At 46.0% G+C, this 57,671-nt stretch carries 50 protein-coding genes, 1 tRNA gene and 1 other annotated feature (2 of these 52 only partly in view); of the genes, 39 read left to right on the top strand and 12 right to left on the bottom strand.

Annotated features, from left to right (window positions below; translation table 11 throughout):
* Window positions 1-255, top strand: partial view of a nitrite reductase small subunit NirD gene (gene nirD / locus MKX46_RS05645; RefSeq protein WP_029517667.1) — the 3' portion only. The gene continues 75 nt to the left of window position 1, outside the view; only the last 255 of its 330 coding nucleotides appear in the window; its start codon lies beyond the left edge, outside the window; it ends in the stop codon at window positions 253-255.
* 249 nt (window positions 256-504) lie between these two features.
* Here the strand turns inward: nirD and MKX46_RS05640 are convergent.
* Window positions 505-576: transfer RNA gene (locus tag MKX46_RS05640), tRNA-Val, on the bottom strand.
* A gap of 142 nt (window positions 577-718) precedes the next feature.
* On the opposite strand from MKX46_RS05640, the gene MKX46_RS05635 reads away from it, so the two are divergent.
* Both MKX46_RS05635 and MKX46_RS05630 read left to right on the top strand, forming a co-directional pair.
* On the top strand, window positions 719-1,162 hold the full coding sequence (locus tag MKX46_RS05635; RefSeq protein WP_029517666.1) for a GNAT family N-acetyltransferase: 444 nt from the start codon (window positions 719-721) through the stop codon (window positions 1,160-1,162).
* A gap of 87 nt (window positions 1,163-1,249) precedes the next feature.
* Window positions 1,250-1,486 (top strand): DUF3892 domain-containing protein, encoded by a 237-nt coding sequence (locus MKX46_RS05630; RefSeq protein ID WP_069010570.1) that lies wholly within the window; start codon window positions 1,250-1,252, stop codon window positions 1,484-1,486.
* 108 nt (window positions 1,487-1,594) lie between these two features.
* Here the strand turns inward: MKX46_RS05630 and MKX46_RS05625 are convergent, their stop codons facing one another.
* Window positions 1,595-2,353 carry an MBL fold metallo-hydrolase gene (locus MKX46_RS05625; protein ID WP_069010571.1) on the bottom strand — a complete coding sequence of 253 codons (759 nt, stop codon included), beginning with the start codon at window positions 2,351-2,353 and terminating at the stop codon, window positions 1,595-1,597.
* A 201-nt stretch (window positions 2,354-2,554) separates the two neighbouring features.
* Between MKX46_RS05625 and MKX46_RS05620 the strand changes: the two genes are divergently transcribed.
* Both MKX46_RS05620 and MKX46_RS05615 read left to right on the top strand, forming a co-directional pair.
* Window positions 2,555-3,112: a hypothetical protein gene (locus MKX46_RS05620; protein WP_013310940.1), complete on the top strand. Its 558-nt coding sequence runs from the start codon at window positions 2,555-2,557 to the stop codon at window positions 3,110-3,112.
* Window positions 3,113-3,191: 79 nt separating this feature from the next.
* Window positions 3,192-3,497 carry a DUF1292 domain-containing protein gene (locus MKX46_RS05615; protein WP_007431055.1) on the top strand — a complete coding sequence of 102 codons (306 nt, stop codon included), beginning with the start codon at window positions 3,192-3,194 and terminating at the stop codon, window positions 3,495-3,497.
* A 110-nt stretch (window positions 3,498-3,607) separates the two neighbouring features.
* Here MKX46_RS05615 and MKX46_RS05610 read toward each other — a convergent pair whose 3' ends face one another.
* On the bottom strand, window positions 3,608-5,083 hold the full coding sequence (locus tag MKX46_RS05610) for an aminotransferase class I/II-fold pyridoxal phosphate-dependent enzyme (protein WP_029517663.1): 1,476 nt from the start codon (window positions 5,081-5,083) through the stop codon (window positions 3,608-3,610).
* 187 nt (window positions 5,084-5,270) lie between these two features.
* Between MKX46_RS05610 and MKX46_RS05605 the strand changes: the two genes are divergently transcribed.
* A complete protein-coding gene (locus MKX46_RS05605) occupies window positions 5,271-6,554 on the top strand; it encodes an MFS transporter (RefSeq protein ID WP_165150293.1) in 1,284 nt (427 codons plus the stop codon).
* A 25-nt stretch (window positions 6,555-6,579) separates the two neighbouring features.
* Here MKX46_RS05605 and MKX46_RS05600 read toward each other — a convergent pair whose 3' ends face one another.
* Window positions 6,580-7,212, bottom strand: coding sequence for a YktB family protein (locus tag MKX46_RS05600; protein WP_165150291.1), 633 nt, complete (start codon window positions 7,210-7,212; stop codon window positions 6,580-6,582).
* A gap of 279 nt (window positions 7,213-7,491) precedes the next feature.
* Between MKX46_RS05600 and MKX46_RS05595 the strand changes: the two genes are divergently transcribed.
* Together MKX46_RS05595 and gndA are read left to right on the top strand one after the other, a co-directional pair.
* Window positions 7,492-8,091: a hypothetical protein gene (locus MKX46_RS05595; RefSeq protein ID WP_039270817.1), complete on the top strand. Its 600-nt coding sequence runs from the start codon at window positions 7,492-7,494 to the stop codon at window positions 8,089-8,091.
* A gap of 173 nt (window positions 8,092-8,264) precedes the next feature.
* The gene (gndA, locus tag MKX46_RS05590; protein WP_013310934.1) at window positions 8,265-9,671 is read left to right on the top strand and encodes an NADP-dependent phosphogluconate dehydrogenase; all 1,407 of its coding nucleotides are present in this window, start codon (window positions 8,265-8,267) and stop codon (window positions 9,669-9,671) included.
* 248 nt (window positions 9,672-9,919) lie between these two features.
* Here the strand turns inward: gndA and MKX46_RS05585 are convergent, their stop codons facing one another.
* On the bottom strand, window positions 9,920-10,225 hold the full coding sequence (locus MKX46_RS05585) for a rhodanese-like domain-containing protein (RefSeq protein WP_010345522.1): 306 nt from the start codon (window positions 10,223-10,225) through the stop codon (window positions 9,920-9,922).
* Between the two features lie 269 nt (window positions 10,226-10,494).
* Between MKX46_RS05585 and aroA the strand changes: the two genes are divergently transcribed.
* The 4 genes from aroA (at window position 10,495) to ptsP (ending at window position 16,183) form a co-directional block, all read left to right on the top strand.
* A complete protein-coding gene (aroA, locus tag MKX46_RS05580; RefSeq protein WP_165150279.1) occupies window positions 10,495-11,787 on the top strand; it encodes a 3-phosphoshikimate 1-carboxyvinyltransferase in 1,293 nt (430 codons plus the stop codon).
* 33 nt (window positions 11,788-11,820) lie between these two features.
* Window positions 11,821-12,255, top strand: coding sequence for a CoA-binding protein (locus tag MKX46_RS05575; RefSeq protein WP_029517656.1), 435 nt, complete (start codon window positions 11,821-11,823; stop codon window positions 12,253-12,255).
* Between the two features lie 302 nt (window positions 12,256-12,557).
* Window positions 12,558-14,441, top strand: coding sequence for a glucose PTS transporter subunit IIA (locus MKX46_RS05570; protein ID WP_023989337.1), 1,884 nt, complete (start codon window positions 12,558-12,560; stop codon window positions 14,439-14,441).
* On the top strand, window positions 14,438-16,183 hold the full coding sequence (ptsP, locus tag MKX46_RS05565; RefSeq protein ID WP_341070978.1) for a phosphoenolpyruvate--protein phosphotransferase: 1,746 nt from the start codon (window positions 14,438-14,440) through the stop codon (window positions 16,181-16,183). Before MKX46_RS05570 ends, ptsP begins: the two co-directional genes overlap by 4 nt.
* 193 nt (window positions 16,184-16,376) lie before the next feature.
* Here the strand turns inward: ptsP and MKX46_RS05560 are convergent, their stop codons facing one another.
* Window positions 16,377-16,907, bottom strand: a complete 531-nt coding sequence (locus tag MKX46_RS05560; RefSeq protein ID WP_029517654.1) for a type 1 glutamine amidotransferase domain-containing protein — start codon at window positions 16,905-16,907, stop codon at window positions 16,377-16,379.
* A 338-nt stretch (window positions 16,908-17,245) separates the two neighbouring features.
* On the opposite strand from MKX46_RS05560, the gene MKX46_RS05555 reads away from it, so the two are divergent.
* The 4 genes from MKX46_RS05555 to MKX46_RS05540 all read left to right on the top strand — a co-directional run bounded on the left by MKX46_RS05555 (window position 17,246) and on the right by MKX46_RS05540 (window position 20,063).
* Window positions 17,246-17,692 carry a hypothetical protein gene (locus MKX46_RS05555; RefSeq protein WP_029517653.1) on the top strand — a complete coding sequence of 149 codons (447 nt, stop codon included), beginning with the start codon at window positions 17,246-17,248 and terminating at the stop codon, window positions 17,690-17,692.
* A gap of 101 nt (window positions 17,693-17,793) precedes the next feature.
* Window positions 17,794-18,135: a bacillithiol system redox-active protein YtxJ gene (gene ytxJ, locus MKX46_RS05550; RefSeq protein WP_069010576.1), complete on the top strand. Its 342-nt coding sequence runs from the start codon at window positions 17,794-17,796 to the stop codon at window positions 18,133-18,135.
* 107 nt (window positions 18,136-18,242) lie between these two features.
* Window positions 18,243-19,250 carry a catabolite control protein A gene (gene ccpA / locus MKX46_RS05545; RefSeq protein WP_029517652.1) on the top strand — a complete coding sequence of 336 codons (1,008 nt, stop codon included), beginning with the start codon at window positions 18,243-18,245 and terminating at the stop codon, window positions 19,248-19,250.
* 114 nt (window positions 19,251-19,364) lie between these two features.
* Window positions 19,365-20,063 (top strand): 5'-methylthioadenosine/adenosylhomocysteine nucleosidase, encoded by a 699-nt coding sequence (locus tag MKX46_RS05540; RefSeq protein WP_029517651.1) that lies wholly within the window; start codon window positions 19,365-19,367, stop codon window positions 20,061-20,063.
* A gap of 13 nt (window positions 20,064-20,076) precedes the next feature.
* On the opposite strand, the gene MKX46_RS05535 is transcribed toward MKX46_RS05540, so the two are convergent.
* Window positions 20,077-20,709, bottom strand: coding sequence for a GNAT family N-acetyltransferase (locus MKX46_RS05535; RefSeq protein WP_209949559.1), 633 nt, complete (start codon window positions 20,707-20,709; stop codon window positions 20,077-20,079).
* Window positions 20,710-20,949: 240 nt separating this feature from the next.
* Between MKX46_RS05535 and acsA the strand changes: the two genes are divergently transcribed.
* Window positions 20,950-22,665, top strand: coding sequence for an acetate--CoA ligase (gene acsA / locus MKX46_RS05530; protein WP_209949561.1), 1,716 nt, complete (start codon window positions 20,950-20,952; stop codon window positions 22,663-22,665).
* 88 nt (window positions 22,666-22,753) lie between these two features.
* On the opposite strand, the gene MKX46_RS05525 is transcribed toward acsA, so the two are convergent.
* Window positions 22,754-25,777 carry a penicillin-binding protein 1A gene (locus MKX46_RS05525; protein WP_209949563.1) on the bottom strand — a complete coding sequence of 1,008 codons (3,024 nt, stop codon included), beginning with the start codon at window positions 25,775-25,777 and terminating at the stop codon, window positions 22,754-22,756.
* A 135-nt stretch (window positions 25,778-25,912) separates the two neighbouring features.
* Window positions 25,913-26,178: a binding site (T-box leader), on the top strand.
* Window positions 26,179-26,243: 65 nt separating this feature from the next.
* Between MKX46_RS05525 and tyrS the strand changes: the two genes are divergently transcribed.
* Both tyrS and MKX46_RS05515 read left to right on the top strand, forming a co-directional pair.
* Window positions 26,244-27,497, top strand: a complete 1,254-nt coding sequence (tyrS, locus tag MKX46_RS05520; protein WP_013310921.1) for a tyrosine--tRNA ligase — start codon at window positions 26,244-26,246, stop codon at window positions 27,495-27,497.
* 201 nt (window positions 27,498-27,698) lie between these two features.
* Window positions 27,699-28,568 (top strand): AraC family transcriptional regulator, encoded by an 870-nt coding sequence (locus MKX46_RS05515; protein WP_341070977.1) that lies wholly within the window; start codon window positions 27,699-27,701, stop codon window positions 28,566-28,568.
* Between the two features lie 78 nt (window positions 28,569-28,646).
* On the opposite strand, the gene rpsD is transcribed toward MKX46_RS05515, so the two are convergent.
* On the bottom strand, window positions 28,647-29,246 hold the full coding sequence (rpsD, locus tag MKX46_RS05510; RefSeq protein WP_013310919.1) for a 30S ribosomal protein S4: 600 nt from the start codon (window positions 29,244-29,246) through the stop codon (window positions 28,647-28,649).
* Window positions 29,247-29,682: 436 nt separating this feature from the next.
* Between rpsD and MKX46_RS05505 the strand changes: the two genes are divergently transcribed.
* From MKX46_RS05505 to MKX46_RS05485, 5 genes are all read left to right on the top strand, one after another.
* Window positions 29,683-31,668: a sensor domain-containing diguanylate cyclase gene (locus MKX46_RS05505; protein ID WP_029517646.1), complete on the top strand. Its 1,986-nt coding sequence runs from the start codon at window positions 29,683-29,685 to the stop codon at window positions 31,666-31,668.
* 195 nt (window positions 31,669-31,863) lie between these two features.
* Window positions 31,864-32,715, top strand: a complete 852-nt coding sequence (locus MKX46_RS05500; RefSeq protein WP_165150258.1) for a hypothetical protein — start codon at window positions 31,864-31,866, stop codon at window positions 32,713-32,715.
* Window positions 32,716-32,791: 76 nt separating this feature from the next.
* Window positions 32,792-33,907, top strand: a complete 1,116-nt coding sequence (locus MKX46_RS05495; RefSeq protein WP_341070976.1) for an aminopeptidase — start codon at window positions 32,792-32,794, stop codon at window positions 33,905-33,907.
* Between the two features lie 89 nt (window positions 33,908-33,996).
* Window positions 33,997-34,239 (top strand): HPr family phosphocarrier protein, encoded by a 243-nt coding sequence (locus tag MKX46_RS05490; protein WP_013310915.1) that lies wholly within the window; start codon window positions 33,997-33,999, stop codon window positions 34,237-34,239.
* A 141-nt stretch (window positions 34,240-34,380) separates the two neighbouring features.
* Window positions 34,381-34,671, top strand: a complete 291-nt coding sequence (locus MKX46_RS05485) for a YlaN family protein (protein ID WP_007431028.1) — start codon at window positions 34,381-34,383, stop codon at window positions 34,669-34,671.
* A 141-nt stretch (window positions 34,672-34,812) separates the two neighbouring features.
* Here MKX46_RS05485 and cax read toward each other — a convergent pair whose 3' ends face one another.
* Window positions 34,813-35,883, bottom strand: a complete 1,071-nt coding sequence (gene cax, locus MKX46_RS05480; protein WP_029517643.1) for a calcium/proton exchanger — start codon at window positions 35,881-35,883, stop codon at window positions 34,813-34,815.
* Between the two features lie 314 nt (window positions 35,884-36,197).
* On the opposite strand from cax, the gene MKX46_RS05475 reads away from it, so the two are divergent.
* Complete coding sequence (locus MKX46_RS05475) at window positions 36,198-36,563, top strand: Asp23/Gls24 family envelope stress response protein (protein ID WP_013310912.1); 366 nt, start codon at window positions 36,198-36,200, stop codon at window positions 36,561-36,563.
* 226 nt (window positions 36,564-36,789) lie between these two features.
* Here MKX46_RS05475 and ftsW read toward each other — a convergent pair whose 3' ends face one another.
* A complete protein-coding gene (gene ftsW, locus MKX46_RS05470) occupies window positions 36,790-38,049 on the bottom strand; it encodes a putative lipid II flippase FtsW (RefSeq protein ID WP_029517642.1) in 1,260 nt (419 codons plus the stop codon).
* A 249-nt stretch (window positions 38,050-38,298) separates the two neighbouring features.
* Here ftsW and MKX46_RS05465 point away from each other — a divergent pair, with 249 nt between their 5' ends.
* From MKX46_RS05465 to MKX46_RS05425, 9 genes are all read left to right on the top strand, one after another.
* A complete protein-coding gene (locus MKX46_RS05465) occupies window positions 38,299-39,504 on the top strand; it encodes a M20 family metallopeptidase (protein WP_029517641.1) in 1,206 nt (401 codons plus the stop codon).
* A gap of 84 nt (window positions 39,505-39,588) precedes the next feature.
* Window positions 39,589-40,017, top strand: coding sequence for a CBS domain-containing protein (locus MKX46_RS05460; RefSeq protein ID WP_029517640.1), 429 nt, complete (start codon window positions 39,589-39,591; stop codon window positions 40,015-40,017).
* A 297-nt stretch (window positions 40,018-40,314) separates the two neighbouring features.
* On the top strand, window positions 40,315-42,081 hold the full coding sequence (locus MKX46_RS05455) for a DNA repair helicase XPB (RefSeq protein WP_029517639.1): 1,767 nt from the start codon (window positions 40,315-40,317) through the stop codon (window positions 42,079-42,081).
* Window positions 42,082-42,087: 6 nt separating this feature from the next.
* Window positions 42,088-44,112: a helicase-associated domain-containing protein gene (locus MKX46_RS05450; RefSeq protein WP_341070975.1), complete on the top strand. Its 2,025-nt coding sequence runs from the start codon at window positions 42,088-42,090 to the stop codon at window positions 44,110-44,112.
* Window positions 44,113-44,220: 108 nt separating this feature from the next.
* The gene (locus tag MKX46_RS05445; RefSeq protein WP_013310906.1) at window positions 44,221-44,661 is read left to right on the top strand and encodes a YlbF family regulator; all 441 of its coding nucleotides are present in this window, start codon (window positions 44,221-44,223) and stop codon (window positions 44,659-44,661) included.
* A 38-nt stretch (window positions 44,662-44,699) separates the two neighbouring features.
* The gene (locus tag MKX46_RS05440) at window positions 44,700-44,960 is read left to right on the top strand and encodes a YlbG family protein (RefSeq protein WP_029517637.1); all 261 of its coding nucleotides are present in this window, start codon (window positions 44,700-44,702) and stop codon (window positions 44,958-44,960) included.
* Between the two features lie 228 nt (window positions 44,961-45,188).
* Window positions 45,189-45,626 carry a hypothetical protein gene (locus tag MKX46_RS05435; protein ID WP_025717787.1) on the top strand — a complete coding sequence of 146 codons (438 nt, stop codon included), beginning with the start codon at window positions 45,189-45,191 and terminating at the stop codon, window positions 45,624-45,626.
* Between the two features lie 212 nt (window positions 45,627-45,838).
* Window positions 45,839-46,795 carry a selenium metabolism-associated LysR family transcriptional regulator gene (locus MKX46_RS05430; RefSeq protein WP_029517636.1) on the top strand — a complete coding sequence of 319 codons (957 nt, stop codon included), beginning with the start codon at window positions 45,839-45,841 and terminating at the stop codon, window positions 46,793-46,795.
* A complete protein-coding gene (locus tag MKX46_RS05425) occupies window positions 46,795-47,664 on the top strand; it encodes a PHP domain-containing protein (protein ID WP_029517635.1) in 870 nt (289 codons plus the stop codon). The genes MKX46_RS05430 and MKX46_RS05425 overlap by 1 nt, the downstream gene beginning before the upstream one ends.
* A 93-nt stretch (window positions 47,665-47,757) precedes the next feature.
* On the opposite strand, the gene MKX46_RS05420 is transcribed toward MKX46_RS05425, so the two are convergent.
* Window positions 47,758-49,503 (bottom strand): Rqc2 family fibronectin-binding protein, encoded by a 1,746-nt coding sequence (locus MKX46_RS05420; RefSeq protein WP_165150248.1) that lies wholly within the window; start codon window positions 49,501-49,503, stop codon window positions 47,758-47,760.
* Window positions 49,504-49,732: 229 nt separating this feature from the next.
* On the opposite strand from MKX46_RS05420, the gene MKX46_RS05415 reads away from it, so the two are divergent.
* From MKX46_RS05415 to MKX46_RS05395, 5 genes are all read left to right on the top strand, one after another.
* On the top strand, window positions 49,733-52,531 hold the full coding sequence (locus tag MKX46_RS05415) for a calcium-translocating P-type ATPase, SERCA-type (protein WP_029517633.1): 2,799 nt from the start codon (window positions 49,733-49,735) through the stop codon (window positions 52,529-52,531).
* Window positions 52,532-52,640: 109 nt separating this feature from the next.
* Complete coding sequence (gene dapF / locus MKX46_RS05410; protein WP_029517632.1) at window positions 52,641-53,474, top strand: diaminopimelate epimerase; 834 nt, start codon at window positions 52,641-52,643, stop codon at window positions 53,472-53,474.
* Between the two features lie 191 nt (window positions 53,475-53,665).
* Window positions 53,666-55,026, top strand: a protein-coding gene (locus MKX46_RS05405; protein WP_241113430.1) for an IS1182 family transposase whose coding sequence is annotated in 2 segments (ribosomal slippage) — window positions 53,666-54,233 and window positions 54,233-55,026 — 1,362 coding nt in all. Because the reading frame shifts where the segments join, the coding sequence is not laid out codon by codon here.
* A gap of 228 nt (window positions 55,027-55,254) precedes the next feature.
* The gene (locus tag MKX46_RS05400) at window positions 55,255-56,277 is read left to right on the top strand and encodes a hypothetical protein (RefSeq protein ID WP_029517196.1); all 1,023 of its coding nucleotides are present in this window, start codon (window positions 55,255-55,257) and stop codon (window positions 56,275-56,277) included.
* Window positions 56,278-56,424: 147 nt separating this feature from the next.
* Window positions 56,425-57,671: the 5' portion of a bifunctional homocysteine S-methyltransferase/methylenetetrahydrofolate reductase gene (locus tag MKX46_RS05395; RefSeq protein WP_341070973.1), read on the top strand. It continues 640 nt past the right edge of the window; the window shows 1,247 of its 1,887 coding nt (coding positions 1-1,247); its start codon is at window positions 56,425-56,427; its stop codon lies off the right edge, out of view.

The following is a 57,671-nucleotide window of genomic DNA, read 5'->3' as shown; positions in this document are numbered from 1 at the left end:
GTTCGCATTCATGATACAGAAATAGCTGTATTCCGTCTGAGCGATGGCAGCGTGCATGCACTTGAGAATCGTTGTCCGCACAAAGGGGGACGGTTATCCGAAGGAATGATATGTGGCTCAGCAATCCATTGTCCGCTCCATGACTGGAAAGTTGACCTTTCCACTGGCCGGGTGCAAGAGCCAGATACTGGATGTGTGACTGCTTACCCGACGGAGATTGACGGTGAGAGCGGGGCGGTTTATATCGTAATCTAAGAGTTCTATGCGTATTGTGCTGAGGTCCTGTTTTTTTTCTTCTATATAAATAGAAGGATTAAGGTGAAAAGCTTTGCTGAAGAAAAAATGACATTGTTAAATTACAATGATCTGAGTATACAGAAAAGTCGACCCTATCTTTCCGGGCGGCTTTTTTATCTTATAAGTATCATTTTGATTAAAAAACAGGATAACTGGATTTATCTCTAGACAAACAAAAAAGCCTTGAATATCAAGGCTTTTGACGAATAGGACGGATGGGGATCGAACCCATGACCCTTACCCTGTCAAGATAATGCTCTCCCGCTGAGCTACCGTCCTTCGGTTATTAGATAATATCATGTATTAACCATATATGTAAAGTGAAAAAATAGAAGTCAGCCTGTACTTCATGACCATTTATATATATAATTCGAATTTAGTGAGTTTACAAATTTGGAGTTAATGATAGGGGGAACAGGTGATGGCCGCAGAAATTATAAGTGTAACAACAGAGGAGCAGCTACAGGAGGCAATATCGATCCGTACCAAAGTGTTTGTCGATGAGCAAAAGGTTCCTCTCGATTTAGAAATTGACCATTATGACAAGCTGGGAGATACGGCCCATCATTTGCTAATTTGTGAACATGGTGAAATGGTGGCCACTGGTCGGTTGACATACTATGAGGAAGATACAGCTAAAATGCAACGTATTGCCGTTCTCAAGGAGCATCGTGCCGCAGGCTATGGACGTGTATTACTGCTAGCACTGGAGGAACGTGCACGTGAATTGGGGTTAAGATACTCGTTGCTAGATGCCCAATGTCAAGCCGAGAAGTTTTACGAAAAGCTTGGCTACGAGACGATCTCCGATGAACCTTTTGACGATGCGGGAATACCGCATGTTCGTATGCGCAAAAAGTTGTAGTCGGCAGCGCAAGGTGCATACAAATCTGTACAATGCGCATGCTAGTAAAAGTTCCTCCACTATACTATGGATAAGGAGCGATACAGCATGGCTAATACAGAACGGGAGCAAATTACAGCAGTACGTAAAAACGGGGATGGCGACCTTATGTCTTTTCAGACATCTACCGGTCGGATTTTAGATTATAGCCAGGCTTTGAATGAGATTGAGACAGGCTCAATTGCAGGCGTTAACGTTTTCAAGGCCAAGGATGGCAGCAAACGAATTCGGGGAGATGCCGACGGAGATCCTTCTAATAACCTGGATCAACTGCCATTGTTCTGACCTTAACTCGCAACACTAGCATTATATTTAAGAACAGCAAGCCGCCTGGCTTTCCTACAAAGGATAGCCAGGCGGCTTTTTGTTAATTGTTAAGCTGTATTTAGCATGCTACTCTGCACGTTCCAACTCTGCAAGTTGATATAATCGTTGCTGTTCCAGAAAGGACATGACGCCAGCTTTATCCCTGAATTGTTCCATATCATCACTATAGTGCATCAGACGAATCAACTCTTGAAGAGATGGCGCCAAGCTTAGCAGCTCGTCCAACGTCGTATGGACTTCTCCGGCACCTTGTAATTGAACCTCATGCAGAATACTCCGACATCCTCGTTCATGCACCAGATGATGAAGCAAATCAGGGTCAAAAACCATATCTGCACTATAAAAAAGGCGGTCATTTATGAATAAGGAATAACTGTTTTTACCAGGAATATGCCGTGTAGGGATCAGCTCCACCTGGATACCGGATACTAATGTAGTGGGCACGCCAGGCGTTATTACGTTTACCTCGAATACATCTTCAAGCTTGTCAATCATACCCTGCTGTGACATCCCGCCCTTGAGTGTATGCTCCCATAAAGGGTGGATTAGGGGTTCGGCGATATAAAGTAGAGGCTTGCGACGATGGAGAATGTTCATTTGAAAACCGAATTCCTCCAAACCTCCGACATGATCTGCGTGAATATGTGTGATTAAAATGGCGTCAATATCAGGCAAAGGAACGCGCATTTGGTGTAATGCTAACGAAGCGGTTGTACCACAATCGATTAGCAGTTTGCCTTCTCCGCTGTCCAGCAGCGCGTTGTTGTTGTAATAATGTTTGGCAAAGGCACTGCCTGTGCCAAGCATTTGTATCGTTAGGCTCATAATGGATCTATCCTCCAGACTTTGTGTACTAGGACATTCTACAGTCGTATTTTACCACCTATGCTGCTGGAACTAAAGATTTGGCTCCTTCTGTAAAAACTTTGGACAATTTGTGAAACACAGCGCAACTTGTGCGGCTGAGCTAGGTATAAATGTACGACAGAAGGTTTTTAACAGATGACGATGGAGGGATTAGTAGTGATGAAATGGAGAAGAGTGATGGCCCTAATGATGGCCTTTTCAATAATGGGAGGGACCGCCATTTCGGCGGAATCCGCCAAGGACCAAGTGCAGTTGATTATTAATGGAGAGGTGTCAAAAGATGGTGCAGTTGTCATTGATGGGAAGACTTATGTGCCCATCCGTGATTTTAACGGACTTGTAAATTTTGATCCATCCGGTGGAAAAGTTGTTTTCGACCAGCCTAACGTGCATATGTTCCTGTTTAAGGGAGATACTGTGTTTGGTAACGTGAATAAAGGCAATAAAGTGAAATTTAATGTATTTAGTCAAATTGATACCTTGAAAACAGATATCTCCGGAGTGAAGGTAGCGATCACCGACCCTTCGGGCAACGTGAAGGATATTCAGTCTCAAGATATCAAAGGAGCGCAAAAGGATAACTTCTGGTTCCGTACGAACGACTTTACGTATGATTTCAAAACAGCAGGGAATTACCGGGTTGGTTTCTATATTAAAGAGAGCAAAGACGGCAGCTATACCTTGGTGTCCGAAAAAGTCATTACAGCGATAAATTAGGCATACCACAAATTGACCTGCACCCTTGATCATGTTACGATACGGGGGAAAATAAAACAATTTGAAGGTAGGTATTTCCATGAGTGATCACAAACATGAACACGGTGAAGCCTGCAACCACGATCATGACCACGAACATGAAGAAATGGTTCTTACGCTAACTGATGAAAATGGTAAAGATGTAGAAATGGTGCTGGTAGAGACCTTTGATGTAGAAGATCACGTTTATGCTCTTCTGCTTGAGCGAGGCAATCCCGAAGCGGATGGCATTATTCTTCGTATGGAAGAAGAAAACGAAGAAATGGTGCTTTACAATATTGAGGACGAAGATGAGTGGAAACGTGTAGAAGCTGCATATAGCGAGCTTGTTGCCCAATACGAATAGAATTGGAAATAGCAGCTGTTATAAGCTCTTCAAGAAAAAAAAGCCCCCAAATAGGGGCTTTTTTTGTTAACTATCAACATATTTTGTAAGCATGTGTTGTCCGATCAATATTATGAAATAGCGTCAGTCTCGACGATAACCTTCACCTGATGTACTGTTCGGTCCTCAGGTCCTTTAACAGGCAGGCCTACTTCTACATGATCAACAATATAATCAATATTGTCCTGCGAAATAACTTCTCCTGGCAGTAAGATCGGAATACCCGGTGGATACACATAAATGAATTCTGCAATAATGCGACCAGCAGATTCCTTGAAGGGCACGATTTCCGTATCTCCATAAAAAGCGTCTCTTGGAATGAGGGAGAGCTGAGGGATATCTGGTATCTTTACAACCAGCTCATGCTCCTGACCTGTGGAATAGTGCAGAGAAGCCAGCTCACGCAGAGCTTTCAACAAAATTTCAATTTCCTCTTTGGTATCCCCAGGGGTCACCAAACAAAGAATATTGTACATATCGCTAAGTTCAACCTCGATATTATAGTGATCTCTCAGCCAATTTTCCACATCGTATCCGGTAAGGCCCAAATGGCGGATATGAACCGTAATTTTGGTTGGATCATAATCGTAGGTAGCTTCCGTGCCGAGAATTTCACTACCAAAGCAATATAGCCCTTCAATCTTGTTAACCTCTGAGCGGCAATATTCAGCCAAATCAAGGGCGCGTTGTGCTATTTCATGACCGTTAAGGGCCAGATTACGTCGGGATGTGTCTAACGAAGCCAACAGAATATACGAAGTCGACGTTGTTGTCAGCATACTGAAAATCGTTTGTACACGCTGCGGATTAACGAATCCGTTTTTCGTATTTACATTCAGGATTGAGCTTTGAGTCAAGGAACCACCCAGCTTGTGAACGCTTGTAGCTGACATGTCTGCTCCCGCCTCCATGGCGGACATCGGTAGATCAGAGTGAAAATGAATCAGTACTCCATGAGCCTCATCGACCAGGACCGGCACATTATAGCTGTGAGCGAGATCTACAATTTCCTTCAAATCGGCGCACACACCGTAATATGTCGGGTTGATAACAAGGACGCCCTTGGCGTCAGGGTGGCGTTCCAATGCCCGGCGTACGGACTTGGTTGTAACCCCGTGGTGAATACCGAGATTCTCATCACTGACTGGAGAAATGAATACCGGCTTCGCACCAGCGAAGATAATGGCAGACATTATAGATTTGTGTATGTTTCGGGGTACAATAATTTTATCACCAGGCATGCAAATCGACATAATCATGGTGATGATGGCTCCGCTTGTCCCCTGTACACTGTAATACGTATAATCAGCTCCGAAGGCCTCTGCTGCAAGCTTTTGAGCTTCTTCGATGACGCCTGAAGGCTGATGCAGATCGTCCAATGGAGCGATGTTGATCATATCTATGGAAAAGGCATTATCCCCCATAAATTCGCGAAATTCCGAATCTGCTCCCACTCCCTTTTTATGACCTGGGATGTGAAATTGAACCGGGTTGCTCTGAGCATGCTTTTTCAAAGCAGTAAAAAGCGGGGTGTTGCTTTGATTCATTAGTGTTGTCACAACCTTTCGTGCAGGATTTCGACAATCCTGTGCAAGTGATAATAGAACAAAATTGAGTATAGCAGTTTAAAGTAGGAATGCAAGCGATTGAGGGCGCATTTATTTGCGAAAGAGTGGAGTAGGCGGAGAACCCGGTCTTTATAGCCAAAAAATGAAGGTGGAGGATGTGGATTAGATGAGACAAATAGGACGAAAAAAAGCTCCGCAGCGGTTGTGGGTTCCTTTCTTTACTAAATTATGGGTTTTGGTATTTCTGGTCGAATTTATGAAAGGATCACTTCTGGTATCCATCCTGCCGGTATATATGGGAGAAACGCTTGGTTTGTCGGCCGGGATTATTGGTTTGGCCTTTTCACTTCAGTATTTTGGAGACAACGCGTTTCGGGCACCGGCGGGCTGGATGGCTGAACGACTCGGCTACCGTGGAACGATGTCGACCGCGCTGTTGTTTACGCTTGTAGCGATTATTATGCTGAGCGTACTGACAGAGCCTGTGTGGCTCGTCGTCGCGTGTCTGCTGCTCGGTCTAGGTACTTCTCCGCTCTGGCCTTGTGTTATGACCGGAACGACTGAAATGTCCGGGCCTAATAACAGCAATGGCGCGGCGATGGGTACACTGGAAATTGCGTCTATGGGCGGAACGGGATTGGGCCCGCTCATTATGAACTTCGCCATATCCCACTATGGACATTCTTACGGCATGGTGTTCATGATGTTGATAGGATGCAGTATTGTGTTGTTGTTGGTTGCTCTGATGCTGCCAGGACCGAAAAGGTCTGCTGACAAAGATGACCTCAAACAGAGCGCTCTAGTGTCGTCTGATGGGTACATAAAGCAGAAGCGGGGGACTCTAAGGGGAATCCAAGAGACGATCGGCGTACTCAAAACAAAGCTTAACGTCAATCCGTTAATTTACCCGGCGCTGTTTTTGCAGTCTTTTGTTATCGGTTTGATCAGCCCAGTACTTACGCTATACGCTCGGACGGACCTTGGGATTTCACCGAACTTGTACAGCGTGCTCCTGATTGCAGGCGGTGGGGTGACTGTGCTGGCACTGATCCCTTGCGGCAAATTGGTCGACCGACTTGGAACGGAGTATTTTCTACATGTTGGCTTTTTGTTAGCCGGAATTACGCTGTTTTTCTTCTCAATCGTTCGATCTATTCCGCTGGTGTTTGTATCCGTAGCGCTTATTGGTTTGGGATATGCGCTCATTTTGCCTGCATGGAACACGTTTCTTGCCCGACTGATTCCGGAAAACGAGCGAGCAACGGTATGGGGCTTTTTTTTAACACTTCAAGGCTCCGGCATGGTTATAGGCCCGCTCGTTTCAGGAGTGCTATGGGACCGTGCTGGACACACAGCTCCATTTATCATCAGTGGGGTCGTGATGCTGCTCATGTTTGGCTGCCACTTGGCTCTGGCGCGGAATCCACGCAGGAAGACTGTGGAGGCCTGAACAGCGCCTTGAAAAGCAGCGAGGGCTACTCTTTTGAGAAAGACATTCGGTACAGCGGCAGCAAATGCTCAAAGGTGGAACGCACCGTCTGCAGCAATGCTGCTCCGTCACTGGCGAGAGGGTCATTACGATCAATACGGAGCCCACACATGACCTCGGCTTTTTTTACCTGTTGCAGCTTGTGGATGATCGTTTGAAACTCTTCAGTGTCCATGTGCTGCTGTTCTGTACCTTCTGGAGCCATATGATCCATGGACCAGTAAAAATGGCCCGGTATGTTAGAGCGCACATCGCTCAGGTTGGCTTCAAGCGCCTGGGCAAACGTTATTTTATTGGGACTTTCATAAATGACTGCGAATATGACGAAAATATGGGAAGCAAACATACCTACCTCGAAATGGGGCAACGCCTTATACCCGCGCTTATTTGCCGCCCAGGCTACCCATGTATCTATCGGGGGATTGACTTTGCGTCGTGCATGCTTGGCAACGTGAACATACATAGGCTCCCCACATAAGTCTGTTAGAAATGGAGCTAATTCCTCGCCAATCGCTTCCAGCTTGGGCCGAATCTGCTGAATCAGCACTTCCATACGAGGCTCCAACCCCGGTATTTCAAAAACATCGAAGTCCTTTGCAGTAAATCCACTAAATGTCATTCCTTTTCCTCCTGTAAATGGGTTAAGCCATGTCGTGTGGCGTAATATGTCCGATTATAGCATAATGTCAGCGGGCTTGACCGACTTTAGGCCAGGCTCGGTACAAGCATATAAGGCAAAAGTAGGATTGTGCGCTGTTACTCATAAAAATAGGTCAAATAACCAAGTACCCTTACATAAAATGAAGTATAAAATAGAGCAAGGGAAGATCAAGCGGGAAAGCCGCAGGCTTGCTGTAGCCGGACTTCTTGAATCGGACTTGAAAAAGGAGGGAATGCCGTGAACAAGGGCTGTGAGGTAGAATATTGCAATCTAGAGCTCCGGTTTAGCCGTCGGCATATCCATAATCTGATCAAGGATTTGATATCGGAAGGGTATTCGCTGTACTGGAGCGAGGATGAGTCGTATCTGGTTTTGTCGGTGAGAACCGGGCGCAAGCTGGTGAAGCTCCGTTTTCAACAATTGCGCACAGGACACTACAAGCTGGCTGGAGATTATGTAATTCGCGATGCCAAGCTGGCTGAGTGGCTGGAGAAGCTGATTGGAAGCACCCGGGGCCATGCCATTGTCAAAAGAGTCAAGGACCATCATATTTTAGTAGAAAATATTTTGTTTGGTGAGGTCATTCGTCTGGTCGAGGTTACAGGCTTTAAGCAGCGTGTTATTTATCAGAAGGGACCGGTGCTGTCAGCACAGGAAATGGAGGATATGTACGCTTCCAATGAAGGAGAAACCCGACTGCTGCTGCTTAAAATGGAAGTGGACGATGCATTGGAGAAGCTGTTCACAGCGATGACAGATGGAGATAAGGCTGAAATCGGGAATTGCCATGAGCGCCTGCAAACGCTATCCCACCAACTGCTGATGATGGAAGCGTAGTACATCTGAACACCTCATGTAAATGGGGTGTTTTCATCTGTGAATAGACAGGGGTTCACTTCTTACACCAAAAACGTTAAAATAGAAGTGCACGTATTCCGATTCACATAAAGTGTAATGCGGTAAAGCGGCGATATAGAAGACAAAATATGTTGCAAAGGATGAGGAACCAGATGGCAAAACAGCAAATTGGTGTGATCGGCCTGGCGGTAATGGGTAAGAATTTAGCCCTTAATATTGAGAGCAGAGGCTTCACTGTCTCGGTTTTTAATCGTTCTCCAGAAAAAACGCACGATCTTATCAAAGAAGCAGAAGGTAAAAAACTGACGGGTACTTTCTCCATTGAAGAATTTGTGAACTCATTGGAATCGCCCCGTAAAATCCTGATCATGGTTCAAGCTGGTAAAGCTACAGATGCCACGATTGAACAGCTTGTGCCTCATCTGGACAAGGGCGACATTATTATAGACGGAGGCAATGCCTACTTCCCTGATACACAGCGCCGCAGCAAGGAGCTGGAGGAAAAAGGACTTCGCTTTATTGGTACAGGCGTGTCCGGTGGTGAAGAAGGTGCCTTGAATGGTCCTGCGATCATGCCGGGTGGACAAGAAAGTGCCTATAAACTGGTAGAGCCGATTCTAACGGCAATCTCTGCTAAAGTGGAAGGCGACCCATGCTGTACATATATCGGTCCCGACGGTGCTGGTCACTATGTAAAAATGGTGCATAACGGTATCGAATACGGTGACATGCAATTGATCGGTGAAGCGTATCACCTGTTAAAATCAGTCCTAAACGTGAATGCAGAAGAGCTGCATGAAATCTTCACGGAATGGAATAAAGGGGAACTGGACAGCTACCTGATCGAAATTACAGCTGACATCTTCTCCCAGTACGATGCTGAAACAGGCAAGCCAATGGTAGATGTTATCTTGGATGCTGCAGGTCAAAAAGGTACAGGTAAATGGACAAGCCAAAGCGCTTTGGATCTGGGTGTGCCATTGTCCATGATTACTGAATCTGTATTTTCCCGCTTCTTGTCTGCTATGAAAGACGAGCGCATTGCGGCAAGCAAAGTGCTGAGCGGTCCTAATGCTGAGTCCTTCAGTGGCGACAAGAAAGAATTTATCGAAAGCGTACGTAAAGCACTGTTTGCAAGTAAAATTGTGTCCTATGCTCAAGGTTTTGCTCAAATGCGTGCAGCTTCCGATGAATATGATTGGGATTTGAAATACGGAAAAATTGCTATGATCTTCCGCGGCGGTTGCATTATCCGCTCGCAATTCCTGCAAAATATCAAGGATGCATATGACCGCGATCCTGCCTTGAAAAACCTGTTGCTGGATTCTTACTTCAAAAATGTAGTTGAAACGTATCAAGATGCATGGCGTCAAGTGATTTCCGTGGCTGTATCCCAAGGTATTCCAGTGCCTGGTTTCTCCAGCGCGCTTGCATACTATGACAGCTACCGCACTGAGCGTTTGCCAGCAAATCTGTTGCAAGCACAACGTGACTACTTTGGTGCCCATACGTTCAAACGTGTGGACAAAGAAGGCGTATTCCATCATCAATGGTTCTAATGAACGGATGGATATGCATGAATAGCATTATGTAGTACAACGGAAGCTTTTTTGCCCTATGGGTAGAAGAAGCTTCCGTTTTTTAATTTATAATTATGGATACGATTATGATGGCAGTAGAGGATTGTGTAATCTTTTGACGCTATGGTATGATAGGGACAAAATATTTTAATGCATTACCGCGTCTAAGCTTTGAGTTAAAACAAAAGAGACGGGAAGGTTCCCGTCTCTTTTGTGAAGTAGGTATTCTATTGCTCCTGTGACCATTGCAGCATGCCGCCAGTCATGTTAGTACAGCCTTCATAACCTAGCTGCTGTAGATATTCGCAGGCTCGTTCACTGCGATAACCGCTCCGGCAAATAAAGATAATTTCACCGGTGCGTTCAATTTCTTCAAGACGACCCGGAAGCTGTCCGAGCGGAATGTGCTTGGCACCTTCAATCATGCCTTCCGCTACTTCTTCCGCTTCGCGGACGTCAATTAGTTGCAATTGCTCTCCTGCTTGCAGACGTGCGCGCAACTCAGAAGGTTCAATCAGGGCGATTTGCGTCATGGCCGGACCTCTTTTCTGATATATAATGGGTGCTACGTATGTTTTTGGCGTGTGCAAAATGTCACACACACTCTATGTATGATAGCTAAGCTATCTCTTGGATGTCAATCGGCTTAATCTTGAAGGCGGGTATAGATTAATTAACCGACGGGATTCACTCGGGCGACCTAGATTAATATTTCTTATTTTTTTGGGTGGAGAAATGAATGCTACAACTTGTATAATTAACGTATAATAGGATGGTTGAACCGAAAAGGAGCATGTACATTATGGATGTTATCGTTAGACCTACCCCTTCCTTGCAAGGAGAGATTGGGGCCCTGTCCTCTAAAAACTACACTACTCGTTATCTGCTCACTGCGGCACTTGCTGAGGGACAAAGTACCATTTATTATCCTGCCCATAGTGAAGACAGTGATGCTATGCGTCGTTGTATCGCCGATCTGGGTGCAGTACTGGAAGAGGATGATGAAAAAATAGTTATTACAGGTTTTGGTAGCCATCCTCAAGCTGTGAAGGAATTGAATGTGGGAAATGCAGGAGCGGTGCTCCGTTTTTTGATGGGTATTGCATCTCTATGTCCGGATGTTACATTTGTTAATACATATCCCGACTCATTGGGCAAAAGACCACATGATGATCTAATCGATGCACTGGGGCAATTGGGTGTGAAAGTAGACCATCGTGAAGGTAAGTTGCCAATTCGTATTCAGGGTGGTCAGGCGAAAGGCGGTAAAATTCAGGTGTCCGGCTCGGTTAGCTCACAATATTTGAGCGCCCTGCTATTCCTTACGCCTTTACTGGAGGAAGACAGTGAAATCGAAGTGCTGCATGATTTGAAATCCAAGGTGGTCATTGGGCAGACTCTGGAGGTATTGCAAGAGGCTGGTATTATCATTCATGCAAGCGATGATTACATGTTTTTCCGTGTCCCGGGACGGCAATCCTATCAGCCACGTACGTATACGGTACAGGGAGACTATCCAGGGAGTGCAGCGGTGCTGGCGGCTGCTGCAGTAACGAATTCCGATGTTACCATCCATCGTCTTAAGGAGCAGAGCAAACAGGGAGAACGCGCTATCGTAGATGTGCTGCGCATGATGGAAGTACCACTGACACATGAGAACGATACCGTCGTTGTGAAGGGCAATGGTCGATTGAAAGCAGTCGAATTTGACGGTGATGCTGCAACAGACGCTGTGCTTGCAATGGTGGCTGCGGCTGTATTTGCTGAAGGCACGTCCCGTTTTTATAACGTGGAAAATTTACGATATAAGGAATGTGACCGCATTACCGATTATTTGAATGAGCTGACCAAGGCTGGAGCTCAGGTAGAAGAACGCCAAGCGGAAATTATCGTACATGGCAGACCGGAGGGTGTCGAAGGTGGCGTGGAAATTAATGCGCATTTTGATCACCGTGTTATTATGGCCTTGACGATTGTTGGTTTGCGCGCACAGAAGCCGTTAGTGATTAAGGACGCACATCATGTCGCCAAATCGTATCCGCAGTATTTTGACCATCTAACGACGCTTGGTGCTTCTGTAGAATGGGTAAAATAAAAACAAACGAAGATGCGAATAGGAGGGAACAGGATGGCTTTTGAAAATCCGTCGAGAGAAGAGATTAAAACCATTTTGGAACAAGTAGGCAATATAGCGGTTGTTGGTTTGTCTGATAAATCAGATCGAACTTCTTATATGGTTTCTTATGCCATGCAGAAGCGGGGATACCGGATTATTCCGGTTAACCCTGCAGCGGCAGGGCAAACGATCCTTGGGGAGACTTGTTATGCCAGTCTTGCTGAAGTACCTGAGCCTGTGGAGCTGGTCAATGTATTCCGCCGCAGTGAATACTGTGCAGAGGTTGCGCGTGAAGCAGCTGCTATTGGAGCTAAGGTTTTGTGGCTTCAACAGGGAATTATAAGCCAGGAAGCCGCTGACATTGCGCAGGAGCATGGAATGACGGTTATTATGGACCGTTGCATTAAGGTGGAGGACTCAGTGACCCAGGCTGTGCGTAAAGGATAAACATGGATCAGTAATCTGTGCTATACGCAGATGAATAAAAACCTTCTTCCCTTGCTTCACAGGGTTGAAGGTTTTTGGTGCGAAATGAGGAATATGGTACAGTATATTATCCTCTCAGGAATTCATATAATGTATGTATGCCTTGTTGATGAAATGGATCTAAACGGATTCATAGTGTTATCTTGTGATGATAAAGCTTTGGACCTGTAGTAGCGTAAATAAATATTTTGGCAGATGGAATCATTGCTTTGACAAAAGTATTTATTCGGCTTACCATCAGGGATAGAAAGGAGAGGAATGCCATGAATTGGCTCGGATCCTTACAACAGCTCGGTCGTGCTGTCATGCTCCCGACGATGGTGCTACCAGCCGCTGCAATATTGCTAAGTCTCGGCAGCCTTCCTTGGTCGACATGGGGATTCCCCATGGTGTCTGATATGGCAAATGCGGCGGGACACGGGATTTTTTATTTTTTGCCATATTTATTTGCGGTTGGTGTTGCCCTGGGTATGTCGAATCAGGCAGGTCAGGCGGGACTGGCAGCATTGGCTGGTATGGCTATATACGATCAGGTCACATTGAGATTTGGAAACGGACTCATTCAACCGGCGACGCTCATTGGTATCATTTTGGGGGTCATTTCAGGGGTGGCCTATAATCGCTTCAAAAGCATCAAATTGCCCGAGGTGCTTCAATTTTTTGGAGGTACCCGATTTGTTCTGCTGCTTATTGGCCTCTTCTCGGCTGTGTTTGCAGGACTCATGCTAATTATTGCCCCACTCATACAGAGAGGGCTGCAATTTATAGTAGGTTTGGAATCGAGCTTGGGCGGCTTTGGACTGTTTATCTACGGTATTCTATACCGACTACTGGCGGCCTTTGGTCTTCACCATCTGCTTAATAATATTTTTTGGTTTCAACTGGGTACATATAAAACGCCGTCTGGTAACGTTGTGCAGGGAGATTTACCCCGGTTTTTTGCTGGCGATCCGACAGCGGGCTATTTCATGTCCGGGTTGTTCCCCATTATGATGTTTGCGATCCCTGCCATTGCGCTGGCGATCATTCAGGAAGCGCGTGAAGATTTGAAGCCAAAGGTGCAAAAAACATTTTTGACAGCTGCGCTTGTTTGCTTTTTTACTGGAGTGTCGGAACAGATTGAGTTTGCCTTTTTGTTTGCTGCTCCTTATTTGTTCCTCGTGCATGCAGTTATGTCTGGGCTGGCCATGTGGCTTACCTTTGAGCTGGATATTCATCACGGATTTTCCTATTCGGCGGGTTTTATAGATTATGTCCTTAATTTTCATCTCTCACATAACGCCTGGTTGTTAATTCCAGTGGGAGTCGCGTACGGGCTTGTGTATTATGTACTGTTTCGATGGGCTATCCGGCGGTTCCGTATTCCAACTCCTGGACGCGAGGAAGGTTCGGTTCTGGAGGATTGGGCCGGCAATATTCCTTATAGTGCTCCGCTTATTTTGGAAGCACTTGGCGGGAAGGAAAATATTGTGCAAGTAGAGGCCTGCATCACACGTTTGCGGCTGACCGTCCACAATGACAGGCTGATTGATACCGGAGCGATGAAGGCTTTGGGATCGGCTGGGCTTATCAATCTGGGTGGGGGTAATTTGCAGGTTGTATTCGGAACGTATTCAGAACTGATTCGTGAGGAAATCGCGAAGCTGATGGAGCGTGATCTCCCTCAAATTTTGTTCAACGCTCCTGTACATGGAAAAATGCTACCGATTCATGAAGTGCCTGACAAAATTTTTGCGACGAAGCTGGTTGGGGACGGTGTTGCTTTTGTTCCTGAACGCGGTGAACTTGTTTCTCCGGTGTATGGTACTGTGATGCATTTGTATCCGACCATGCACGCTTTAGGCATCTCCACACGAGAAGGACTTGAAGTTCTACTTCACATCGGGATTGATACTTCACAGCTAAAAGGGAATTTTACTGCTATGGTAGAAGCAGGCGATACGGTGGAACCGGGGCAATTGCTGATCAAATTTGATTTGCAGGCGCTACGAGAGCAAGCTCCATCGCTGGTGACTCCTATGGTCATCACGAATCCGGATCGCGTCAAGTCGTGGAGCTTTGCTCCGTTTAAAACAGTAAAAAAAGGTCAGGCCTCGGTAATGTCCGTTGTGCTGCATGACAGGAATGTTGGAGGGGTAGAAACATGATAGAAGGCATCGGCGCCGCAGCAGGTGTGGCAATCGGGAAGGCATTTGTCCTGCCGAGCTGGGAGTGGGATTTACCTGATCAAAAAATGGATGCGGTAGATCTTGCAAAGGAATTTGAACGTTTGTATGAAGGGATACGCACATCCAAAAGTGAAATCCAGTTTATTAAGGATGAGTTTCGAGAGATGGTGGGGCCAGAAGAATCCAGCATCTTTGATGCTCATCTTGCGATATTGGAAGATCCGGAATTCATGAATGAAATTCGTGGAATTATTGAGCGTCAGTACAAGGCGGCCGAGGTGGCCGTGAAGGAAGCCATTGATCATTTTGTGACAATGTTTGATTTACTGGACGATGAATATATGAAGGAGCGGGCAATCGATATCAAAGATGTGGGGAACCGGCTGCTCAAGCATTTGCTGGGTGCACCGGAGGTGACTCTTCCCAAGGACACACAGCCCTATATTCTGGTAGCCAAGGAGCTCTCACCCTCCCAGTCGGCACACTTGAATCCTAGCTATGTTTTAGGGATTGTAACTATGAATGGTGGTAAAACTTCGCATTCTGCGATCATGGCCCGTGCACTTGGGATTCCACTCGTTTCAGGACTGGAGAGCAATCTGAATTTGCCCGTTCAAACGGGAGACATAATGGTTGTGGACGGAGACCTGGGCAAAGTTTATGTGAATCCGGAAAAAACGGTAACTGATCATTATAAAATTTTGCGCGACGAGCAACGACGTAGAAAAGAGCAGCTTCAGGTACTTGCTTCTGTAGATGCCGTGACTAAGGATGGAACCACCCTGAGGCTGGCGGCCAATATTAGTTCGATTAAAGAGCTGGAGGCAGCTTTGAAGCATGGCGCTCAAGGTGTAGGACTGTTCCGCACGGAATTTTTATACATGGATCGCAAATCTGCTCCAGATGAAGAGGAACAGTATGAAGTATATCGGCTGATAGCAGAAAAGGCAGGAAACCACTCTGTGGTCATCCGTACCTTGGATATCGGTGGAGATAAGCCGTTGGACTATCTTCAACTACCAGAGGAAGAAAATCCTTTTCTGGGTTACCGTGCTATACGGATCAGTCTGGATTGGAAAGAATTGTTTAAAACCCAGTTGACTGCAATTTTGCGAGCCAGTGCAACGGGAAATATCAAGGTAATGTATCCGATGATCTCATCTGTAGAGGAGGTCCGCCAGGCAGATGCTCTTTTGAAGGAGGCTATGGCGGATTTGGATGCAAGAGGGCTTGCCTATAATCCGAACATTCAGCGAGGAATTATGATTGAGGTACCGGCTGCAGCGATGATCGCTGATTTATTGGCAGCTGAAACCAATTTTTTTAGTATCGGAACGAATGATCTGGTTCAATATGTGCTGGCTGTAGACCGTATGAATGAGCAGATTGCACATATGTACCATCCATACCATCCAGCTGTACTTCGAATGCTGCGCATGACTGCACAAGCGGCACATCAAGCAGGAATTGATGTGAGTGTATGTGGTGAGATGGCTGGAGATGAACGGTCCGTTCCGCTTTGGCTGGAACTGGGGATTCATCAACTCAGCATGTCTCCCCAATCTTTATTGCGGGTCAAGCATCGTGTGCTGAATACGACTGCATCTGAGGCAACGACGGTCGCTCAGGTTTGCTTTGGCATGTCCACTGGTGCAGCGATTGAAGACAAGCTGACTGCAGCTAATGTCAGCTGCACTCCGGCCGGGCCTGGACGGCAGTAATATGTAATGTCCGCAAAGCTTCGCAATTAGCATACACTTTTGGGGGGAGCCAAAAACTCCATACTGTTAGACTTGTCGTGACAAACCTTAATGGCGTAGCATGGTTTGGACGAAAAAGAACCTTCAAAACCACCTCATTCATGGTTTTGAAGGTTCTTTTTTCATCTTGTTGACAGTCTGTTGTGATTACGGTTTAGGTGTTATCTGCTAACAAATCGCAGAACGCTTTTCCGTAAGGTGGAAGATCGGGCGGCCGACGAGCAGAAACAATATGCCCATCCGTCACAACAGCTTCATCCTTCCAGGTAGCTCCTGCATTTTCCATATCATCACGAATACCTGGTGTGGAAGTTACCGTAACACCATCCAAAATTTTAGCAGAAATCAGTACCCAGCCTGCATGACAGATTTGTCCAATCGGCTTATGAGCAGCATGAAACTCCTGTACGAGTTGAATTACTTTGGGATAGCGGCGCAGTTTATCAGGTGCCCAACCGCCAGGGACGAGAATCCCGTCATAATCACTGCTATTCAGTTCCTCAAAGGCATATTCCGCTTCAGCAGGTACGCCATATTTTCCAATATATTTTTTACCCTTTTCCGCACCGGCTAAATGCACTTCTGCACCTTCTTCACGAACACGGTAAATTGGATACCACAGCTCCAGATCCTCGAATTCCTCATCCACTAGGGCGATAACCTTTTTTCCGGCAAGTCTTGACATCCAACCATCCTTTCGTGCGTCACATGATGACACCTCTGTTTTGTAATCTGTACTTTTACATCTTAAGAAAAAGAACGCCCGAAGTCCATTCCTTCGCAGATTCTTATGTTAGTAGTCTGCTCTTTGACGGCAATTGTCGTCATTTTCTGACCCGCCAAAGCTTTGGTAATTTGTTCATAGCTGCAACGTGTGGAAGGATTTGAAGTCCCAAAGTCGAAATAAAACAAGGTATGATAGATTTAATGGAGTTAACAAATATTTATTAGACTAGTAGATAGATATATTTGGATTCTGATGAGATCCTCGTATAGTTTGATCCTACGTAATGAGGTGGTTAAATGCATAAGCAATGTCAATGTGGCAAACCGATGGGACTGGAACTGCGAAAGGTAATCTATGCGGACAAGGTTGAAATTTTGCACGTCCCTGTATTCTCATGCTCGTCATGCTTTTCCAGTGAGGTTTTGCAGCATGTGACGAAGGACATTAAGGCACTATTACAAAGTCTAGGGAGCAAACCTACGGCGCGGAGAATTTCTTTTGCTCGCAACAATGAACTGGCAGAAATCATTCGCAAGCTTGTACTGGAGGAAGCGGACAATCCCAATGTAGATTGGCAATCTGCTTTGGAGGAGCGGATGGAGCTTCGAATTAATCTCTTACTGGATCTTTATCGCTATGCGAGAAGTCTGGGAGACGAAGATTGGATGAATGATGTAGAGAAAAAATTGGTCCAATTATCCGGTTTTACCAGTGAATCGGTATTTACAAATACAAAAAACTAAAAAATATGAAAATTTTCATGGTCACCATTGGATTTTACATGTTCTTTTTGTTACGATGGGAATAGGCCATACGACAAGACACAGAAAGGAATGTATATCCAATGGCGACGATGACAAAAATGACTACTGTTCAACAATTAGATACGGCTCTGGAAGCGTCATCAGACAAGCCGTTGCTTCTCTTTAAACATAGCACACGTTGTCCGATAAGTGCAGGCGCATATCAGGAAGTGGAGTCCTATTTGCATGACGCTCCCAACGAAAATATTGAATACGGTATCATTTATGTAGTAGAAGATCGGCCGGTGTCCAATGAAACCGCGGACAGGCTTCAGGTGAAGCATGAATCCCCGCAGGCCATTTTAATCAAGGGCGGAGAAGCTGTTTGGCATACATCCCATTCGAATATTACAGCCCGTGCACTCCACGATCATCTCACATAGATAGAATGTGTGCTGTCGTTGCATAAAGTAGTATTTTGTCGTATCATGGTTCTAATTAGTTGATCTAGGATTCGGTTGAAAATTTATTGGCAATGGAGAGAAGGAATGTGACGGTAACGATCTATGATGTAGCTCGCGAAGCTGGTGTCTCAATGGCCACAGTGTCCCGCGTAGTTAACAATAATCCTAATGTGAAACCTCAGACCCGCAAGAAAGTGTACGAAGCGATTGAACAATTGGGATATCGCCCAAATGCGGTCGCTAGAGGTCTGGCCAGCAAGAAGACAACGACCGTCGGCGTGGTTATACCGGATATATCGAACTCAATTTTTGCAGAAATTGCACGCGGTATTGAGGATATAGCGAATATGTATCACTATAATATTATTTTGTGTAATGCCGACAAGCGAAAAGAAAAAGAGATTCGTGTCATCAACACATTGCTTGAAAAGCAAGTGGATGGTCTTCTGTTCATGGGTGGTACAGTAACGGACGAGCATATTCAGGCGTTCCATACAGCTGCGGTCCCTATCGTTCTATGTGCAACGAGTGATGAAAAAGGAAGCTATCCTTCGGTCGATATTGACCATGAAGCGGCTGCTTTTGATGCAGTAAACACGTTGATCCGCCATGGACACCGTCAAATCGCAATGATCAGTGGTACGCTTCAAGACCCTGCAAACGGTTATGCACGTTTCCAAGGTTACAAGAGAGCATTGGAAGCAGCCGGAATTGATTATCAGGAGGATCTGGTGCGAATCGGGAACTACCGTTATGAATCTGGTGTTGAAGCCATGAAATATTTTCTCGGCCTGAAGAAGAAGCCAAGTGCGATTTTTGCTGCAACGGATGAAATGGCAATTGGTGCGATCCATAGTATTCAAGATGAGGGATTGAAAGTTCCTGATGATTTTTCGGTAATCAGTGTTGATAATATTCGTATGGCCTCTATGGTTCGTCCTCAGCTGACAACCGTCGCGCAACCGATGTACGATTTGGGTGCGGTAGCGATGCGTTTGCTGACCAAGCTGATGAAAAAGGAAAACGTGGAGAACCCTCGCGTTATTTTGCCGCATGAAACTATTTTGCGGTTGTCAGTTAATTATTTAGACTAGACGCAGTGCTGAATAGGATATACCTTCGATGAAAGCTCCTTTGATGGAGCTTTTTTCGTGGATATAAAGCTTCTTCTGGACATCATCATCAAACTAAGAATAGAGGGATGCGTAATGAGCCGACTTTATGGATTAATGGGTGCTATGGATGAAGAGATTGAATTGCTGCTGGCAGCGATGACGGAAGCGAGTAAGACGGTCAAGGCTGGAATCACTTACACTACAGGAATCATTCACGGGCAAAGAGTCGTCGTCTGTAAATCCGGTGTAGGCAAGGTTAATGCGGCGGTAACAACACAAATCCTGATTGATCATTTTGGTGTAGAACAGATTATATTCACGGGAGTGGCAGGGGCGGTTCATCCTGATTTAAACATTGGAGATATTGTCATCTCATCAACATGTATGCAGCATGATATGGATGTAACGCCTTTGGGTTATGCCAGAGGGGTCATTCCTTATCAGGACACCTCAGAGTTTGTGGCTGATCCCGAGCTTGTAAGTCTAGCTGAGCAAGCCTGCAAATCGTTTGGCGATCGGTATATTGTCGGCAAGGTACTTTCTGGCGATCAATTTGTTGCACATCGTGAGTTAGTGACTGCATTGCATCAGGAAATGGACGGCGCTTGTACCGAAATGGAGGGTGCGGCTGTGGCTCAGACAGCTCATATGAACGCTGTGCCTTATGTTGTACTACGATCTATGTCAGATAAGGCTGATGGATCGGCCCACGTTAATTATGCTGAATTTACGGTAGAAGCTTCACATCGTTCGCATCGTATTGTGGAGTTCATGCTCAAGCATTTGGGCTAATGGTATAATTTTTTTAATACATGAATCTTCGGACAAATCGGATATGGTCAAACTGCTCTTGTGATGCGAGGGGCACATCCTTTCCCATTCGTACCATCAGACAGTTAGCAGGATGTGAGCATATTTCAGGATCATCCGTGGCGTACCAGACCATATCTACAGTTTTCATTAGACGCTCCATCATGCGGCGGTATTCCCATACGGAGAGACCGCTGCCTTTTAAATCCCAATGCCAATAGTATTCGGTCGTAAAAATAATATAGGATTCAAGCTGTCCATCCTCAAAGGCAATCCGAATCATTCGGCTACCCAGGCCCAGACCACGATAGTCATTGGCTACCTCAACAGCTCCGAGTTCCAGTAAATCCTTCATGCCAGCTTCCGACCAGCGCTCCATCTCATCTGGGTAATGAAAAGTAACATATCCCAAAAGGGTTTCCCCGTTGTGGGCAATGATAATTCTGCCTTCTGGCAGTTCCGAAATATCCACCAACGCGTCGAATTGCTCCCTTGGTTTGCGAAAGGCATCTAATTGCTTGTGCATTTGAAATGAACGCAGTTGATCCGCAGATACGGGGCCTTCTACATAGATTGTTTGTCCGTTATGATCCAGCGTATCCGAGTGGTACAGTTTTAAATGCTGCATACGTACGCCCTCCTTGTTCGCCATGAGCTCGTTCCTCATATCCCATACTTATAGCAAAAAAACAATTAAATGAAAAGGATGGTCGTCACATCGTGACCTATGATATACTGTTTTAGACATAAAATGTTCACAATTTAAATCAACCAGTAAATCAAAGGAATCTATCTGCTTTATTGATTTTTGTAAGCGTTATCTTGTCCTGCGTGTTTCTCATTAATCCATTGTGAGGAGGCTGAACGCATGAAGATTGAAGAACTCCAGACTGTAGTTCCCACATCCAACATGGGCCCGTATGAACAAGCTTACAACAACTTTCAGTGGGAGGATGCAGAGCGTCATTTTACGTGGTATGAAACAGGCAAGGTAAATATGGCACATGAAGCCATTGATCGACATGTACAGGAAGGACGGGGTGAGAAAGCGGCACTATTGTATTGTGACGCAAACCGTCATGAAACCTACACCTTCTCTCAGCTTCGTGCTAGCTCTAACAGGTTCGGAAATGTGCTGCGCAAATACGGTATTGGTAAAGGGGAGCGGGTGTTTATTTTCATGCCACGTTCACCTGAGCTGGTTATTAGTTTACTTGGTGTTCTAAAGGTAGGGGCTGTTGTCGGTCCATTGTTTGAGGCGTTTATGGAAACTGCGGTTAAGGATCGATTGGAGGATAGTGGGGCAGTGGCATTAGTGACCACACCTGCGCTTCTGTCACGGGTAAAACGTGAGGAGCTTCCTGAGCTACGGCATATTTTTGTGGTTGGTGATATGGATGAACGCGAGCAGGGAATTATCGATTTTGAGACAGAAATGCTTACGTCCTCAGAGGAACTTGAGCCTGAATGGTTGGATCGTGAAGATGGATTAATTATTCACTATACATCAGGCTCAACAGGCAAGCCCAAAGGCGTGTATCATGTGCAAAATGCAATGATTCAGCATTACTATACTGGCAAAATGGTGCTGGATTTGCGGGAAGATGATGTGTATTGGTGTACTGCTGATCCTGGCTGGGTCACGGGAACGTCATACGGTATTTTTGCTCCATGGCTAAATGGAGCGACGAATGTCATTCGTGGGGGGCGTTTCAGCCCGGAAGACTGGTACCGTACGATTGAGCGTCACGAAGTGACCATATGGTATAGTGCTCCTACAGCGTTTCGGATGCTGATGAGCGCAGGGGAGCAGGTTGTTTCCAAATATGATCTCAGCAGTCTGCGGCATGTATTATCCGTTGGGGAACCGCTGAATCCCGAAGTGGTGCGATGGGGATGGCAAGTATATACACAGCGCATTCATGATACTTGGTGGATGACGGAAACAGGCGCACAGTTGATCTGTAATTACCCTGAGCTGCCGATTAAGCCGGGTTCGATGGGAAAGCCACTCCCAGGTATTCAAGCTGCTATTTTGGACGACAGAGGGCAGGTGTTGCCTCCTAACCGGATGGGTCACTTGGCGATCCGTACACCATGGCCATCCATGATGAATCGTATATGGAACAATCCGAACAAGTTTCAGGAATATTTCCGCTTTCCCGGTTGGTATGTATCGGGTGATTCGGCTTACATGGATGAGGACGGATATTTCTGGTTTCAGGGTAGGATTGATGATGTCATTAACTCCTCTGGAGAGCGAATCGGCCCTTTTGAGGTGGAAAGCAAGCTTCTGGAGCATCCTGCTGTAGCGGAAGCCGGAGTCATTGGAAAACCAGATACCGTGCGGGGAGAGATTATCAAAGCTTTTGTTGCACTGCGTGAAGGCTATGCACCGTCTGAAGCTTTACAGCAGGACATCTATCGCTTCGTTAAGGAAGGGCTGTCTGCCCATGCTGCTCCACGCGAAATTGAATTTAAGGAAAAGTTACCCAAAACCCGCTCTGGTAAAATTATGAGACGCGTGTTGAAAGCCTGGGAGCTTAACCTTCCTACAGGTGACTTATCTACCATAGAGGATTGAAGTACTGTGTATATTAGAATTAAAAAAAGGAGTCTCCAAAGCCCTAATGGCTAAGGGGACTCCTATCACTTTCTACTCTTGTCTTCAGTTATGGACGGACGGCTCCGGAAGGAGCCGATTCCCCCATGGCATTCATGGAAGTGACACGAAACCAGCCTTTTGGCTTTTTCTTCGACTTATATTCAAAGCTGGTAGATGCGGTAGAGCCTATATTTGTAAAAGGCTCCGCACCGCTTTCGCTGTAATACACGTTATAGCCTGTAATAGCGTCCGCCGACTTACCTGCGCTCCATTGGAGCGCTACGGATGAGCCTGCGGCTTTAGCTTGAGGCTGTCCAGGGGCAGTAGGGACCTCTGTAGGCTGCTCACCTGTTCCATCTCCCTCGCCCGGAACGTCTGGAGACTCAGAATCTGCAGGTGGCACTACAGGTGTTGCGCTTGCTTTCGTGCTTGGACCGGACTCATGGCCGCCCACATCAACGGCGGTCACGTAGTAGCTAGAGCTGCTGCCCCCAGGGCTGTCAGAGAACACCTTGGAGCTGTCAGCCATAACGACCTTGCCAAGCCGTTGGAAGCTCCCCCCATCTGTAGAACGATACAGACGGTATCCTACGACGTCGCTGTTTCCGCTTGGGCTAAAGCTGATTATGGCTTTACCATCACTATAGCTTACGTTGACGCTAGATGGAGCGTTAGGAGCTGCTCCATCGTCCTTGCGTGGATCAATCTGAGTAGGAGCTTCCTTATCTGCATCCTGAGGCAGATAGTAGGACAACGAATTATGTCGTCTCATCACCTTAAAGGCTTGCTGAAGCTCTTTAATCAATTCTGAGATTGACTTTTCCCGTTTCCTAACGGTCCGTTCATATAACATATCATCCGGTGTACCATCGCGTGGAATATAATTCACACCTTGGTAGGTAATATATTTCGCACGACTCACACCATTTTCACTGTTTTTAGGTGGATACTTACTGTTATAAATGTCCGAACCATATGCGGATGCTGTACGGCTTACAATGCCGTCAGGTCTCTTGAAGCTGTCCGTTTGGAACAGCTGAGCATCTTTAGCTGTTACTTCATTCATGATTAGAGCCCATAAGCGGCGAGCCCGCTCTTTTTGGACTTTCGTTTCAAGCTTATTGACAGGTTGCTTGTAACCAACCCATACACCCAGTGTGACGTCAGGCGTAAAGCCCTCGAACCAAACATCAGTGTAGGATTGCGTAGTGCCTGTCTTGCCGGCAATCGGAATCTTACCGGATTGGTCAAAGTTCCGCTTCACCAGTCTGCCTGTGCCCTCCGACACGGCTGTACGCAACATATCTGTCATCAGGTAGGCGGTTTGCGGTGAGAAGGCCTGCACAGGATTAGGCTGATGCTTGTATATAATATTGCCTTGCGAATCCACAATCTTTTCGATCATATAGGCGTCATTAAACACACCGCCATTTGGAATGGCTCCATATGCATTCGTAAGCTCCTCGACGGTCACCCCATGGGCCAAGCCGCCAAGTACACCCGTTTGGGCGTTGTTATCACTGGATTCCAAGGTGGTGATGCCCAGCTTCTTGGCAAAAGCCCAGGCTTTGCTGATCCCTACTTTTTCGTTAAACAGCTTGAGTGCTATCGTATTGAGCGATTGATTCAGTGCATAACGCGCCGTGACCAATCCTTGATAGCGGTTGTTAGAATTTTTCGGAATGTGATACCCATTACTGCCATCTTTCAAAATAATAGGGGCATCATCCACGATACTACCAGGCTGCACAAGACCGCTGTCCAATGCAGGGAGATAGGCAGCAATCGGTTTCATTGCCGAACCCGGCTGACGAACCATCTGGGTGGCATAATTCATCTGCTCCTTTTGGAAGTCCCGACCTTCCATCATTCCAAGAATGGCGCCTGTTTTATGCTGAATCAGAATAGCCGCTGCTTGTTCGTCACCCTTGGTTTTACTAGTGGCAGAGAAGTTATTCTTATTTTCTGCAATTTGACGCATAGATTTGTATACGCTCTTATCAATGGTGGTGTACACCATATAACCGCCTGTGCGAAGCTGCTGTTCAGCTTCTTTGAGCAAATCATTATCGTCCTTGGTTTTGGCATCTGCACTGGCATTAGCTGCTTGACCCGGATTGGTGACAGACATGAGTGCCTGCGCAGCTTGTCGTTCTGTTTCTATCATAAGATATGGATAGGTGTTATAAGCCTTAACAGTACGTGGTGCGAGAGATTTTTTGATATCAAAAGCCATCGCTTCATCATACTGTGCTTTATTGATTTTGTTCTCCTCCAGCATTCGACTGAGCACCAGGTGCTGGCGGTTGATGGCTCTTTTAAAGCCAGCTTCATTAAACTCACCCTTACCGTTGTAAGCAGAATAGGAAGAAGGAAGCTGTGGCAAACCTGCGAGATAGGCAGCCTGGGCTATATTAAGCTCGTTCAGATCATTCTCATTAAAGATACCTTTGGCCGCTGCTTTAATGCCAAAGACGTTGTAACCGCTTGAACCGTTACCAAAAGGTACTTTATTAAGATAGGCCGTAATAATTTGTTGCTTGCTTAGGAAGCGCTCAAGGCGCAGAGATAGCAAAATTTCTTTGACCTTGCGATCATCCGTGCGATCGAGATTTAGAAAGACACGACGCGCAAGCTGCTGGGTGAGGGTACTACCCCCGGTTTGTACGGATTCATGCAGCGCCTTTTGCTTCACAGCACGCAGTGTTCCCGATAGATCGACACCTTTATGCTCGTAAAAATGATTATCTTCAATGGCAATGACTGCGTCAATGACGAGTTGTGGAATCTCCTTAAACGTGACAGGTCTTCGATCTTCTTCTGTCCGGAGTTGTCCGATGGGAGAGCCATCATTGAAATAAGCGAAGCCTGTAATTGCATTCTTATCTACTTCCTGTAGGATCATGGATCTGGAACGCACGGGTTCGCTCTTTACAATAGAAGCAACATAGCCGGCGGCCGCTCCTCCTGCAAATAGTGCCCCCATAAAACCGATGATGACGACCCACTTTATGACACGGCCGAGCCTTCGCATGGTTGTCCGCAAGCGGGAAGGCTTTGGCTCTGATACATTGTTTTTTTCTTCAACCATTAAGTCTTCCTCCTTTATAACAGCCATTATTATAGCATAAAATTACAAAATGAACCCATATGCTAAAAAGCCTGTCTTTTGGTGTCGTTGACTACATAAAAGCAGTGTGTTATAAATAGGTCAAAGTAAATATCGTGAAAAGCAGAGAAAGACTTCAGTAGAAGGCGGATTCACGTTGTACAGAGAGCCGATGGGTGGTGTGAATCGGTAGCGTCCCTCCTTTGAATTACCGTCTGGAGCTGTCTGGATGAATGGAAAGCTTTTGCAGGTTTGCGAAGCACCATAGTAATCCAGTACCGGGTGTAGGCCCGTTATAGGAATGAAGTGAAAGAAATGTCTGTCTTTGACATACGTTTCTTTAATTAGGGTGGTAACGCGAGTAGCTCCTTCTCGTCCCTTGGGATGAAAGGGGCTTTTTGGTTTGTCTAATATGTAATATTTGGATGAAAAATAGGAGGTATACAGGATGAAGTGGGAAGAATTGAAGCCGGAGCAACAGGTAGAGGTAGAACGACAGCTAGAGGTGATACAGCGGGGTGTAGCGGAAATTGTACCGGAGGATGAGCTGAAGCGTAAGGTGATCAAATCGGTCGTTAGCGGCGAGCCGCTCAAAATTAAGCTGGGCCTTGATCCATCTGCTCCCGACATTCACATCGGACATACGGTTGTTATGCACAAACTGCGCCAGTTCCAGGAATTAGGCCATCAAGTACAACTGATTATCGGAGATTTTACAGGCAGAATTGGTGATCCGACAGGTAAATCGGAGACTCGTAAGCAACTGACTGAGGAAGATGTACAGCGCAATGCCCAAACATACAAGGAACAAATTTTTAAAATTCTCGATCCTGAAAAAACAAAGGTATTTTACAATTCCGAATGGTTAGGGCCAATGTCTTTTGCTGATGTAGTAACCCTGTCGGCCAAAGTAACGGTTGCCCGTATGTTGGAACGGGATGATTTTACAAAAAGGTACCAAAACGGATTGCCGATCAGCATCCATGAGTTCTTTTACCCGCTGATGCAGGGCATGGATTCCGTGGCTCTCCAAAGCGATATTGAATTAGGGGGAACGGATCAGAAGTTTAATCTTCTGATGGGTAGAACCCTGCAAAAAGAATACGGAGTTGAGCCACAGGCTACTATTACTTTACCATTGCTTGAAGGGCTGGATGGAGTTCAGAAGATGAGTAAAAGCTTGGGGAACTACATTGGTGTTGATGAGGAGCCGAACGAAATATACGGAAAATCCATGTCCGTTCCTGATGAGCTGATGCTGAAATATTTTGAGCTTGCAACGGATATCAACAACGAGGAGTTGGCAGAGCTGGCGAAAGGTGTTAAGGACGGCTCAGTGCATCCACGTGATGCCAAAATGAAGCTGGCTGGAACGTTAGTGCGCATGTACCATGGTGAAGAAGCAGAGGAAGCAGCGAAGCAGCATTTTGTGACCGTATTCCAGCAGCGCGCGCTGCCTGACGATATTGAAGAGTTCACCTTGACGGCTGATCAGTTAGAAGAAGGTGGCATTCGTGTGATCCAGTTGCTGACTCATCTGGGCTTTGCAGCATCTAACGGTGAAGCTAAGCGCAGTATTCAGCAGGGTTCGGTCAAAATTAACGAAGAGAAATGGACCGATGTGAACGAAGCATACACGCCGAAGGAAGGCGACATTGTGCAGGTAGGTAAACGGAAATTTGCTAAAATCAAGCTTGGATAATGAAAATATATTCAAAAGCAGCGCTGAGATTGTCTCGATCTCAGCGTTGCTTTTTTATTTCTGCCAAGTGAAAAGTCATGGTAAACTTAGCACAAATAATCAAACATCTAGGTGAAGAGTTATACATAATGAAAACGTGGGTTGCACAATTTGGGTGTAGGATCGATAATCAGAACAATTACGAGTGTGGGGAAGGATTATATGGACTATTTTAAACGAATTCAGTGTGCGATTGAGTTTATTGAATTGAATCTGCGGGAGGATCTAAAAATTGCCGAGATTGCTTCACAGGCATGCTTTTCAGCTTTTCATTTCCAGCGGGTTTTTCAGGCCATTTCGGGTTTTACGGTTCAACAGTATATAAGAAGGAGAAGATTGTCCGAGGCGGCTGAACAGCTAAAACAATCCAATCAAAAAGTGTTGGACATTGCTATTGAGTTTCAGTACAACTCGCAAGAAGCCTTTACCCGCGCTTTTGAAAAGAATTTTGGGATCACCCCTGGGAAATATCGTAACAGTGATATTGAGCTTCCTGGACAAAGCAAAATTAATTTTCTGGATTATCAAAAAAATACGAAGGGGGATTTGGATGTGAACAAGCCAGTGATATTGCAGCTCGAAACGACCAAAATTATAGGGTATGAATATAAAACAAATCTGAATAATGAGCAGCACTATAAAGAAATTCCAGGATTTTATGGGCACTTTGGAGCCAATGAATATTTTATGTGTATCCCGAACAAGATCGCACCGGGAATGTCATATGGGGTTGCCTGTCGATTTGAAGACAATGGTGCATTTTCATTTGTGGTGGGCGAGGCAGTTGAAAAAGAGTCAAATGAACTGGCAGAGGGTTTCATATATATGGAGATTCCAGCAGGGAAGTATGCTGAGTTTGACGCTTCGGGTTCAGATGGACGGGTTCAGAATATACGAGACTTTATCTATGGCACATGGCTTCCTAATTCTAATTTTGAACGGAGGGAGGGACCAGATTTTGAAATTACGGACGTGATGAATTCCTCCTATCCAGATCATTTGAGCATGAAAGTATACATCCCCATTGAATAAAACTCTCAGACTCGATCATAAGGAATATAAAAAAAGCACCCGAATTTATTCGGGTGCTTTTTGGTGCTAATGCAGGGATTAGCGGTTGTAGAATTCGACGATTTGTTTTTCATCGATATCTTGGGACAATTCGCCACGCTCAGGCAAACGAATGAATTTACCTTCCAGAGCTGCGTCATTGTACTCCAGGTAAGCTACCAAGTGGTTGCGGTTTTCCAAAGCTTCTTTGATGGAAGACAGGGAACGACTTCTTTCACGAAGACCGATCACGTCGCCAGGGCTTACTTGGTAAGAAGCGATGTCAACTTTTTTACCGTTCACAGTAACGTGACCGTGAGCTACCAATTGACGTGCGCCTGCACGGGAATTAGCAAAGCCAAGACGGAATACAAGGTTGTCCAGGCGGCTTTCCAGCAAGAACATAAAGTTTTCACCAGCGATACCGTGCATGTGTTGAGCTTTGTTGAACAGGGTACGGAATTGTTTTTCACCCAAGCCGTACATGTGACGCAACTTTTGTTTCTCTTGAAGCTGCATACCGTAGTTGCTGATTTTTCTCCGTTGGTTTGCACCATGTTGTCCCGGAGGGAAAGGGCGTTTCAATTCTTTACCTGTGCCGCTCAGGGAAATACCGAGACGACGGCTCAATTTAAATTTAGGACCAGTGTAACGTGCCATTATAGAGTTAACTCCTTCATAATTAAAATTTGAGTTGGGGCTCTCTTTGCGCTCCAATTTGTTCGGCGCTACCTATTAAGGTGAGACGCACTACTGACAGAAAAGTTCAGCCGCTGTCCTGTCAGCAACAAAAAAGATGAGGGTGACACAAACTGTTACGCCCAAAATTTAAGATCCGCACAGTAGATAGTTCTGCCGTACAGTCTTTTTCAATAATATATACTACATGTAAGAGTAGGTCAATGTCAAGAAGAGAAAAAGAATGAAAACGTCAAATTTTGTCGATAGGGCTTTAGAACTAAAAAAGTGGGACGAATTTCTGGAAAATGGATGCAAATTTCTAGAGTTGGGAGTAAAATAGATCATATTATGAGCTATAGTGGTGTATAGCCGCTGTCTTGGTACAGCTAATTTTGCTGTGAAGGAGCGCCTTAATATGTCGGAATTTTCAACAACGGATCAGCAAATGCTTGACAGTAAAACGGTCCAGGCTAGCGGTGCTCCGCTGTTTGATGATAAAGGATATACTTCTTTTGCCTGGCTCCAGAACATGGATATGACACCCTATGATTTCCCCTATATTAACCAGCTGCTTGTTCAAGGATATCGGAGTTGGTTACAACAGGGCAATGGTATATCCTGGATTAACGAAGAATATACTGCTGTTTTTAATTTTATAGGTGTTCGTGTTGCTGGTAAAAAAGAAGATGATGACGAGGATTTGGATTTGGTCGAACGTTGTTGCATATCTAGAGAGATGGAAGTGAGCCAGCGCAAACTTCGTGATGGAAGCCTTTCGTTTGTGTATATGGTTCCCATACTATGCCGTAATTACAAGAGCGAGCCCTTTGCCGCTCTTCGTTTTACACGGCCTGCTCAACATTCTGTCCCAAATCTGGACACATTGTTATCAGCTGCTTTACATTTTAAATCCTGCTTTTACACGAAGTTTGAGTACATATTTATGGAAGATGTCCTTGGGATGCGGAATCGAAGCGATCGTGAAGGTAGACGCCGTTCTATTTTATTTCAGATTGTAAAACGGATGCATGACAAAATTGACGTAGAAGGCGTGCTGGATGAGGTATTCGGGAGCATCGCCTATTTGTTTCCCCATGTAGATATCACCTTGTATATGAGTCAGGATCGACATAGTCGCAATCCGCAGGTCAAACCTTTACTGCTGCATGAACGGGACGAAGATGTATGCGTCCGTGCATTTATGAAAGGGCAAATGGCTGTGAATGAGCCTGTCGGTACACAAGATGAAATAACTGAAATCGGCATCCCATTACGTGGTAAGCAGGGCGTATACGGTGTTTTCCATATGATTCTTCCATCGGGCGCGGATAGTATGAAAAAAGTGGATGTAGAGCTGATTGCCATGATGGCGGATACGGCTGGCACCGCATTTGAAAATGCAAAGCTGCTTGAGCAATCGAATGTACTTATCCATGAATTGCGTCTCATTAATGAACTGGTTCAGCGCTTGAATCAGAGCCTGAAGTTAAATGAAATATTTGAATTTGCCGTGCAGGAGTTATTAAAAATGTTCATGGCGGACTTTTGTTGTATTGTACAGCTTGACCAGGATGGAAACTGTTTTAAGGTCATGTCGAGTAATGTGGAAAGCTTAAGACTGGAAAGTTACCCTCTTGAAGATGGATTTGCTGGACTAATACGCTTAACAGGGGAACCAGTGATTGTGTCGGACTATAGAAAGGATGGGAAGATATCCTCTCATTTTATGGATGCGACGCACTCCCAGTCTTTGATGGCTGTACCTATGAAGACCAGCGGTACTCCTAAAGGGGTTATACTATTGTCCAGCAAGCTTCCGCACTTTTTCTCTTACGATAATTACAAAATGTTGCAAATGCTAGCCCCTCATATCGGGTTGGCGGTAACCAATGCTATGCTGCACGCTGAGGTGCGGCGGTTGGCTAATATGGATATGTTAACAGGTCTGTATGTACGTCATTATGTGGACCAAATCATTCAGCAACATCAGGAAAAGGATTTCTGTGGATCTCTTATTTTGGTAGATATTGATCAATTCAAACAGGTGAATGATACGCATGGGCATCAGACGGGTGACGAAATTTTGAAAAGCGTCAGCAATATCGTTCGTTCGGCGACTCGCGATGAGGATGTATGTGCGAGATGGGGCGGCGAGGAGCTTGCCATTTATTTACCGCAGCTGGGGGTACAGCAAGCGCTCGGATATGCAGAAAAAATACGTTACCGCGTACAGCATGAAACTGAGCCTCAGGTGACTGTTTCTTGCGGGATTGCTGAATGGAACTGGCTGGACGAGCAGATCAGTATTGAATCTTTATTTTATAGGGCTGATATGGCCTTGTACGAAGCGAAAAATGAAGGACGCAATCGAATAGTTGTTGATCATGTAGCCAATGTGTAGAGAATATTCCTTAGGGAATGTTCTCTTTTTGTCTTGCATAACCCTTTGCAGACAGGTAATCCTAAACGCAGCTATATCGTGTGTATGATTGAACTATAGGGATAACGCGATGAAGTGAACCAGGTAGCATAACTGGCTTGAAGCAGGATTATTGCTCATGAGTACAGTTATGTTCAGGATAGGACGGATGATGGGATGCATTGGAAAAAGCAATGGATGATGAAGGTTTGTGGTGTGTTGCTTGTAATAGGTGTGTTAAGTGGTTGTGCACTGGATCGACAATATACGCCTGAGCAGATTTTTAAGAGAGCTGTTGCAGGAATGGCTGGCAAAGAGATGGTAACGTTTACTGGACGGACTGCAATTAGAGCAGACAGTGGTCTGCCAACGAATAAGCAGTTTGAATATCGCGGTAGGCTAAGAAATCACGATGAATTGACCATGCACTGGGGTTCTGCAGAGGCTTTCCGTAAGCAAGGTGGCTACACAGCTCTGAAACAAGGTAAGTCCGAGCATGATGTTACACAGGAACGTTTTATTCGTCAGAGTGGGAAATGGGTTTCGCTGACATCCGGTTATCCTCCTGTGGTTGGAAATGGTATGTTAAATCGCTTCAATCCGATTCAGGAGCTTGAGGAATTAAATACACTGAATAAGAGCATTCGTATGGAAACGGGAGCTGCCCGGGGAACTTGGGTGTTGAGGATTGAACCGGAATCTGCTTCGGCAAAGCGCTGGTTGAAAGATCGTTTAATAAAAGAAATGAATACGTTAAACCCTCAAATCGTGATATTAAAAACGCAGCAGACAGGAACGAATCGAGAGCTGCGAAAGAAGCTGAGCCAAATATGGGCGCAAAGTTGTGAGGATATGAATAACCAGCTGGAGCAATCCATTGTGCATACGGTGTATCATTTGACCATAGATCGCCAAACAGGTTTACCCTTAAAGCTTTCATCCGAATGCCAGATTACCCGACAGGGAGAAAATGAAGATCTGCATCAAGAGGCTTTGATAACCAGAGTTACTTTTGAGGACTACAAGTAACGTGGCGGGCGTGATACAATGGACTTTGAATTAACCATTGTTCAAAAAGAATGAAATAGAGAAGGAGAGACACTACATGAAAGATCCTAGAATACTTAAGCTGGCGGAAAATTTAGTAGGTTACTCTGTTGAAGTGCAGCCTGGAGAAAATGTATTAGTCGAAATGATTGGTACAGAGCGCGACTTACTTAACGCCATCATTCATGAAGTTGGTAAAAAAGGTGGAAATGTTTTTGTACAACTTACAGACCGTAAGGTACAGAGCGCCATGCTTCGTCACGCGACAAAGGAGATGCTGGAGACCTGGGCTGAGATTGACCTTAACCGGATGAAGCAAATGCACTGCTATATCGGAATTCGTGCAGGTGAAAATGTAAATGATTTGTCAGATGTGCCGGAAGATAAAATGAAATTGTATAATTCCATTTATCAGCATGCGGTACATAGCGAACAACGGGTGAAACACACCAAATGGGTAGTGCTGCGTTATCCGAATGACAGCATGGCTCAATTGGCGAATATCAGCACAGAAGCGTTCGAAGATTTTTATTTCGATGTGTGTAATCTGGATTATGCAAAAATGGACAAAGCTCAAGATGCATTGGCAGACCTGATGAATCGGACGGACAAGGTACGGATTAGTGGACCGGGTACGGATTTGAATTTCTCTATTAAGCAAATTGGAGCTATCAAGTGTTCAGGTCAATGTAATATCCCGGATGGCGAAGTATACAGCGCGCCTGTACGTGATTCCGTTAACGGAACGATCAGCTACAATGCACAAACCCTGTATAATGGCATTACTTTTGAAAATGTTAAATTCCGTTTTGAAAATGGTAAGATCGTGGAAGCAACGAGTAACGATACGAAGCGGCTGAATGATATTCTCGATTCTGACGAGGGAGCACGTTATATTGGCGAGTTTGCCATCGGGTTTAATCCGCACATCTTACATCCAATGAAGGATATTTTGTTTGACGAGAAAATCGCCGGCAGCTTACATTTTACACCGGGTCAAGCTTATGAAACAGCGGATAACGGTAATCGTTCATCGATCCACTGGGATTTGGTGTTGATTCAGCGTCCAGAATATGGCGGTGGTGAAATTTATTTTGACGATGTTTTGATTCGTAAAGATGGCATCTTTGTACTGCCTGAGCTGGAGCCATTAAACCCTGAAAATTTAAAATAACGATATCCGTTCTTGCTGAGAAAGCGATTTCAATGTATCATTATGGATGAGTAACGATACATGACAATTCAGTAAAGCGAGGGATTTCTATGTCCAATAATAACGCGGCGGTTGTTGAAATTGCACAGACGGCGAGCAAGTTCACCTCTTCCATCGTCCTTCATTCCGAAAATAAGTATATTGATGTGAAAAGTATACTGGGCTTGTTTACGACCCTAGTCAGCAGCCATAGCTATGAACTACACGTTCATGGACCAGATGCGGAGGAAGCCAAGAAAGCGATCATCGAGGTGTTCGAGAAGCACGGACTTCATATTTCAGTAGCCAGCTAACTTTATTCTTGAAGCAAAAGCATCCCTACCTGTAACTGTAGGGATGCTTTTTTTGTCAGGTTCTTGTATTAGCCTGCAATTTGGTCTAATATTAAGGATAGGACGTCTTGTGCGACATTGAGACATAGGGGGGAAGAATCCATGACTTCATCTGATTTGCAGGAACAATTGAATATCAAGGCTATTAATCTGCTTCAGGAAGATGCAGATAAAATAAAGAAGCTTATTGAAGTACAGATGGAGAATCTGGCAACCCGTTATTGCCCTCTCTATGAGGAAGTGCTGGATACTCAGATGTACGGATTTTCCAAGGAAGTGGATTTTGCGGTTCGCGCTGGACTTCTTCCGGAAATGGTAGGTAAACAGCTGGTCAGTGAGCTGGAACGCAATCTGGCTATTCTATATGAGGCCATGAATAATAAGGCCAATTAGGAAGACGGTTGAATTGATGAGAGCATGCGGAGCTTGAGAGCATGCTTTTTTTGATGCCTTTTTTTAAAAAAATGTTCTTTTAGGATGGTAAAAGCGCATCCCCTTCCACCATCCTAATGAACATTTTAAAACCTTAAAAAGCTACACAAGAAAGAAGGATACACCTAACAATACATACACTACCAATAGCATGAGCCCCTCATACCAGTTGGTTGAGCCGTCTTGGGTGATGGATTTGGCGATAAATACAGCGACAGCAATGGCGACCAGCTCAATAGTAGTGAAAACAATATTCATCGTGTTTCCCATAAAGTAACTGACAAATATCAGCACAGGGGCAACAAATAGCGCAATTTGCAAACTGCTGCCGACAGCTATTTCAACCGATGCACCGATTTTATTCTTCATCGCCAGTAAAATAGCAGCGCTGTGTTCGGCTGCATTACCAATAATAGCGACGAGGAAGGCACCTACGAACAATTCGCTGAGCCCAAATTGGGTCGTAAACACCTCCAGCGTACCTACCAGCCATTCGCTGACAAAAGCGACCATGACGGTAGCAAGTATCAAATAGGCAATGGATTTGTTTCTGGACCATACAGGGGCATGCTCATGTGGTAATTCTTCATCTTTTTGTTCGGTCACATCAGATAAATAGTCCTTATGCGTAATCATAGAAAAAATAAGCCACGCAATATACGCGACAATGAGCGTGCCTGCGACAATGAGGCTGAGCGTATCTGATTCGCTATCCGTGATAACGTGTGTGTTCAAAAAGACAGCTGGAACGAACAAGGCAATAACAGCCACAATCATCAGAGAACCACTTAATCCAGCCAGCGATATATTGAAATTTTGTACTTTGTACTTTAAACCGCCAGCGAACAGACTTGCTCCTAGCACCAACAGCAGATTGCCGATGATAGAACCGGTAAGACTGGCCTTTACCATATCGTAAAGACCTTCTTTAACAAGAAAGATGGCGATGATCAGTTCGGCTGCGTTACCAAAGGTGGCATTTAAGAATCCACCTAAACGTTGGCCAGCATAATGCGCGACGCTTTCGGTCGCCCTGCCGAGGAAACCGGCTACGAATACAACAGAAATTGCACAAATGACAAATTGGGCTATAGCGTTCCAATGCGTGTAATGAGCGACTGCGCTAAGAGCAAATGTCGCTATAAGCAAAGCGGGAGATAACCATTTTTTCAATGAAGAGCACCTCGATATCAATAAATGTGTACAAGTTTGGTGAAAGCTGTCACTTCAGCATTTTGCATAATTCGATTCCCATCGCACATAAGTACAATATATAGACGAACTAAAGCGTTTCGATCTATATATTGCTGATTGGAAAACACTCTTGGGGTTTATGCAAAATGCTCACTTGTATGGATTTTCTAAATTAATATACCCAAAATGATATAGGTTGTAAACGAAAGTTGTTTTTCATACGTAGGGTTTGCATTTGGAGTGGCTGAGGCTTTACAATACAAATAAAGGATGGATGAAGGGGGACATAGGTCATGGCAGAGCAAATTCAACAACTGGAAGCAGGAAACATCAAGATTTCCAACGATGTCGTGGGTAAAATTGCCGGGATGGCCGCATTAGAGACACCGGGCATTGCTGCAATGTCAGGCGGTTTATCGGAAGGCTGGGCCAAAAGGCTGAGCGGTAAAAATGTGCAAAAAGGCGTATCAGTGGAGGTTGGACAGCTGGAAGCTGCCATTGATCTACGTATTATCGTACTCTACGAAACACCTATTCATGAGGTGTCCCGAATTCTTCAGCAAAATGTACGAGAAGCCGTCGAAAGTATGACAGGTTTGCGGGTCGTGGAAGTGAACGTAAAAGTGGAAGGTGTCGCGTTCAAGGACGACGCAGTGTAATAGAATCAAGGACCGATAATTCTACATTTTTAACCAATTGTATACATGCCGGGAATTCCGTAGGATAACCCGAATAAAAACACGAAAACTGGTGGTTATAGAATCGCCAGTTTTCGTTTTATGAATCAACAGCATAGCCATTTTTGCAGAAGGTTTCCGTATTTTTATACATAACCAAAAGAACTTCCAAAGCCACCGTTGTAAGTGGTCCTTGGAAGTTCTTTTTTTAGCGAAAACGGTTGGTTCTACGAGTTTGAAAGCGATTGGGTACTTCATTACGGACAGCTACCCCTGTGGTGCGTTCCTGCACCGCTTGTTTGGTGTTCTCACGAGAAATACTGAGCATAATGCCCATCGAAAACATCATGACAAGCAAGGAGGAGCCACCAAAGCTGATAAATGGAAGCGTTACGCCAGTGATTGGAATTGTTTGGGTTACACCGCCGATGTTAATGAAGGCCTGAATGGCGATCAAACCCATGATACCGGTGCCTACCAACGTTCCGAACGGATCATGGCAACGCAGAGCAATGATCATGCCTCGCCAAATGAAATACAAATATAGCATCAGGAATATGGCTGTTCCGATAAATCCGAATTCTTCACCAATTACAGAAAAGATAAAATCATTAAATGAATTAGGAAGATAGTGAAGCTTGATAATACCTTTACCAAATCCTGACCCGTTTAAGCCGCCTTCACCTATAGCTTGCAAGGACTGTACCAGATTGTATCCCGTTCCTTGTCTATATTTCTCGGGATTAAGAAAGGCCTGAAAGCGTCCGATTTTGTAATCTTGCTTGGCAGCAGCTTGTCCATCTGTGGTTCCAGAATCTCCTCCAAACAACGACCCAATACCAAATACAATGGAGGCGCCTAGCACGAGCAGAACAATTGATGCTGTAATATGCTTGACACTGGCTCCCCCGGCATAAATAATCAGACCACTCGTAGCAACCAAAATGAAGCAGGAGCCTAAATCAGGTTGAAGCATGATGAGTCCTGCAACACAGCCTACAATGACGGTTACAGGTATGTAGCCAGTCCGCAGATCTCTAAAGCGATCTCCTTTTTTGACAATCAGTGCAGATAAGTAAAGAATGATGGAAATTTTCGCAAGCTCCGTTGGCTGGAAGCCAACACTACCAAACCTGAGCCAGCTTTTTGCGCCGTTAAGTGAGCCTGTAAAAAGAACGATGATTAGCAGTAATATAGTTATGAAAAATAAGGGTACAAAAAGCTTTTTATATTTTTCCATCTTAATATTCATAGCTACCAACATAATAAAAAGTCCAAGTACAGCAAATGCAGATTGGCGCTTCACAAAATATAAAGAGTCAAAATTGTATTCTTTATTCAGCAAAGCTACGCTGGAGCTGGAGCTAAATACCATAATTACACCGAATCCAACCAGTAACAAAGTGAGGATCAGCAATTGGAAATCCGGTGTGCCTCTTCTTCGAGTCTCCGGCTTCGTATTTCTCATATCAGCTTCCCCCGGTATTCGCCACAAGGTATATTCCTCGCAGACGGTTATCATTTTATCGTTTACCCATTTTATCATATTATGTTTGATGGGCTTCTGCAACCTCCCTGGAGCAACAGATATCACAACAATTCCATATCTGCTACAATAGGATAAAAATGAAGACTTGAGAGCAGCGGTGCATACGTGGTGACGCTGCATGATGAATCGGGAACTTGCCCGGTGCTTTAAAAGGAGAGGTGGAGCATTATGACACAACATGCGATAGACAAGACCTGGTTTGACCAGTTGCAAGAAAATATGGTGGAGTGGCGTAGACATTTACATAAGAATCCCGAAATTTCCTTTCAGGAAAGCAAAACCGCAGCTTTTGTAGCGGATAAGTTGGAGAGTTGGGGAATCGAGATTCGCCGTCAGGTAGGGGGACACGGTGTTGTAGGCACCATTCGTGGTGCTAAACCCGGGCCTGTCGTCCTGCTGCGTGCCGATATGGATGCTCTTCCTATTCAGGATGAAAAGGAATGTGAATATCGCTCCAACGTAGACGGAGCCATGCATGCTTGCGGCCATGATGGACATACATCCGCGCTACTTGGAACGGCTTACTATTTCAGTCTGAATCGGGACGAGCTGCAAGGAGAAATTCGGTTGTTGTTCCAACCTGCGGAGGAATTGCTGCCTGGCGGAGCGGTCAGTGTAATAAAGGATGGTATATTGGAAGGTGTGGACGTCATTTATGGTATCCATTTATGGACACCTTTTCCTGTCGGAACGGCTGGGAGTTGTGCAGGGCCGCTGATGGCGGCGGCAGATGATTTTTATATTGAAATCACAGGTAAGGGTGGGCATGGTGGGATGCCTCAGTCCACTAATGATAGTGTCGTGGCGGGCTCAGCTCTTGTCATGCAATTGCAAAGTGTCGTAAGTCGTTCAGTCGACCCATTACGACCTGCCGTGCTGACGGTGGGAACCATCCAAGGGGGCTCTGCGCAAAATGTGATCGCAGAAACGTGTCGCTTGAGTGGAACGATTCGTACGTTTGATGAGGAGACACGAACGGTGATGAAGGAGCGACTGCATGAGGTAACAGAGCTCACAGCCGCAACATACGGTACAACAGCACAGGTTCGCTATATTATGGGATACCCACCAGTTGTCAATGACGCACATGAAGCATCTCGTTTCTTTAATGAAGCAAAATCTGTTTTCGGCAAGGAGAATGTACAGGAAGCGTCGAAGCTGATGCCTGCTGAAGATTTTGCGTATTATTTGGAACGTGTGCCAGGTTGCTTCATGTTCGTAGGAGCGGGTAACCCAGCTAAAGGAGCGGTTTATCCACACCATCATCCTAAATTTGACTTTGATGAGGATGCTATGATTAACGCGGTTCGGTTGTTTATTGCGATGTCTACGGGATACGCTGCGGAACGAAAAGCAGGGGCAATTAAGGGCTAAAATGAGTTGAATTGGGAACGGTTCAATCTGGAGTATGAGCTGAATGAAATGGGGTACCCTACTCTTGAAAAGGAGGGAGTACCCATGAAAAAGGTTCAGGAAGTTATGACTAAAGAATGCGTAACGGTTACCCCGCAGGACAATATTTATGAAATTGCGGTCAAAATGAAGGACAATGATACTGGTTTTATTCCGGTTGTGGAAAGCGAAGGCAGTGATAAGTTGATCGGCGTAGTAACGGACCGTGATCTTGTCGTTCGCGGTTATGCGGCTAAAAATTCGGGTTCGGGTTCAGTCGATACGGTTATGACGACAGGTATTCGTACAGCCAGTGCGGACATGTCGGTGGACCAAGCAGCTGAACTGATGGCGGAGCAGCAAATCCGTCGGTTGCCTGTGACGGAAGGAGACCGTCTGATCGGGATTGTCTCAATCGGGGATTTGGCTGTTCGTAATATTTTTGCAGACAACGCTGGAGAGGCGCTTAGTCATATTTCCGAGCAGGTCCACTAGAAGAATAATTAAGGTAGGCATTTGTTGGGGGGGCTTAACCCCGGGCGTTAAATCAGGAGTTCAACCCGAATATGGGTTGGACTCCTTGCTATTCTGGTTGATATTCGAATAAACGGATAAGCTATTTATTATATAACTGAATCAATTTCATAATACCTTTAGCTGCTTCAATCAAAACTAGATATAGATCAAAATGATTCGATTTGTCTGTATCTAATTACAACCACCAAACTTTAATGAGTTATGAAATTGATTCAACTTTAAAATGATGTATTGTTAGATTATCAGGAGGTAGTCATGAATCCAGATCATCCTTGTATTGTACAACGTGATTTTACCGTTCTGCTGGAAATGGGCTTGCCCGGTTCGGAATGGGCTCGTTCACAGTTGCAGATTTATGCGGAGCTGGTTAAAAGTCCGTCCGCTTTTCATACATACCACATCACTCCACTGTCTTTGTGGAATGCAGCTGCCCTCGGATGGAGTGCTGAGGACATTCAAAATAGTTTGTATTCCATGTCCCGTTGGGATATTCCACGTGATTTGTTGAATGATATTGAACAGCTCGTTTCTCGTTATGGGACGTTGACGCTTTCACGAGGTACGAAAGAAGACGGAGGTATAAAGACAGGGAAAGCCAACAGCTATACAATAGGTGATCACTTGATCTTGGCAGCAGAGACCCCCGCTTTACTGGATGAGCTACTGACCAAGCAAGAGCTAAAACAGCTTGGTTTACTTCGCGTTGATGAGGAAAGCGCATCGGTCCCGCCCGAAAATCGGGGCTTGCTCAAGCAGGAATTAACTCGCTTGGGATATCCCGTTGTGGATACGGCAGGCTATCTTGAAGGGAATCAGCTTAGTTTTACCTTGGGAAAGGGACAAACGAAGTTGCAGCTTCGTGATTATCAAGTAAAGGCCGCTGATGCGTTTGAAGGAGCGGACGGCTTAGGGGGTAGTGGTGTACTGGTGCTTCCATGCGGAGCTGGAAAAACAGTGATAGGCATGGCGGTGATGAATCGGCTTCAGTGTGAAGTGCTTATTCTAACATCTAATACTACTTCTGTACGGCAATGGGTAGAAGAATTAAAGCAAAAGACGGATATTTCTGCCGATTCCATCGGGGAATATAGTGGTCAGAAAAAAGAAGTGCGCCCGATTACGGTGGCAACATACCAAATTTTGACACACCGTCGCACCAAGGATGGGGATTTTGAGCATATGAAACTGCTGAGTGAGCGGAAGTGGGGACTCATTATATATGATGAGGTTCATTTGCTGCCCGCGCCAGTATTCCGGGCGACGGCTGACATTCAGGCTACCCGTCGTTTGGGGTTAACGGCCACGCTGGTTCGAGAGGATGGTTGTGAACGGGATGTGTTCTCTTTAATTGGGCCCAAACGGTATGATATGCCATGGAAGGAGCTGGAGCGACAGGGCTGGATCGCTCAGGTCGATTGTGTGGAGTTGCGGCTTCCAATGACAGCTGAACTTTTGGAGCGCAGTATGCGTGCTGAGGGCAGACAGCAGTACCGAATTGCAGCCGAAAATCCGATCAAACTGGAGGCGGTGCGTAGCCTGATGCAGCAGCACAGTGGTTTGCCCACGCTCATTATTGGTCAATATTTGGACCAGTTGCGTACATTGGCTCAGGAGCTCGGTGTCCCACTGATTACGGGTTCAATGAGCCAGACGGAGCGGGTACGTTGGTTTGATGCATTCCGCAAGGGTGCAATTCGGACCCTATTGGTGTCCAAGGTTGCAAACTTTGCGGTGGATCTGCCGGATGCAGCAGTAGCCATAGAGGTATCGGGCAGCTTTGGCTCTCGCCAGGAAGAAGCGCAGCGACTGGGACGCATTTTGCGACCAAAGTCAGGCGAGAATAAAGCTTATTTTTATGCTCTAGTGACGGAGAATAGCAAGGAGATGGATTTTGCAGCTCGTCGTCAGCTGTTCCTGATTGAGCAAGGCTATGAATATGCGGTTCGCAGATTTAGTGTGACAGAGGCTATTGGAAGCAGGGATGCTAAGTCTGGAGATCGTGGAAAGAAAAAGGAGGCCTAATCAAGAATGGGCGTAACGAACACGCAAGACAGCTGGAATGAGCTTTCATCGGATGAGCTGCTGGTACTTAGACGATGCTTTATTCGGCACGCGGGACAGCCCATGAAGGAAGAAGAACCTATACAGCTTACCCGGGGATCGTTAAGCGGAGTCGAAACGAAACTGGCACTGCGTGGATTACGTGCCCGGGGCTGGCTGGAGGCTGTTACCAAATCGTGGGGCGAACGAATTTTATATATCCCGGTTTATCGACTACCGGATCTGTACGATATGTTGTTAGAGGAAAATCCAATGAACATGATGCATTCGGATCATCCGATAACGGTACATGAATCAATGACAGGCCTGGAGTCGGAATTGCTGCATGCGTTGTCACGTATTGCAGTACAGGGCGTCCCTTTGACGGCCAAAGGAACCATACATAAGCGATCATTGCAAAAATTGAATGAACTGACCCCCTTTCGCCCGGAGGACCTGATGGGTCTTGGGTTGCATTATGCGCATGCAGAGCTGTATCCTGTGCAAACCGTGGTCATGATGGATTTGCTACTCAGTTTGGGGCTGTTAGTGAAAGAAACGGTGTCTTTTCGCATTCAGGAAACGGAACTGGCGACTTGGATTCGTTTGTCTGCTTGGCAAATGCGCAAGCATATTTTTGCTACACTCATGGAAAGATACGGCAAGGCCGAAGCATCCATGCAGCATTTTCGCTATATGCTGTGTGCTGTCCCCCAGTATATGGGAACGGAAGGGTGGATATCTATCAAGTGTCTGCTGCAATGGATGCTTCAAGTAGGCCTAATCCAGCAGGAGAGTACGAGCGGAGCTGATTCCAAGAACAGTGCCCTTTTAGACCTTATTCCTACAACCTCAAATCCGGAAGGGTTTGCGGGAGAAACGGGTTCTGATTTTAATTTTAATGGATCTTTCATGGAGGGATTGGAGGGTTGGCTGAAGGCCCTGACTGCGTTTGGAATGGGTGATTGGGGCCAGACTGCATCGGGTAAACTGTGTTTTCGCTGGAATGTATCTGTGTTAGACATGCTTCGTCCCAATAATTACGAGGATACACATCAACAACAAGGTACTTTTTATGTACAACCTAATTTTGAAATATTGGTTCCGCCAGATGTGGCATATGATGTGCGCTGGCGACTGGAATGCTGCTGTGAACGTGTGACAGGAGATCGGATGGCAATATACCGGATCACCAGAGAAAGTGTTACAGAGGCAATCGAGTTAGGGATGGAAGCCAAAGCAATCCCTGCTCTACTGGACAAGTTCAGCCGGACAGGCGTGCCTGATCATGTACGTATGGCGGTAGAACAGTGGGCAGGCGATGTCGGACGGACGGCTTTTGCAACGGTAACACTTTTGCGATGTGGCACACAGGAGGATGCAGACATGGTTGCACGCCATCCCGCGCTGGAAGGATTGCTGGAACGGCTTGGCGACAAGGACTTTATTATTCCGGCGAGCTCTGCTGTCAAAATACGAAAAACGCTTGCTGCAATAGGATTAGGTCCACGTCGTGAACCCGAAGGTGTGGACGAGCCAGCTCATCATTATCCACTGATTTCGGAAACAGAGAACATAAATTCAGGCAGCCTCAACAGTAAAATGGAGTCCGAACCTATTCTAGCCCGTTCTATATTTTCCCAAGAGGGGAGGGCAGGTTTGGTTTATACAGGGCGAACGCTGCACTTTTACGAACAAGAGCATACACTGCCTGATCCGTCTGACTATTTACCAGAAAGATCTACAGTCCCCTCCTCATGGACAAAAGAATGGAGGAGTTACCATACTTCCACTGCCCGGCAGTTGATCGAGCAAGCGATTCGTTGGCAGGCTGCTGTGGGGCTGCGAATCGGTGGGAAAGAGGTTAAATGGATACCGGAGGCGGTGGTTTCCGGTGCACCATGGAGTGTCACAGGCTGGTATGCCTCAGGAAGGGATGACGAAACACTTTCTCCTGCGACCTTACAGCCAAGTGAATGGTCAGACATGCGCTTGCTGGTTCCTTTTACATAGTAGGGCCAGGAAGTGCATGAAACTTCTTCTTCTCAAAAGAAGGATGTGGTATGATAAATGAGTCTACTTTTACAGGGTAGAACTTTATATAAAGTGAGATGAACATTCATGAGCGTAGCCGAATTGAACACGGTCAATATGGCAGAAGTGCTTATTAACGCCTATGAATTGGGCGATATGGTCAACCGATCCTTTGAGGTATCGGATTATTTATATTGGAAACAGCGTGTGGAATTGAATCCGTCTATTCAGGCGTGTGTACGCAAGCTGGATGCCAAAAAGGAGCTATTCGCGGAAACGGAGCGTTTTGGGCATTTTCATCCGAACTATCATGAAGCGAAGGATGCAGTGCAGGTCGTTGAGCTGGAACTGGAACAATTCGTGGATGTTAAGGAGTTCAAACGAGCCGAAAAGGCGCTGGATGATATGCTTCATGCCATGTCTGAAACGATTGCATATTCCGTGTCCGAGACTATTAAGGTGCCGAGCAATGATCCGAATGTGAAAAAAGGCGGATGTGGCAGCGGAGGGAAATGCTCCTGTGGATAGGTCATAGGAATGATACCGAGTGGGGGGAGATGAAGCGAATGTTTGCCGAGCGGACAGGGTACATCATTTGGGTAAGCGATATCAAGGCTGCCCGCAATCTGGAGAAATACGGAAATGTCCACTTTATTTCAAAGCGTATGCATTATGTAGTGATATATATGAATGCGGATCGGGCAGAAGACACCGTTAAAAATATTCGCAGACTTTCCTATGTGCGTAAGGTCGAGCGCTCTTTTCGAAATGAGATTAGGACGGATTACAACGACGATAAGGAAAAGATGAAAGAATATGAGATATAAGATCAAATGTCTATAAATTGTAAACTTTTCTTGAAAGGTCAGCCTACAGGCTGGCTTTTTTTGTGAAGTCAGGACTTTTGCATAATGGTCTTGATGCTGTTAGACCTAAAAAATCTTTAAATATCACCCATAAACTTCAATTTTGTAACTTGTAGTCCCGGGTCTGTTGAGGTAACATATGAATATATTGGTAGATATAAAGACCTATCTGGTGGGGAGAGTGATCCCGTGCGTGACAAAGCAATGCAGCGATGGAGTACATACGAACCGTTCTATGTGGAGATGGGCGATAAAAAAGTCGCCGATATCGTGATAACAAATCATGCGAAAACACGTTACTTAGATCGGGTAGAGCAGAAACAGTCCGAGACGAATCATATCGCCGCCTGGCTTTGGGAATGCCTGAAGCAAAACAGGATGGAGTCCTATTATCATAACGAAGAGGATGTATATTTAATTGATGGTGATCTGGTCGTCGTGGCCGAATTTGGAGAGTTGCCCGGCGAGATGGATATTGCGGGGAATCCGCTTCACAAAATGATTGTCATTACCTTTTTGGGCCGGATGTCGGAGACCATTGAATTAAGGGATTTGAAGTCATACTATTCATGGTTACGCCATTCGCGGCGCATGACACTGATGAAAAGCACTCGTAAGCAAAAATAGACGGTCATTTGGAGAACGGCTTCAGATGAAAAAATCTCCAAACTTCTTGAATACCGTTAAGTTTAAGTAGAAAGTATGCAGTTATTAGCTGCATGCTTTTTTTATTTTCCAATAATAAAACTACCCAATTCAGTAAGTTTACTTGGAAATGCTTTCGACAGACGTTTTTCTTATGTTAAAATAGGGAGAACAGAGGGGAGAGGGCTGTCAGTATGAACTTTCATCAGTTGCACATTTTTTATACCGTAGCGGAACGCGGGAGCTTCTCGGCGGCGGCACAAGCGCTGCATATGACACAACCTGCGGTGACGATGCAAATTCAGTCTTTGGAAGATTATTTTGGCACGAAACTGCTGCAACGTTCGACTAAAAAAATCGAACTTTCAGAGGCGGGAGCGACACTCCTGCCTTTTGCGAAAAAAAGCATGCAACTGATCAGGGAAGCTGACGAGGCGATGTCTGCTTTTACTCACATGTTGGAGGGAAGATTGCATATTGGCGCCAGCCTAACGATTGGTGAGTATATTGTACCCAGAATGCTGGGACCGTTTGGTCAGGAATACCCTCATATACGCATGGCGATGAATGTGATGAATACAACTCAGATTATGGATGATATACTAAAACATCAGCTGAATTTAGGACTGATTGAGGCCCCAGTCCAGCATCCGGATATCGTGGTGGAACCTGTGATGCAGGACGAACTGAAACTGATTGTGCCTTCAGGACATGCGCTGGCCAAGGCTAAAAAAGTGGTTCTGGAAGATGTGTTCAAGCATCCTTTTGTAGCCAGAGAAAAGGGATCTGGTACACGTCAAGTAATAGAAGATGAGCTGAAAAATCGTGGTATGGATGCCTCCCGACTTGGGATTGTAATGGAGATGGGGAGCACTGGAGCGGTTAAATCGGCGGTGGAGGCTGGACTGGGTATTACCATGCTATCACCTTCTTCGGTGAAGCATGAAGTTGCGCTCGGATTATTGAAAATTGTAAATATTTCAGATATCACGTTCAAACGAGAATTTTATGCAATTCATTTGAAGTCGGCGTTGTTGCCGATTCCGGTAGTAACCTTCCTGTCTTACTTGCGTCGTCATGATCAGGGAACGGACGTCCTGGGGGACTCGCAGGACGAGCTTGCAAAGGTGAAAGAGAAGGAGGATGTATAATGAAGGAGCAGATTAACGTAAAACGATATGATTTACACACACACACCCAAGCATCTGACGGAATGCAACCACCTGCAGATAATGTACGCTGGGCCAAGGAAAAAGGACTGGCAGGTGTGGCCATTACAGATCATGATACGGTAGCTGGCCTGGAGGAAGCTCTGGAAGAGGGAAAACGCATAGGAATTACTGTGGTGCCGGGAGTGGAAATTAGTACTCGAGCTGGCGATAAGGATATTCATATACTCGGTTATTTTATGGATTACCGCAATAAAGTGTTTTTGGAACGGTTGGAAAAGCTTCGCCAGGCACGGGATACCCGTAATGATTTGATTTTGAGTCAATTGCGTAGTCTGGGTGTGGAAATCACACTGGGTGAAGTGGTGGCTACGATGGGCAGACCGCTGGCACCAGATGAAAGCATTGGACGTCCGCATATGGCGGATACGCTGGTTCAAAAAGGATATGCGAAGGATATGCGGGACGCGTTTGACCGTTACTTGGCGGAAGGAGCGCCCGGATATGTGTCTGTACCCCGTGTAGAGCCTGCGGAGGCCATAAACTGGATTCGTGAAGCAGGAGGGGTACCCGTGGTGGCCCACCCTGGCTTGTACGGAAATGATGAGCTGGTTCGTTCTATTATAGAGGAGGCGAAGCCTGCGGGCTTGGAGGTGCGACATTCGGACCATGATGCTGAGGCTGAGAGCCGATATACTGCGATGGCGGCGCAATATGGCCTCATTGCAACTGGCGGCTCGGATTTTCACGGCGCGCGTCAAGGTGTTATTTTTCACGGTGATCTGGGTAGCCGTAGTGTGGAAGGGCAGGTAGTCGAGGAATTGAGGAAGGCTGCTATTGGACAAAAGTAAATAAAAAGCCCCTTGCCTTATGCATGGAACACAAGAAGTGTACCGTGCAAAGAACAAAGGGCTTTTTTTGTGGGTTCAACAGGCTAGTAAGATTTAACCGTTTTTGATGCGATTCGGCAGCTTTTTGACTAGTTCCTCATCGGGTGTAATGAAAAGCGTACGCTGATGGTCGTAGATGACAAAGCCAGGTTTGGCTCCGCTAGGCTTACGTACATGTCGAATCAGGGTGGCGTCCACAGGTACACTGCTGGACTGCTTGGCCTGACTAAAATAAGCAGCGAGTTGAGCTGCTTCCTCCAGCGTCGCATCTCCGAATTGCTCAGCACGTATAACGACGTGTGACCCCGGAATATCCTTTGTGTGCAGCCAGGTGTCATTTGGTCCGGCCAGTCGATTTGTTACATATTCATTTTGCAAGTTGTTTTTGCCAACCAGTAACTCGATACCTTCGGATGATGTATAGACGTGCAGGGTTGGACGGTCGTTTTTCTTCTTTTTCTTTCCTTTTTTGACCCGATCTCTGAGATAGCCCTGCTGAACCAGTTCTTCACGTATTTCCTCAATGTCATTCATAGAGGCATGGGCTAGCTGCTGAAGAAGACTGTCCATATAACGGATTTCTTCGTGCGTTTTCTCCAGTTGTTCGTCAATGACAGCTAGGCTGTTTTTATATTTGTTGTATTTTTTAAAATACCGTTGCGCATTATCCGACGGGTTGAGTAGTGGGTCCAGTGGGATGGACATTGGACGCTGTTCCTCATCATAAAAGTTGATGATCGTCACTTCTTTGTCCCCTTTTTTCACCTCATGCAGCGAAGCGAACAGCAACTCTCCATAAATGCGAAATTGATCCGCATCTTCCGCCTCGGCCAAATCCTGTTGGAGATAGTCGAGTTTTTTTACGTTTTTACTCCGCTCATTTTGCAGAAACCGCAGTAGGTCACTGACCTTTTGCTTAACCGTATCCCTTTCTGCTTTTTCACCGAAGAAGTCTTCCATACACTCACTGATCGTAGCGTACTCCTTACGTTCTCCTTGGATCAACGTCAGTGGAATGGCTGAGAATATCACTTTATCTTGTGCGTTTAGTCCAGATACCGGCTGAAAACGATGGTTCCGCACGTCATCCATGATGTGACTGAATGTACTCCATAGTGAACGATCACTATCACCAGATACTTCATTAGTTACTCGAGTTAGTATCTCTTCAGCAATGAGGGGACTGAGTCCAGTAAAAGTGTTCACGATCCAGCGTTTGGGAGCTTCTCCGGCCTCGAGTGCTGTTTGATACGAGGATATGAAAGCTGCCTCTTCTGTTTCTAGTGGATTTAGCTTGTTTTGTTCAGGAGGCTCCGTGTATTGAAAGCCGGGCATAATGACCCGATAGCTGCTAATAGACGGTGTAACATGATGAATGCCATCTAGCATCACGCCTGTTTCCGGGTCAAGCAAAATAATGTTGCTGTGTCTGCCCATCAGTTCAATGATAATTCGTTTGAGTGAAACATCTCCCAGTTCATCACGTTGACGTACATCCATGTGAATAATACGCTCCATGCCCACCTGCGTGATTTTCTCAATAACGCCTCCTTCGCAATGCTTGCGAAGAAGCATACAAAACATAGGGGCTTCTGTCGGATTAAGAAAGCTTTGTTCTGTAAAATGTACACGCGGGAAGGTCGGATTAGCTGACAGCAGCAGCTTTACGCTTCCGCCTTGTGCCCGCAGATTCAGCACGATATCGCGATCGTTTGGCTGATGTATTTTATTAATGCGCCCGCCTCGGATGCCTTGCAGTTCGTGTACGATAGCGCGGGTTACGATTCCGTCCAATGCCATAATTATGTTCTCCTTTGAAGCAAATGTATTTTCGCCTTCCTACTATGATACATAACTTTGGGACAAAACTTAAGCGGCTTTGTGATATTTCAGATCCTGTCCGAATAGATTGAATCTAGAAAGTCTGTCCAGCTTATCAGCAATCGCGGCACAAAAATATAATAACGGGCAGCCATCCTACGCACAACCGACGGAAGCGGACTATCTGACCGGGAGGGAATTGGGGAGAATGGAACAAGCACACTGGCACCAATTAAGCAATGAACAGCTTTCAACAAGTCTGGAAGTCGACCCGAAGCAGGGTCTTTCGGAGGAACAGCTTGCGGAACGAAGAGAAAGGTCAGGATGGAATGAGCTGAGCGAGGGGAAGCGAGTTTCGGCAATCTTGCTGCTGCTCAACCAGTTCAAGGATTTTATGATGCTTGTATTGATGGGAGCGACCCTGATATCCGGCCTGCTTGGCGAGTATTTGGACGCGATTACCATTATTGCTATTGTTGTACTGAATGGAATTCTTGGCTTTGTACAGGAATTCAGAGCTGAGCGTTCATTGCGAGCTTTGAGACAACTATCGGCTCCGACGGCCAAAGTGTTGCGGGGCGGAAAACGAATTCAAGTTCAAGCCAGAGAACTGGTACCGGGTGATATTGTGCTGCTGGAAAGTGGTGATCGCATTCCCGCAGATGTAAGGTGGTTGAGTACGAACGGCTGTGATGTAGAGGAGTCCGCCCTGACAGGTGAATCGGTTCCGGTGAGTAAGCATTGCCGCCCTATTCATGCCGCCGAGGTACCACTTGGGGATCAAAAAAACATCGGTTTTATGGGCACGATGATGACTAGAGGAACCGCACAAGGAATAGTTATACGTACAGGTATGAGTACCGAAATGGGTAAGATCGCAGACTTGATAGAAAATACGGAGTCGCAGGAGACACCGTTGCAGCACAGATTGGAGCAATTGGGCAAAATTTTGATTATCGTAGCGTTGGCGCTAACGGTGCTCGTTGTCGTAGCAGGCATTTTACATGGACAGCCAGCCATGAGCATGTTCTTGGCCGGAGTGAGCTTGGCTGTGGCGGCTATACCGGAAGGGTTGCCAGCTATTGTGACGATTGCGCTCGCATTGGGTGTGCAGCGTATGATTAAACGAAAGGCGATTGTGCGTAAGCTGCCTTCTGTTGAAACGCTCGGCTGTGCATCTGTCATTTGTTCCGACAAAACGGGTACCCTGACCCAAAATAAAATGACGGTTACCAAGCTATGGCTGGACGGCCGCTTCTGGGGAGTTACGGGAGAGGGCTATGACCCTCACGGGCATATTATGGATAGAGACCTTCCTGCCGATCTTAAAAACGGACAATCTCTGCGTAGACTGCTGCAAGCCAGTGTGCTTTGCAACAATGCGGAAATTGTTCAAGCCGATACAGAGGAGCTACGTTCGAAAAAGAAAACCAAAGAGCCGACGCCGTCCTCCGTTTGGGAGCTAAAGGGTGATCCGACGGAAGGAGCGCTGGTCACGTTAGCTGCCAAGGGCGGAGTCACGCGACAAGGGCTATATGAGCTATACACAAGGGAGCGAGAATTTCCTTTTGACTCGGATCGGAAGCGAATGTCGGTACTCGTACGCCACCAGGGAGGACACATTGTCTTTGCCAAAGGTGCACCGGATGTATTGCTGGGCCAGTGCTCCTACATTTTATGGGAAGGAAATGTCGTTCCGTTAACGGGTACGCTGCGCCAAAAGGTACTGGCAGCTAACGAAGGAATGGCCTCGGAGGCGCTACGTGTACTTGGTGTCGCTTACCGTGATATCCGCTCGCATGAGCGTGTCTCCACGGTTGAGGAGGCTGAAGCACAACTGATCTTTATCGGGCTGACAGGCATGATTGATCCGCCACGTCGCGAGGTTCGCGAAGCCATTGGCAAGTGTCGTCGTGCTGGCATTCGCACTGTGATGATTACCGGAGATCACGGTACAACTGCAGAGGCCATTGCACAGCAGCTGGGCATTTTTCAGCGCGGATCCCACGTGTTAACAGGACAGGAATTGTCTGCGATGGATGATGCGTCGCTGGACAAAGCCGTTGATACCGTCTCTGTATATGCACGGGTTTCGCCGGAGCACAAGCTACGGATCGTCAAGTCACTGCAAAGGCGCGGACATGTCGTAGCCATGACTGGAGATGGCGTCAATGACGCTCCAGCGATAAAGGCGTCGGACATCGGCATTGCAATGGGTATTACAGGGACGGACGTGACCAAAGAAGCGGCTGCGCTTGTTCTGAGTGATGATAATTTCTCTACGATTGTAGCCGCAATTGAGGAAGGACGGAATATTTACGAGAATATCCGTAAATTTATCCGTTATCTACTCGCCTCCAATGTGGGTGAAATTTTGACGATGTTTTTTGCCATGATGGCCGGGCTGCCATTACCTTTGTTACCGATCCAGATTTTATGGGTGAATCTGGTGACAGATGGCCTACCAGCGATGGCTCTGGGGGTGGACCAACCAGAAAAGGATCTCATGGAGCACAAACCTCGTGGCGCAAAGGAAAATATTTTTGCTCGTCGACTGGGCTGGAAAATCATTAGTCGTGGCTTGTTGATTGGTTTATGTACGCTAGCGGCCTTCTGGCTGACATTACGTATTGCACCGGATGACGCAGGACAACTGATCAAAGCACAGTCCGTTGCCTTTGCTACGCTAGTTCTGGCGCAGTTAATTCATGTGTTTGATTGCCGCAGTTCCCGTTCTATTTTCCATCGTAATCCGTTTCAAAATAGTTATCTTGTGCTTGCCGTGCTGTCTTCAATAGTACTAATGCTAGTGGTTATGTACGTGCCTATGCTGCAACCTATTTTCAAAACGGTACCGCTCGGTTTGCGTGAGTGGGCGCTATCCATTGTCGCAGCTGGGATTCCGACGTTTCTGATGGGAGCGGGAAGTGTGTGGGGCGGTCGACGCAACCGTCGTCGCGGCGGAAATACACACTTTTCAGCGGGACGTACGAAGTTTTCATCCTAGAAATCGGGTTATGCATATCGCATCGCTTTCCCACTATTGCCCTGTATGATATCATGGGATCAAAGCTTCATGAGGAACATGACATCAGCAGCAACGGCGGAGGTAAGCTATGGAATTCACAAAAATGAACGGTCTAGGTAATGATTTTATCGTTTGGTTTGGGCATCAGGAGTTGCCGTCTGACGCCTCGGAATTAGCTGTTCGGCTATGTGATCGACATTTTGGTGTTGGCGCCGATGGGTTGGTATATATATTGCCATCAGAAAAAGCGGATTTCTGCATGCGCATTATTAACTCGGACGGCTCAGAGGCCGAACAATGCGGTAATGCTATCCGTTGTGCTGCCAAATACGTATATGACCGTAAGCATATCAACCGTGAACAGATCACGATTGAGACGCTGGGTGCAGGTGTACAGCAGGTCGAACTAACTGTAGAGAATGGACTTGTTCGTATGGTGAAGGTAGATATGGGAGAGCCAATTCTTGAGGGTTTGAAGATTCCGACTACTCTGGATCTGACTAGCGTAATTAATGAGCCCATTGAAGCTGGAGGAAGTGGTTTTCGCTTTACGGCTGTATCTATGGGGAATCCGCACTGTGTCATTTATGTGGAGGATGCGCCAAGCTTTGATCTGGAAGCCTGGGGGCCAAAGCTGGAATGCCATCCGTTATTCCCTAAAAAAACAAATGTTGAGTTCGCCACGGTACGTAGCCGTAAGCATATAGATATGAGAGTATGGGAGAGAGGAGCCGGGCCGACGCTAGCTTGTGGAACCGGAGCCTGTGCTACGCTTGTTGCTTCTGTACTAAACGGATATAGCGACCGCCACGCCATTGTAAGCCTGAAGGGCGGCGATCTGGATATCGAATGGAGCGAGGAAGATAATCACATATATATGACGGGTCCGGCTGAGATCGTGTACGAAGGTCGTCTGTTCTGAATCATGTGACTATAAAGATAACGTGCAACTACTAATGAATCGTATAGAAGTGAGTGAAAAGAAGACCTTAGTAGGTCTTCTCAGGCTGTCGAGAAAGTCTCGACAGCCTATTTTATGTTAATTTTGTTTAAGACGACACCGCGTTAATGTTGTATAATATAGGTAACTATTGTAGAACGGATGGTGTTGATATGCTACGCTCCAACCGCGAAAAACAACAATCCTACGAATTTGTTTCCATCGAAGATCTGGTTCCTCAAGATCACTTGCTCCGCAAAGTAGATAAGTATATCGATTTTTCGTTTATCGATGATAAAGTTCGACCACTGTATTGTGCAGACAACGGGCGTCCTGCCATTGATCCTACCGTATTGTTTAAAATGATCTTTCTCGGTTATTTCTATGGCATTCGCTCAGAACGGCAACTCGAGCGAGAAATTCAGACGAACCTAGCTTATCGTTGGTTTCTGGGGTTGGGCTTAACGGATAAAGTTCCGGACCATACGACGATTAGCTGGAATCGTCGCACTCGCTTTAAAGACACCACGATCTTTCAAGATATCTTCGATGAAATTGTGCTGCAGGCGATCTCTCACCGAATGGTGGGTGGGCGTGTTCTCGTCACCGATTCCACACACGTCAAAGCCAATGCTAACAGGCACCAGTACACCAAAGAACAAGTGTTGCAGAATACTAAAGACTATATGGACGAGCTGAACGAAGCGGTGAAGGATGACCGGAGAAACCACGGAAAAAAGCCTTAAAATCCCGAGAGGAAGTGAACGAAGAAAAAGAAATTAAAGTGAGCAAAACAGACCCGGACAGCGGCTATATGATCCGTGATGGCAAGCCCGAAGGCTTCTTCTATCTGGACCACCGCACGGTGGATATGAAGTACAATCTGATTACGGACGTGCATGTGACACCAGGGAATGTACATGATTCTGTCCCCTATTTGTCCCGTTTGGATCGCCAAAGAGAACGTTTTGGTTTTCAAGTAGAAGCTGTTGCACTAGATTCAGGTTATTTAACAACGCCGATTTGCCGAGGTTTGCAGAACCGAAAGATTTTTGCCGTGATTGCTCACCGAAGATTCCATCCCAGACAAGGACTGTTTCCGAAATGGAAGTTTGAATACGATGCCAAACGCAATGCGTATAGATGCCCAGCCCAACAGGAACTGCCCTACCGAACGACGGACCGTAAGGGATACCGGCAGTATGCCTCTGACCCAGCTCAGTGCCAGCATTGCCCACTGCTAAGTCAGTGTACCCAGTCTCGAAACCACCGCAAAGTGGTGACTCGGCATGTCTGGGAAGACAGCAAAGAGTGGGTACGGAGCAACCGGCTGAGCCCATCTGGTAAAAAGCTGTACCGCAAACGAAAAGAGACGATTGAGCGAAGCTTCGCGGATGCCAAAGAGCTCCATGGGTTTCGCTATTGCCGTTTGCGCGGTCTTCCAAACGTCAGGGAACAAGCCCTTATGACGGCAGCCGTGCAGAACATGAAGAAGATGGCGATCCACCTAGATCGCCTGGAGAAACAGGGGTAACCCCCCCTGCTTCTCCAGAGACCAGAGCATTATGATGTGAAAAAGAAACCCACGTCTCAAAATGACGGGGTTTCTCGACAATCTGAAGACCTTAGTAGGTCTTCTTTTTTTGGACTTAGATGCCCCTGTATACAAGGAATATGATGAACAAAGCAACATTCTGTCTTTTTTTGGCGCCTGAACGATGTATAATATAGAAAATGAAAAACAATAAGGAGGCCGTTCATAGTGCGGAAATTTCGTTGGATTTCAGCAGTTGCAGTCCTCATATTTGTAGCCACCGCGCTTCCGGTTCAGGCGGCGACCATTCCGGCCGCCGCGGAAACGACGGATAAGCAGGTTGGGTCGCTAACTCCGACAGTGGTAAGCCGTTTAGAAAAAGCGGTGCAAGAACTCATCGGCTCGAAGACAGCATTTCAATTTGACGATGTGACGGATATGGGGAAAACTTGGATTGTAGAGGGCGGACTGGAAGATGGAACTGCTACGTTACAGACAGAATATAATAAAGAAAAAAATAGAGTAGATTCTACAACCATACGATATAAAATAAGCAGCTTGGGAAAAGCGATGAACGCGCCACTCAAGACGAAAGTGCTAAACAGCGCCAAAGCGTTTGACAGCAAGCGTCCTTTGCAATTTGAAGCATTTTGGCGGGTCAAATCCCCTTATCAGTCCAACAAGCCATCAAATTACTGGGTATTTTGGGGCGCAGGTGAACAGGCTTCCTCGTTGTATGTGGATGTGGATCGAGGTAACGCTATTACCATCAACGCGGACTATGCGCTGAAGCGGGTGGACCCTCTGATACTGAACCGTGCAATGAACACATTTAAGCGTGTGAGTGGACAGCCAATTAAGGTGCAGCACGCTTCACGGTACAAGGACGAAACGAAGGGGCTTTCATATTGGTCGTTTGAGGATGCAAACGAGGCCAGTGAGGTCAAAATTAGCGCGGTAACCGGTAAAGTGCTGGCCGTATCCACCTATGGGGTGGATTGGAATGATGACGCAGATTTCAAAAAAACATTTGCAAGCCCGAAATATACTGCCTCAGAAGCTTTGAAGCTAGTCAAGCCCAAGGCTCAGATGTTGTTTAATATCAATTTGACCGGCTATAAAGTGAAAGTTCAAGGGAATCAATATACGTTCTACAAGCAGCAAAAGGGAACGGATTCTATTGTGGCTAAAGTAAATAAAAAAGGGACTTTTTACGCTTACTCTCTCCATTCTTCCGTTGGGAAAATGTAGTAGGAAATAGAAAAGATGAATCAAGCCGCTCCACTCCTGATATCATATTGTCGGGGAGTGGGGCGGCTTTTTTAGTTTTTGGCTTATGTTTGAAGTCTCTTTATGTTACATTAGTATGAAAATAAAGAGCGGGGTGGAGCAGAGGACATGAAACCGGATTTGCGTACTGTGCTGAATCGTGAAATTATTGTCGGAGACGGCGCAATGGGGACTTTTTTATATCAGCTAGGATTTCCAGTAAATACGTCTTTCGAAGAACTGAACATCACTTCGCCTGATGTTATATCAGACGTGCATGGTCAATATTTAAGTGCAGGAGCTCGATTGCTGGAGACTAATACATTTTCTGCAAATGATTATAAGTTAGCCCGGTTTGGACTGGAATCTAAGGTAGAAGAGATCAATCGTGCTGGTGTGAGAATTGCCAGAAATGCGGCCGGACCTGAACATTATGTGGTAGGTGCAGTGGGTTCCATATGTGGGGGCAAACGGCTTAACATATCAAAGCTGGAGCTGGCAAGAAACTATGAACAGCAAATTGATGCCCTTCTCTCCGAAGGAGTCGACGGTATTTTGTGCGAAACGTTTTATTCACTGGATGAAATACGCATAGCGCTTCACAGTGTACGTAAATATAGTGATATTCCGGTGATTTGTCAGTTTGCGGTCGATCAGGTTGGTCGTACTCAGGATGGTTTTTTAGTGGCGGAAGCTTTTTCGGTGCTGCGTAATGAGGGGGCAGACATCCTTGGATTTAACTGTCACTCGGGTCCGCAGGGAATTATGAGTGTAATGGAGCAGCTGGACGGCCCTTTGTCTGTACCGTTGTCCGTATATCCGAATGCGGGACTAGCAGATTATGTGGACGGTCACTATGTATACGGTGCATCACCTGAATATTTTGGAGAATGTGCCAAAACCTTTGTAGACCTGGGAACGAGGCTGCTCGGTGGTTGCTGCGGAACTACACCGGATCATATTGCTGCTATATCCAAAGCCTTGAACCGTTTGCAACCGCCTCCTCTTGCTTCAAAAGAAGCTTTGTCGAAAGAGTCCTTTCAAGTGGCGGAGCAGATTGCAGATGAAAGGGAACGAGGAAATGGCAGACATACCAGTGAGCCCAACATCGTGGATCTTGTAAAGGAACGACATACGGTCATTGTAGAACTGGATCCTCCGCGCGATCTGGACATTACGAGGTTTATGCAAGGTGCTCATGCGTTGAAGAAAGCCGGGGCCGACGCGCTTACACTGGCTGACAACTCGCTTGCAGTCACTCGCATGAGCAACATGGCGCTTGGACATTTGGTCAGTATTGAAACAGGCTTGCGTCCATTAATTCATATAGCATGTCGTGATCGCAATCTGATTGGTACTCAATCCCACATGATGGG

This window comes from Paenibacillus sp. FSL P4-0113 (genome assembly GCF_038009305.1).
GTDB classification, from domain to species: domain Bacteria; phylum Bacillota; class Bacilli; order Paenibacillales; family Paenibacillaceae; genus Paenibacillus; species Paenibacillus polymyxa_D.
This window is presented reverse-complemented; position numbering and strand designations above follow the sequence as displayed.

Coding starts and splice junctions, on each gene's coding strand:
- ftsW (WP_029517642.1), bottom strand. CDS start 38,049: ATGAGAAATACGAAGCCGGAGACTCGAAGAAGAGGCACACCGGATTTC.
- MKX46_RS05575 (WP_029517656.1), top strand. CDS start 11,821: ATGGCTTTTGAAAATCCGTCGAGAGAAGAGATTAAAACCATTTTGGAA.
- MKX46_RS05560 (WP_029517654.1), bottom strand. CDS start 16,907: ATGTCAAGACTTGCCGGAAAAAAGGTTATCGCCCTAGTGGATGAGGAA.
- MKX46_RS05420 (WP_165150248.1), bottom strand. CDS start 49,503: ATGGCATTGGACGGAATCGTAACCCGCGCTATCGTACACGAACTGCAA.
- MKX46_RS05430 (WP_029517636.1), top strand. CDS start 45,839: ATGAACTTTCATCAGTTGCACATTTTTTATACCGTAGCGGAACGCGGG.
- MKX46_RS05495 (WP_341070976.1), top strand. CDS start 32,792: ATGAAAGATCCTAGAATACTTAAGCTGGCGGAAAATTTAGTAGGTTAC.
- MKX46_RS05465 (WP_029517641.1), top strand. CDS start 38,299: ATGACACAACATGCGATAGACAAGACCTGGTTTGACCAGTTGCAAGAA.
- MKX46_RS05605 (WP_165150293.1), top strand. CDS start 5,271: ATGAGACAAATAGGACGAAAAAAAGCTCCGCAGCGGTTGTGGGTTCCT.
- dapF (WP_029517632.1), top strand. CDS start 52,641: ATGGAATTCACAAAAATGAACGGTCTAGGTAATGATTTTATCGTTTGG.
- MKX46_RS05445 (WP_013310906.1), top strand. CDS start 44,221: ATGAGCGTAGCCGAATTGAACACGGTCAATATGGCAGAAGTGCTTATT.
- rpsD (WP_013310919.1), bottom strand. CDS start 29,246: ATGGCACGTTACACTGGTCCTAAATTTAAATTGAGCCGTCGTCTCGGT.
- MKX46_RS05630 (WP_069010570.1), top strand. CDS start 1,250: ATGGCTAATACAGAACGGGAGCAAATTACAGCAGTACGTAAAAACGGG.
- MKX46_RS05600 (WP_165150291.1), bottom strand. CDS start 7,212: ATGACATTTAGTGGATTTACTGCAAAGGACTTCGATGTTTTTGAAATA.
- ytxJ (WP_069010576.1), top strand. CDS start 17,794: ATGGCGACGATGACAAAAATGACTACTGTTCAACAATTAGATACGGCT.
- MKX46_RS05620 (WP_013310940.1), top strand. CDS start 2,555: ATGAAATGGAGAAGAGTGATGGCCCTAATGATGGCCTTTTCAATAATG.
- MKX46_RS05525 (WP_209949563.1), bottom strand. CDS start 25,777: ATGGTTGAAGAAAAAAACAATGTATCAGAGCCAAAGCCTTCCCGCTTG.
- MKX46_RS05535 (WP_209949559.1), bottom strand. CDS start 20,709: ATGCAGCATTTAAAACTGTACCACTCGGATACGCTGGATCATAACGGA.
- MKX46_RS05505 (WP_029517646.1), top strand. CDS start 29,683: ATGTCGGAATTTTCAACAACGGATCAGCAAATGCTTGACAGTAAAACG.
- MKX46_RS05615 (WP_007431055.1), top strand. CDS start 3,192: ATGAGTGATCACAAACATGAACACGGTGAAGCCTGCAACCACGATCAT.
- MKX46_RS05515 (WP_341070977.1), top strand. CDS start 27,699: ATGGACTATTTTAAACGAATTCAGTGTGCGATTGAGTTTATTGAATTG.
- ptsP (WP_341070978.1), top strand. CDS start 14,438: ATGATAGAAGGCATCGGCGCCGCAGCAGGTGTGGCAATCGGGAAGGCA.
- MKX46_RS05415 (WP_029517633.1), top strand. CDS start 49,733: ATGGAACAAGCACACTGGCACCAATTAAGCAATGAACAGCTTTCAACA.
- MKX46_RS05485 (WP_007431028.1), top strand. CDS start 34,381: ATGACTTCATCTGATTTGCAGGAACAATTGAATATCAAGGCTATTAAT.
- MKX46_RS05460 (WP_029517640.1), top strand. CDS start 39,589: ATGAAAAAGGTTCAGGAAGTTATGACTAAAGAATGCGTAACGGTTACC.
- MKX46_RS05635 (WP_029517666.1), top strand. CDS start 719: ATGGCCGCAGAAATTATAAGTGTAACAACAGAGGAGCAGCTACAGGAG.
- acsA (WP_209949561.1), top strand. CDS start 20,950: ATGAAGATTGAAGAACTCCAGACTGTAGTTCCCACATCCAACATGGGC.
- MKX46_RS05625 (WP_069010571.1), bottom strand. CDS start 2,353: ATGAGCCTAACGATACAAATGCTTGGCACAGGCAGTGCCTTTGCCAAA.
- MKX46_RS05585 (WP_010345522.1), bottom strand. CDS start 10,225: ATGACGCAAATCGCCCTGATTGAACCTTCTGAGTTGCGCGCACGTCTG.
- MKX46_RS05440 (WP_029517637.1), top strand. CDS start 44,700: ATGTTTGCCGAGCGGACAGGGTACATCATTTGGGTAAGCGATATCAAG.
- aroA (WP_165150279.1), top strand. CDS start 10,495: ATGGATGTTATCGTTAGACCTACCCCTTCCTTGCAAGGAGAGATTGGG.
- MKX46_RS05490 (WP_013310915.1), top strand. CDS start 33,997: ATGTCCAATAATAACGCGGCGGTTGTTGAAATTGCACAGACGGCGAGC.
- MKX46_RS05425 (WP_029517635.1), top strand. CDS start 46,795: ATGAAGGAGCAGATTAACGTAAAACGATATGATTTACACACACACACC.
- MKX46_RS05500 (WP_165150258.1), top strand. CDS start 31,864: ATGCATTGGAAAAAGCAATGGATGATGAAGGTTTGTGGTGTGTTGCTT.
- MKX46_RS05450 (WP_341070975.1), top strand. CDS start 42,088: ATGGGCGTAACGAACACGCAAGACAGCTGGAATGAGCTTTCATCGGAT.
- MKX46_RS05455 (WP_029517639.1), top strand. CDS start 40,315: ATGAATCCAGATCATCCTTGTATTGTACAACGTGATTTTACCGTTCTG.
- gndA (WP_013310934.1), top strand. CDS start 8,265: ATGGCAAAACAGCAAATTGGTGTGATCGGCCTGGCGGTAATGGGTAAG.
- MKX46_RS05540 (WP_029517651.1), top strand. CDS start 19,365: ATGAGCCGACTTTATGGATTAATGGGTGCTATGGATGAAGAGATTGAA.
- MKX46_RS05555 (WP_029517653.1), top strand. CDS start 17,246: ATGCATAAGCAATGTCAATGTGGCAAACCGATGGGACTGGAACTGCGA.
- tyrS (WP_013310921.1), top strand. CDS start 26,244: ATGAAGTGGGAAGAATTGAAGCCGGAGCAACAGGTAGAGGTAGAACGA.
- MKX46_RS05610 (WP_029517663.1), bottom strand. CDS start 5,083: ATGAATCAAAGCAACACCCCGCTTTTTACTGCTTTGAAAAAGCATGCT.
- MKX46_RS05475 (WP_013310912.1), top strand. CDS start 36,198: ATGGCAGAGCAAATTCAACAACTGGAAGCAGGAAACATCAAGATTTCC.
- MKX46_RS05570 (WP_023989337.1), top strand. CDS start 12,558: ATGAATTGGCTCGGATCCTTACAACAGCTCGGTCGTGCTGTCATGCTC.